Raw genomic sequence first — 40,864 nt, forward strand, 5'->3', positions numbered from 1 at the left:
GCGGCTTGACCTTGTACTCACGGGCATACATACCCTCGGTCATGGCGCGCTCTTCGATCTTTTCCAACAACGCATTGCCTCGGGGCGTCGCCGGTTCGGTGCGGATATAGCTTTCCGCTTCCGCGAGCGTGTTGAAGCAGGCATCCTCCCGCGCCGGCATGAAACGCGTCGCGCAGTATTCGTTGGCAGCGCGCGCGCCTCCGGGCACCAACCACGCGGCAAGCGCCAGGCAAACGAAGGCGGAGAGACGAAGGACAAAACTGGAAGGCATGACGGGTTCTTCCGATGAAAATGCCGCCGAAGCGGCCGGACATCCTGGTCCTGTACGTACGATGGCGATATGCCGGTGTCGACGAACGGGCGACCGGAGGGGCTGAGGCCCGCGACGATGATCCTTGACGGCCGTCTCAAAAATTCGGACGGCGTAAGCAATTCTCGCAAATCACATTAAGCCGGCAAACTCGGACCGTCGTGGTTCGTCCTGCAGTCGACAGGACGAGGCTTGCATCGCTGACATCTACGACCGGTGGTCTCGTCCCATGCACGACCCGGTCGACCAACAACAAAAAACCCGGCCGAAGCCGGGTTCTTCATTCCTAACGATGCAACCGATGCCTTACCGCACTTCGGCCACTTCGACGCCGTCGAGGCCTTGCGACAGGGTGCGGGCGTCGCCGCCCTGGGCAAGTTTGATGCGCAGGCGCACTTCGTTCTGCGAGTCGGCGTAGCGCAGGGCGTCTTCGTAGCCGATTTCGCCGGCCTGGTAGAGCTCGAACAGGGCCTGGTCGAAGGTCTTCATGCCGAGCTGCACGGATTCCTTCATCAGCTCCTTGAGCTTGTGGATCTCGCCGTCGCGGATGTAGTCCTGGGCCAGCGGGGTGCCGAGCAGGATCTCCATGGCGACGCGGCGGCCCTTGCCGTCCGGGGTCGGGATCAGCTGCTGGGCGACCACGCCCTTGAGGTTCAGCGACAAGTCCATCAACAACTGGTCGCGGCGGTCTTCGGGGAAGAAGTTGATGATGCGGTCCATCGCCTGGTTGGCGTTGTTGGCGTGCAGCGTGCACAGCACCAGGTGGCCGGTTTCGGCGAAGGCGATGGCGTGGTCCATGCCTTCGCGGGTGCGCACCTCGCCGATCATGATCACGTCCGGCGCCTGGCGCAGGGTGTTCTTGAGCGCGTTCTCCCAGCTGTCGGTGTCGATGCCGACTTCGCGCTGGGTGATGATGCAGCCTTCGTGGCGGTGGACGAACTCGATCGGGTCTTCGATGGTGATGATGTGGCCGGTCGAGTTCTGGTTGCGGTAGCCGATCATCGCCGCGAGCGAGGTCGACTTACCGGTACCGGTCGCGCCGACGAAGATGATGATGCCGCGCTTGGTCATCGCCAGCGTCTTGATGATCGGCGGCAGGTTCAGCTCTTCGACGGTCGGGATCTTGGTCTCGATGCGGCGCAGGACCATGCCGACCTGGTTGCGCTGGTAGAAGCAGCTCACGCGGAAGCGGCCGACGCCGGTCACGCCGATGGCGAAGTTGCACTCGTGGGTCTTTTCGAACTCTTCGCGCTGCTGCGGGCTCATCACGTTGAGCACGAGATCGCGGCTCTGCTGCGGCGTCAGCGGGTTCTGGGTGATCGGGCTGATCTTGCCGTGGACCTTCATCGACGGCGGCATGCCGGAGGTGATGAACAAGTCCGAGGCGCGCTGGTGCGCCATCAGCTTGAGGAAGGAGGTGAAGTCGATGGCGCCGGTGGCGGGGCTGGCCGGGCCGGCCGGGTTGGGATTGGCTGGGTTGTTCATGGGGCTACCTCCTCGGGAGGTCTGAAACCAGGGGATGTGGTGCGCAAGCGGCTATCGGCGCGAGGCGGAGGCCGGCGAAGCGGGACACTTCGCCGGCGGGCGCATCAGTCGAACAGACGCTTGTCCTTCGCGTACTCGCGCGCCTGCGGACGCAGGATCATGCCGCGCTTGACGAGGTCTTGCAGGTGCTGGTCGAGCGTCATCATGCCGTGGCTCTGACCGGTCTGGATCGACGAATACATCTGCGCGACCTTGTCTTCGCGGATCAGGTTACGGATGGCGGGGATGCCGACCATGATCTCCCACGCCGCGGTACGACCGCCGCCGACCTTCTTGAGCAGGGCCTGCGAGATCACCGCGCGCAAGGACTCCGACAGCATCGAGCGCACCATCGGCTTTTCGCCGGCGGGGAACACGTCGATGATGCGGTCGACGGTCTTGGCCGCCGAGGAGGTATGCAGGGTGCCGAACACCAAGTGGCCGGTCTCGGCCGCGGTCAGCGCCAGGCGGATGGTTTCCAGGTCGCGCAACTCGCCGACCAGGATGTAGTCGGGGTCTTCGCGCAAGGCCGAACGCAGGGCCTCGTTGAAGCCGTGGGTGTCGCGGTGGACTTCGCGCTGGTTGATCAGGCACTTCTGCGAGGTGTGCACGAACTCGATCGGGTCTTCGACCGAGAGGATGTGCGCGTACTCGTTCTTGTTGATGTGGTCGATCATCGCCGCCAGCGTGGTCGACTTGCCCGAACCGGTCGGGCCGGTCACCAGGATCAAGCCCTGCGGCTGCTCGATGAGCTGACGGAAGATCGGCGGACAGCCGAGGTCTTCCAGCGACAGCACTTCGGACGGAATGGTACGGAACACCGCACCGGCGCCTCGGTTCTGATTGAAGGCATTGACGCGGAAACGCGCCAGGCCGGGAATCTCGAACGAGAAGTCGACCTCGAGGAATTCTTCGAAGTCGCGGCGCTGCTTGTCCGACATGATGTCGTAGACGAGCGCATGGACCTGTTTGTGGTCCAGCGCCGGGATGTTGATGCGGCGTACGTCGCCGTCGACCCGGATCATCGGCGGCAGACCTGCCGACAGATGCAAGTCGGATGCTTTGTTCTTGACCGAGAACGCCAGTAGTTCGGCGATATCCATGCGTGCTCCCCGCACTGCAGGGACCCGTCAACCGGGTCCGTGAAAAGCCAGCCTCAAGGGCTTGATTGCAACTTCAAGCTGGAACCAAACCACCCCTGCGAGGCAGTATAGCCCTCAGACGGCGTGTCCGATCCAGCCCACCTCACTACAGGATTCCCCTCGTGCACGAGCACGTCCTGCACGACATCTTGCATCAGTTGACGCATGCGGCGCATGACGCCGGAAGGCCGGTACCTCGATTGCTTGCGGTCAGTAAGACCCGGGATGAGACGGCGGTCGCGAATCTGGCATTGAAAGGGCAAACCGCGTTCGGCGAGAACTACGTTCAGGAAGCCCTCGCCAAGCAGACGGCCATGGCCGGCACCGCCGCGGTCGGGCTGGCGCTGGAGTGGCACCTGATCGGCCACCTGCAGTCGAACAAGGCTTCCGAGGCCGCCACACGCTTCGATTGGGTCCAGACGGTCGACCGCTTGAAGCTGGTGACGGCGCTCGCCCGCCACCGTCGCGCCGACCAGGCCGCGCTCAACGTATTGATTCAAGTGAATATCGACGACGAAGCCAGCAAGCACGGCTGTCGTCCGGACGAGGTCGAAGCGCTGGCGACGGCTATCGCGGCCGAGCCGCGGCTGTGCCTGCGCGGGCTGATGGTGATCCCGGCGCCGCACGACGATCCGGAACTGCTGCGTCCGGCATTCCGCCGCAGCAAGCAATTGTTCGACTCGCTCACCCAAACTCACCGCAGCGTCGACACCTTGTCGATGGGCATGAGCGACGACTACGCGGTGGCGATCGCCGAGGGTTCGACCATGGTCCGGATCGGTACCGCCCTGTTCGGCGCGCGGGCCAAGCCGCAGGCCTGACCGGCCCGGCGCCTCGGCGCCCAGGCGCCCACGCCGGTTGTTATCCTGCGGGCCGGTCTCCGCAGTGGTCGAACATGTCCGAATCCGCTTCTCTCCCCTCCGGGCCGATCGCCTTCATCGGCGGCGGCAACATGGCGCGCAGCCTGATCGGCGGCCTGATCGCCCGCGGCGTCGCCGCAAGCGACATCCGCGTCGCCGAACCCGTCGAGGCCTTGCGCGACGCTTTGCAGCGCGACTTCGGTGTGCAGTGCTTCGACAGCGCCAGCGCCGCGGCCGACGGCGCGTCGGTGTGGTTGCTCGCGGTCAAGCCGCAGGTCATGCGCGAGGTCTGCGCAAGCCTGGCGGCGCAGGCCGCCGCGCAACACCCGCTGGCGATCTCGATCGCCGCCGGCATCACCGCCGGCCAGCTCGACCGTTGGCTCGGCGGCGGCGCCGCGGTCGTGCGGGCGATGCCGAACACCCCCGCCCTGCTCGGTGCCGGCATCACCGGGCTGTACGCCAACGCCGCCGCGGCCCCGCGTTTCGGCCAGGCCGCGAGCTTGCTCGATGCGGTCGGGCCGACCGTGCGCATCGACGAGGAAGCGCAGATGGATGCGGTCACCGCGGTCTCCGGCAGCGGCCCGGCCTACGTGTTCCTGCTCGCCGAGGCGATGCAGCAGGCCGGCCAGGCCCAGGGGCTGAGCGCCGAGGCGGCGCGCGCCCTGGTCCAGCAGACCCTGCTCGGCGCGGCGACCATGCTGACCCGCACCGACGACCCGGCCGAAGTGCTGCGCGCGCGGGTGACCTCGCCCGGCGGCACCACCCAGGCCGCGATCGAGACCTTCGAGGCAGGCGGCTTCCGCGCCCTGGTCGACCGCGCCATCGCCGCAGCGACCGAACGCGGCCGCCAGTTGTCGGCGGCGAACGAATGAACCGGTTCGCAGGCAAAGCCACGGCCGTCGTCATGCTTGCGCTGCTCGCCGGTTGCGGCGGCGAGGGTCCGGCGCCGGCGCAGAACCCGAATGCCGCGCGCAGCGAGGAAGTCGTGCGGGTCGGCGACATCAGCGTGCGCGCCAGCGCGATCCAGGCCAAGCAGCTGTCGCCGGCGATCGCGCAACGCTACGGCGCGAGCCACGACGAACGCACGGTGCTGGTGGTGGTGTCGCTGCGCAAGGGCGACGACGCGACCTCGGTGTCGGTGCCGGCCAAGGTCACCGTGACCAGCATCGACCTGCTCGGCCGCAAGCAGGCCCTGAGCATGCGCGAGATGCGCGACGGCGACCTGCTCGATTACGTCGGCGTGGCGACGATCTCGCCGCCGGACACCTTGCGCTTCGACGTCAAGGCGGTCGGCGAGCAGGGGCAGCGTTATACCTTGCAGTTCAATCGGGATTTTTTCTGAGGCTGTCGGTCGCGCATCCATTCATCGGGCTTTCGCCGGGATAAGCAAAAGGCAGAGGGCGACAGACGTTTGGATATGACCTGTCGTTGCGCAGACGCGGTCGTTGACCATGGCGGTCGCGGCTTGCGCCACTCCTACCCCTGCCGGTGTTGCAACGGGTAGGAGCGGCGCAAGCCGCGACCGCGACACTGCAACCCCAGCGCGACTACGGCCCCGGCAACAAACCATTACGCGTCAACATATCGACACGGCGGCGTTCGTTGGCATCGAATCCCTGCAATAGCGATGCCATACGCTGCCGGCGCTGGCTGTCGCTGAGCGCGGTATCGGCCAGCAAACGTTGGCGTTGCGCCGCATAGCGACGCAGGCGGTCCTGCCATTGCGCTTTACGCGTATCCAGTTGCGCCAGGCGTTGCGCGGCCTCGCGTCCGAACAAGGCTTCGCGTTCGGCGTAACGCGTGGCGGCGTCGACCTGACCCGATTCGAAGTCGCGGCTTTGCTGCACGGCGCTCTCGAGTTCCTGGCTTTGCGCCTGCAGGGCCTGGCGTTGCGGGTCCAGGCGCGCGTCCAGTTCGGCCAGGCGCCTCGCGCGCATGGCCTCGTCGAGACTGCGGTCGGCCAATAGCCTGCGCCGAGCGAGCGCATCGTCATAGGCGCGTTCTTCCTCGCCGTACCAGGCCTGCGCGAGTTCGGCACCGAGGCGTGCGCGTCGCAGCGAACGCACCCGCGCCACCGCGGCCTCCATGTCGCCGGCCTCATGCCCGGCTATGACCGAATCGCGCTCCAACGCGACATAAGCATCGAACCAGGCCACGACCGTCGCCAGGGCATCGGCAGCCAGACGCGGCTGCAGGTGCGCGATCAACGCGACGCGGATCGCTTCCGGCGTCTGTTCGCCGGTGCGGCTGAGGAAGTAATCGAACAAGCGCCGCAGTTCGCGATCCGGCTGCGGCCGTCCTTGCGCGTCGACGCGGACCGCGCCGTCGACGTCGGTGTCGCGCAGGGAATCCGCGCGCGAGCCGGCACTGGATGTCGACGCGCCCGCCGAAACCGCGGCGGCAAGCGGCGGATCGATGTCGCGCACCGCGGCCACCGCCGAGGTGGTGATCGCCACCCCGCGGTCGCGGTTCGACAGCCACCATCCGCCCGCCAGCATCGCGGCGAAAGCGCAAGCCGCCGCGAGCATGCCCGGCACCGGCCGCATCGCTTACAGACCGGCGTTCTTGAGGCGGTTGACCTGACTGCGATAGACGCTGGTCGGGCTGGAACTGAAAAGGCCGCGCAGGCCGGCGATCTGGTTGACCTCGTCGAGATGGTTCCAACCGTAGTCGTCGCGGATCACCTGGCCCCAATGCGAGGAACAGCGCCCGACCAGGCCGTCGTTGGCTTCGCCGCCGAACAACAGGCCGCCGGCGACCATCGCCACGTCGGAGGCGTCGAGCAGGTGGGTGCCGCGCGAGGTGCCGCCGAGCGAATAATAGTGAATGCCGTTGACGCGCGCGGCGCCGGAACCGCAGGCGGTGGTCGGCGCGCCCTGCGGGTAACGCGCGTTGAAACGCGCCGAACCGGCGCTTTCGAGCGCGGCCAGGGCGGCCAGCGAATCCTGAGTGTCGTCGCTGCCCGATAACAGGCCGATCAGGCCGGCGAAGGCGTTGACGAAGGAAGCGACCAGGGGCCGCAGCGGCGAACCTGCGGGCAGGGCCGTGCCGACGAAATCGGCGACCTTGCTGCCGGCATGCGGCGAGCCGACCGAGGTCATCGACGCGACCAGGTCCGGGCGCACCGAGGCGACGTAGCGCGCGGTGGGGCCACCCTGGCTGTGGCCGATCAGGTTGAACTTGCCGTAGCCATGCAGCGCCTGCAGGTGTTCGAGCTGGTCGATCAGGGCTTCGCCGCGGACTTCGTTGGATTGGGTCGCGGCCACTTGCGCGACGTGCACGCGGGCGCCGCCGGCACGCAGGGCCTCGGGAATGCCGAACCAATAACCGTAGACGCCGCCGATCGCATCGAAGCCGAACAGGCCGTGCACCAGTACCACCGGATGGCGGGTCCGGGTGTAATCGTCGGCCGATGCCGGGAACGCCCCGGCCGACAGCAGACAGGCCAGCAGCAGCGGTGCGCGCAGCAGGCGCCGGTAATGAAGTCGCGACATGATCCCCTCCGATCGTGTGTGGACGTCGGCAAGCACCGACGCCCCGACTGTACGAAGCGGTATGGTCAACACACGCCGCGCTGCACCATACGGCGACGAACTGTGATCCCGCCGTGCGATTCCGCCGTTCACCGGGCTCTAAGGGGCCTGCCATTGCTGCGCTGCACCCAAATCTGCGCCGGGTGGCCTGGCCAACGCGCGGCGCCGGCCGCCGGTGCTCGCCGCGGATCGCCGGCTTGGCCGACAATCCCCGCTTCGTTTTCAGTATCGGAACCCCATGGGCCCGCAACGCATCGTCTGCCTCACCGAGGAACCCACCGAAACCCTGTACCTGCTCGGCGAACAGCACCGCATCGTCGGCATCAGCGGGTTCACCGTGCGGCCGGCGATCGCGCGCAAGGAAAAACCCAAGGTCAGCGCCTTCACCAGCGCCAAGATCGGCGAGATCCTCAAGCTGCAGCCCGACTTCGTGGTCGGCTTTTCCGACATCCAGGCCGAGATCGCCAGCGAGCTCATCAAGCACGGCATCGAAGTGTGGATCAGCAATCACCGCAGCGTCGCCGGCATCCTCGACTACATCCGCCGCCTCGGCGCGCTGGTCGGCGCCGGCGACCGCGCCGACGCCCTCGCCAGCGAATACGAGCAGCGCATCGCCGACGTGCAGGCGCGCGCCGCGGCGATGCCGCGCCGGCCGCGAGTGTATTTCGAGGAGTGGGACACGCCGCCGATCACCGGCATCCGCTGGGTTTCGGAGCTGGTCGGCATCGCCGGCGGCGACGACGTCTTTCCCGAACGCGCGGCGATGTCGCTGGCGCGCGACCGCATCCTGGCCGACCCGCTCGAAGTCGTGCGGCGCGCACCGGACCTGATCCTCGGCAGTTGGTGCGGCAAGAAATTCCGCCCCGAACAAGTGGCGGCGCGCGAGGGTTGGGACGCGATCCCCGCGGTGCGCGACGGCGAACTGCACGAGATCAAGTCGCCGATCATCCTGCAGCCCGGTCCGGCCGCGCTGACTGCGGGATTGGATGCCCTGAGCGCGATCGTCCAAGCCTGGTCGGCGAAGCACCCCTGAGCGCGCGCTGAGCCCGCGTTGACGCCGCGATTGCACCGCGGCGCAGGCGGTGCGAAGGTGCCGGCCATGGCCGAGCCCATCCGCATCGTCTATGCCCGCGAACCGGCGATCGAAGTCGCCGAGTTCCGGCAAGTGCTCGAACGCTCCGGCCTCGGCACGATCCGTCCGGTCGCCGACGAACCACGCTTGCAGGCGATGTTGTCGGCCGCGAACCTGATCGTGACCGCGCGCCTGGACCAGGCCGATGCGACCCTGGTCGGCGTGGCCCGCTGCGTCACCGATTTTGCCTGGTGTTGTTATCTGTCCGAACTGGCGGTGTCGGCCTCGGCGCAGGGGCTCGGCATCGGCAAGGGCCTGCTCGACGAAGTGCGGCGCCAGGTCGGCCCCAGCGTCAGCGTGGTCCTGGCCTCGGTGCCGGACGCGGCCGGATTCTACGAGCGCGCCGGCATGGCACGGATGCAGGACACCTTCTGGTACAAGCGCGAGCACTGAGGCGCTTGCGGCGAGCACGCCGCAAGCGTCGCAGCGAAGAATGCCTTACGGATACAGCATCCGCTTGTTCCACTCGCCGGCGCGGTCGCATTCGTACGACCAACGCTCGTGCAGGCGGAAGTCGGCGCCGTACCAGAACTCCATCTTCTCGGCGCGCACGCGCAGGCCGCTCCAGCGCGGCGGACGCGGCACGTCGCGGCCTTCGAACTGCTGCTCGGCCTGGGCCAGGCGTTGTTCGAAGGTCTCGCGGTCGGCCAGGGTTTCGGACTGCTTCGAGGCCCAGGCACCGAGCTGGCTGCCGCGCGCGCGCGTAGCGAAATAAGCGTCGGCCTCGGCATCGCCGACCACTTCGACCGCACCTTCGATGCGCACCTGCACGCCATGGCGCACGCGCGGCCAATGGAACAACAGCGCCGCATGCGGGTTGGCCTGCAGTTCGCGGCCCTTGCGCCCGTCGAGGTGGGTATAGAAGACGAAACCGCGTGCGTCGTGGGCCTTCAGCAGCACCGTGCGCGCCGACGGCCGCGCATCGAGCGAGGCGGTGGCGACGGTCATCGCAGTCGGGTCGGGCTCGCCGGCGGTGACGGCTTCTTCGAACAGCGTGTCGAAGGTGGCGAGGGCTTCGTTGAGCAGATCGTGGGTCGTAGTCATTGCGCTATTGTGAGCCGATGTCGCCGCGCCTGCATCCGCCCGCCCGCCCAGGCATAGATCCCGCTAAAGATCCCGGCCCAGCACCGGGCCGCGACGCCGGCCTGGACCGCAACGCTGCGGCCGGCACTTTATCGGCAAGCGCCGAATCACCAGACACCGAAGCCAGCGGTTTCGAACCGGACTGGGTCGAACACGTGCTCGACGACGCACTGGCCGCGAACGCCCGTGTCTACGCCATCTGCGGCCTGCAGGGCAGCGGCAAATCGACGCTGGCGGCGCAGGTCGCCGCACTCGCGCGTTCGCGCGGATTGCGCGTGGCGGTGTTGTCGATCGACGATTTCTATCTCGGCCGGCGCGAACGCCTGCGCCTGGGCCGCGAGGTCCACCCATTGCTGGCCACGCGCGGGCCGCCGGGCACCCACGAAGTCGACCTGGCGTGCACCGTGCTCGACCGCCTGCGCGCCGGCGCCGCCTCACGCTGGCCGCGCTTCGACAAACTGCGCGACACCCGGGTCGTGCCGTCGCGCTGGGCACAGGCCGAAGCAGTCGATCTGACCCTGTTCGAGGGCTGGTTCCTGAAGACGCCGATGCAGGCCGAGGCCGAACTGATCGCGCCGGTCAACGCGCTCGAACGCGACGAAGATGGCGACGGCCGTTGGCGCGCCTATTGCAACGCCGCCTTGGGCCGCGACTATCCGGCGCTGTGGCCGCGCCTGGACCGTTTGCTGTTCCTGCAACCGCCGGGTTTCGAGGTCGTCGCCGACTGGCGTTGGCAGCAAGAGTGCGCGATGCAGACCCGGCGCCCGAGCCGCCATGCGATGAGCCGGGCGCAGGTGGAACGCTTCGTGAGCCTGTTCGAACGGGTCAGCCGGCAGGCATTGGCGCGGCTGCCGCAGATCGCCGATGCGAGCCTGCGCCTGGACGCCTCGCGACGGGTGCTCTCGGTGGCGAGCCGGCAGTACCGACGCGAGTGACGAAGCGGCGTCAATGCCGGCTTCGTCACTCCCGATCGGCTGCGACGGTCGCGCTTACTTCACGACGAAGGTCACCTTCAGGTTGACCCGCCATTCGGTGATGTTGCCGGAACCGTCGGTGACGACCTTGACGTCGTTGACCCAGGCGCCCTGGATGTTCTTGACCGACTCGGCGCATTTGGCCAGGCCGGTCTTGACCGCGTCCTCGATGCCGATGCTGGACGAGGTGTTGAGTTCGATGACTTTGGCGACCGCCATGGTGTTTCTCCTGATGGGTGCTGCGAATGGGTCGTCCCGTGGGACCGCCCGCCGCCGTGCGGCGACGGAGATCCGAGCCTAGGCCGGTGCCTGTTAAGACGACGCAAGCACGGTCGCACGGCTGTCCTGCTGCCGCCCTACGGCGTGTCCTACAATCGGCGGCATGAACCCAGCCAGCAACCTGATCCTGGTCGGCCCCATGGGCGCCGGCAAGACCTGCATCGGCAAACGCCTCGCCGAGCATTTCGGCCTGCGCCTGGCCGATGCCGACCGCGAGATCGAGCAACGCACCGGCACCAGCGTGGCGGCGATCTTCGAACACGAAGGCGAAGCCGGTTTCCGCGCCCGCGAAAGCGCGGTGCTCGCCGAACTGCTGGAAGGCGAAGGCCTGCTGCTCGCCACCGGCGGCGGCGCGGTGCTCGCCTCCGACAACCGGCGCCTGCTGCGCGAACGCGGCTTCGTGGTGCAGTTGCTGGTCACGGTCGAGCAGCAGCTCGAACGCCTGGCCCTGGACCGCAGCCGGCCGTTGCTTGCCGGCAGCGACCGCGAGCAAGTGCTGCGCACGCTGGCCGAACAACGCGCGCCGCTGTACGCCGAAGTCGCCGACCTGCGCTTCGACACCGGCGCGCTGAGTTCGGCCGATGCCGCCACCCAGCTCGCCGAGCAACTCGATCGACTCTGGCGACGCCCGCAGGCCTCGTCGACGCCCCACCCTTATTCCGGAGTCAACGCATGAGTGCGGTACGCAAGGTCGAAGTATCCGGCGAGTCCACCTACAACATCGAGATCGGCGCGGGCCTGCTCGACGACGGCGCGCGCCTGGGCCGCAGCGTGCGCGGGCGCCATGCGCTGATCGTCAGCGACGAGAACGTGGCGCCGCTCTACCTCGCGCGGGTCGAGGCTGCGCTGCATGCGGCCAGGCCCAACCTGAGCGTGGCCCATTTCGTGATCCCGCCCGGCGAACACGAAAAAACCTTGGCGCGCTTCGGCGAATGCATGGACGCGCTCGCCGCGCTCGGCGCGACCCGCGACGCCAGCGTGATCGCGCTCGGCGGCGGCGTGGTCGGCGACCTGGCCGGGTTCGCCGCGGCCTGCTGGATGCGCGGCATCGATTGCGTGCAGGTGCCGACCACCTTGTTGGCGATGGTCGATTCCTCGGTCGGCGGCAAGACCGCGGTCGACCTGCCGAGCGGCAAGAACCTGGTCGGCGCTTTCCATCCGCCGCGCGCGGTGATCGCCGACACCACCGCCTTGCGCACCCTGCCCGATCGCGAGCTGCGCGCCGGCCTGGCCGAAGTGGTCAAGTACGGCGCGATCTTCGACGCCAGTTTTCTGGATTGGCTGGAAGCGCACGCCGACGCCTTGCTGGCCCGCGACGACGAGGCCCTGGCCGAGGCGGTCGCGCGCAGTTGCCGCTACAAAGCCGATGTGGTCGCCCGCGATATGTACGAACACGGCGACCGCGCCATGCTCAATTTCGGCCACACCTTCGGCCATGCGATCGAAACCGAGCAAGGCTATGCCGGCACCCGCGGCGACGGCCTCAATCACGGCGAAGCGGTCGCGGTCGGCATGGTATTGGCGGCGCGTTTGTCGGCGGCGCTCGGGCGCGCGAGCGCGGCCGATGTCGACCGCCTCAAGCACTTGCTGGAGCGGCTGGATCTGCCGACCTCGATTCCCGACGGCCTGGCGCCGCAGGCGCTGCTGGCGCGCATGCGCCTGGACAAGAAGGCCGATGCCGCCGGTCTGCGTTTCATTTTGTGGGACAAGGCCGGTGCGGCGCGGATCGTCTCGGGCGTGCCCGACGACGCGGTGCTGGCGGTGCTCGCCGCGGGTTGAGCGCGCCGCCGCGGGTGCGGCCGGATAGCCGCACCCGCCTTCTTGAAGCTTGAGAACAATCCATCGTCCCCGCGAAGGCGGGGGCGAATGGATGCGCTCGCGAGCCACTGGTTCGCGCAACCATGAACGCCAGGGCACCGTGCGGCCTGGCCGGGCCGCAGAGACTTCAGAGTCATGTCGCGATGACGCCCCGGGTGTTCGGCTCCGCCGAAGTAAAGCGGAGCCCCTACGCGAGAACGATGGCGAGAAAGTTTCACCCTCTATCCGCATCCAACGCCCTGCATCACGCGTCTCGGCTCAGGGCCAACCGACGGCGTGTTGCAGATACTCGATATGCCCGGGAAGCAGCTCGGTGACGTAGAGCGTGGTCAGGATCGGATGATTCCCCCAGACGATGCCGCAGCGCGTATTGACCGGGTTCACGCCGGCGTCGCGTTGGGTGTATTGGACCGCCGGGTTGTCCGGCGCGCCGACGTTGTTCGCCAGGCCGAGCGCCCAATGTTCCCAAGTCCGCCAAAGGTCCGAGGCCATGACGATGGAATACTGCGTCGGCGCAGCGCCGTCGTTGCCCGATAAAGTCAGCCCGCTGGCGATCATGCACAGGCGCGCCAGTGCGCGGGTGCAGGCCTGTTTCGCCGCGGCGCTGCCCGGCGCGGCATCGTTGCGGGCGGTGGCGGCATTGGCCGCGAGCACCTGCGCCTGCGCATCGGCGTCCGCGTTGCCCAAGTTGTCGTGAACCCAATCGACGAAGCCGGGATTGAGTACGAAGTCATTCTCTTCGCCATCGAACGACCAGGCCTGGTCGAAGATCGTCGGCGGCGTATTGGCGGCATGCCCGCCGGGACCTCCGAACAAGGCATAGCCCCAACACGGCGCATCGGGATTCGGGTCGGCCCAACCGGGAACGAGCTCGCTGCCGGCACCAAGATGGTTGCTGGCAAGTCCTTGCAATTGTGCAGCGGTCAACACGGGCATCGGGGCGGGCTCCTGGTGGTCGGAACAAGATCGAGGCGGTGCGCTCGCAACGAACGCCCTGCCGGGATCCACTGCCCGAACTAACGCGGCGGCGTCGTGCTTGTGAACGCCGTCGCGGGCGAAGCGCCGCGTTTCACAGCGCGTCTGCCCGCACGTTTCCAGCCTTGCACCACCCGCGCTGAGGATCGGCACCGCATGGCCCTGAACCCCCTGGAATTGCTGCTTCTGCACAACGCCCTGACCCGGCCGTCGCCCGCGACGGACGCGGCGGGCGCCGGCCAGCCCACTTCCGCACAACCCGCCGCCGTCACCACCAAGGAGCCGTCCATGGCCAACCAGTTCGAATTCCTCGACAAGCATTTCGACCCGACCGATATTCCGGAAGTCGCCGCGCAGACCGCCTACGAGCGCTTCGGCAATTACCCCAACGCGCGCACCAGCACGGTGATCTTCAACATCAGCTGGAACGCGCTCACCGACGCGATCAAACACGCGGTGTTGAATTTCACCAACGGCGGCGTCTACGACACCTCCGCCTTCGCCACCCTCAGCGCCGACGGCACTCAGTGGAACATCGTCCTGACCGGCCTGCAGTACGTGAACGCCTCACGCACGCTCGTGCACGGCCGCGCCGAGTACGAGATCAACGAGTACAACAACGGTTCGATCTTCATCAAGGCCGAAGCGCTCGGTGCGCAGTTGCTCGGCGAAGTCGTGCATCTGGACACCGGTTTCGGCACCTGGGTGCAGCAGGTCCAGCTCAAGAACCCGTCGACGTTCTGAGCCCGCCCGGCAACCAACAGACGAAGCCCCGCCAGGGCGGGGCTTCGCATTGCGGGTGGTCGAACCGGATCGAATCAGGCCGGGCCGACTCGATCACGAACCCAGCGCCAGCCCTCAGGCGGCCGCCTTGTTGCGGGCCCGTGCGCGCTGGTTGGAGGCACACGGATTGTCGAGATAAGGCACCGCGCCGGTCTGCAGCGCATCGATCCATTCGTCGGTGCTCAGCACTGCGGCGAAGCGGCTCTGGAACACCACCATGAACACGCGGTGGATCTCTTCGGCGCTGGCGTACCCGGCGCTGTTCTCGTACGACAGCGAACCGCTGGCGTCGTGCAGGAACTCCACGTTCAAGTTCAGGTGCGCCGCCTCGAGCACCGTGGACGCGTCGCAGTTGTGGGTCATGTAGCCGATCACGCTGAGGGTGTCGATGCCGTTGCGCTCGATCCACTGTTTGAAGTCGGTGCCGGTGAACACACTCGGAAAGTTTTTCTCGATGTAGTGATCGCGCGGGCGGCTGGCGACGACGTCGTTGAGCTCCCAGCCCGGTGTGCCCTTGTCGAACACCGGCGTGCCGGCCGGCGCGGTGTTCTGCACCACCACCACCGGCACCCCGGCGGCGCGGGCGGCGTCCATCGCACGGCCGATGTTGGGCAGGGTCTTGGCGACCGGCGGGTACTCGATCGGCAGGCCGTCGGCGAAGTAGTCGTTCTGGACGTCGATGACGACGAGGGCGCGTTTGCTGCTGTTGGACGAGGCGTTCATGAGCTGGCTCCGGGAAGGGGTTGCGACAACGTGGGCTTATTGTTCGCTTCCGCCGGCCGGGCCGATACTGACCCGAATGACAATATTCGATAGGATCGGGCCATGTAGAATCAGGCCATGAACCAATCCGCCGCTTCCCGTCGCCTGGCCGTGGTCGCCTTCGACCGCATCAGCCCCTTCCACCTGTCGGTGCCCTGTCTGGTGTTCGACAGCCGCGAAGGCGACCGCGACCTCGATCTGCCGCAGTTCGACCTGCGCGTCTGCGCCGCCGAGCCCGGCCGCCTGCGCACCCGCGCCGGTTTCAGCATCGAAACACGCTACGGCCTGCAGGCGCTGCGCAGCGCCGACACCATCATCGTGCCGTCCTGGCGCGACGCCGACGAGCGCCCGCCGGAGCCCTTGCTCAAGGCCTTGCGCGGCGCCCACGAACGCGGTGCGCACATCGTCGGCCTGTGCCTGGGCGCCTACGTGCTGGCCGAAGCCGGCCTGCTCGACGGCCGCCGCGCGACCACGCACTGGCATTGGAGCGAGCACTTCGCCGCGCGCTATCCACAGATCGCGTTGCAGCGCGACGTGCTCTACGTCGACGACGAAGGCATCACCACCTCGGCCGGTACCGCCGCGGCGCTGGATTGCTGCCTGCACCTGCTGCGCGGCATGCACGGCGCCGAGATCGCCAACCGCATCGCCCGCCGTCTGGTGATCGCCCCGCACCGCCAGGGTGGGCAGGCCCAGTACATCGAACAGCCGTTGCCGGCCTCGGCCCAGGACGACCGCCTGGCCGCGGTGCTGGCCTGGGCGCTAGCCCATCTGGACCAGCCGCACAGCCTCGACGCCCTGGCCGAGCGCGCACTGATGAGCCGTCGTACCTTCACCCGCCGCTTCCGCGACAGCACCGGCACCACGGTCGGGCAATGGCTGACCAACCAACGCCTGGCGCGCGCGCAACGCCTGCTGGAAACCAGCGACAGCGGCCTGGACGCCATCGCCGCGGAGACCGGTTTCGGCACGCCGGCCTCGCTGCGCCAGCACTTCGCCGCTCAGCTCGGCACCTCGCCCTCGGCCTACCGCCGCGGTTTCCGCGGCGCCTGAAAGCCCCGCCGGCGCAACGCTCCGGCGTGCGGACCGCGACAACCGGCCCGGTCGGCAGGGGCCCCGCAACCGCTACAATCGCCGGGTGCGCCTCCTTCTCCAACAACGGCCGGAAGGCCGCGAAGCTCCCCGCTTCGTACAGCTGATGCTGCAGCCCGACTTGCTCGGCGGCTGGACGCTGGTGCGCGAAAGCGGCCAGATCGGCGGCCGCAGCACGGTCCGGCGCGAGCAGTTCATGGACCAGCCCAGCGCCCTGGCGGCGTTGGAACAGGCCCGCGACCAGCAGCTCAAACGCGGGTTCCAGCTGATGTTCTCGCAGGGCGCCGAAGCGCCGCGATGAGGCTTTCCGTGGTTCGGTCCGGTCGGGCGGGAACAGCAAATCCCCCCTGCCCCCCTTCGATAAAGGGGGGAACAGCGTGTGCTTACGAAAAGATAGATCGCTTGTCTTTGCCTTGGCACTGCGTCGCATCCGCCCCCTTTGAAAGCGCCCTCCCATCGGAAGGTCTTCCCCCTTTGGAAAAGGGGGACCGAGGGGGATTTGCTTTAGCCGGCCACGGCCACCACCCCGCTCCCACCCCATTCCCGCGCAGCCCCACGGGCTCGCTGCACTCCACCTTTCCCTCCCCTTGACGGCGCACCTCGCCACGGTTCTTTCATGTCCAATCCTTCTCCCGTCAACGACCGCTTCCTGCGCGCACTGCGCCGCCAACCCGTCGACCGCACGCCGGTCTGGCTGATGCGCCAGGCCGGCCGCTATCTGCCGGAATACCGCGCCACCCGTGCCCAAGCCGGCAGCTTCCTCAACCTGGCCAAGAACCCGGAGCTGGCCTGCGAGGTCACCCTGCAGCCGCTGCGCCGGTTCCCGCTCGATGCGGCGATCCTGTTCTCCGACATCCTGACCGTGCCCGATGCGATGGGCCTGGGCCTGTACTTCGCCGATGGCGAGGGCCCGAAGTTCGAGCGCCCGATCCGTTCCACCGCCGACATCGACCGCCTCGCCGTGCCCGACATGGGCAAGGAACTGCGCTACGTCATGGATGCGGTCAGCACGATCCGCCGCGAATTGAACGGCTCGGTGCCGTTGATCGGTTTCTCCGGCAGCCCGTGGACGCTGGCCTGCTACATGGTCGAAGGCGGCGGCAGCGACAACTATTCCAAGGTGAAGTCGCTCGCCCTCAACGACCCGGCGGCGATGCACCGCCTGCTGGGCGTGGTCACCGATGCGGTGATCGAATACCTCAAGGCCCAGCACGCCAGCGGCGCGCAGGCGCTGCAGGTGTTCGACACCTGGGGCGGCGTGCTGTCGCCGTCGATGTACCGCGAATTCTCGTTGCGTTATCTGCAACGCATCGCCGCCGAACTGCCGCGCGGCGAAGGCGACGAGCGCGCGCCGCTGATCCTGTTCGGCAAGGGCAACGACCCCTATATCGAAGACCTCGCCGCGAGCGGCGCGGAAGCGGTCGGCGTCGACTGGACCATCGGCCTGGGCGACACCGCACGCCGCATCGGCGGGCAGGTCGCGATCCAGGGCAACCTCGACCCGGTCACCTTGTACGCCACGCCCGAAACGATCCGTGGCGAAGTCGGCCGCGCGCTCGACGATTACCGCGACGGCAACGGCGGTTCGCGCGAAGGCCACGTCTTCAATCTCGGCCACGGTATGTCGCCGGACATGCAGCCCGAACACGTCGCGGCGATGGTTGCGGCGGTGCACGAGCTCAGCGCGCGCTGAAGTTCGTTCGGTTGGTGAGGGTCCGCACTGAGCGGGTGCCCTCACCCCACCCCCTCTCCCGTGAACGGGAGAGGGGCTAAAGCGGGTCACCGCAAGTGCAATCCCTTCTGCCGCTTGCAGGAGAAGGTGGCCGAAGGCCGGATGAGGGCCCGACGCGAACGCCAAACGCCGAGCATTGAGGCGAAACGGCAGAGCGACGTCAGCCACCCGCCTTGCGCGACAGCACCGCATCCATGGCTTCGCGCAGCAAGGTGCCGGTGACCGGCTTGCGCAGGAAACGGTCGAAACCGGCGGCACTGGCCTGCGGTTCGGCATCGGCGTCGGCGCGCGCGGTCACCGCGATCAGGGGCTGGGTAAAGCCCTGCGAACGCAGCTGCCGGGCCAGGTCGAGGCCGTTGATGCCGGGCAGGTCGAGATCGAGCAAAGCCAGGTCGAAATGTCCGGTCGCCACTTCGGTCAACGCCGCCAGGCCGTTGCCGACATGGGCGACGCGATGCCCCTGCGCGCGCAGCAGACCGGCGATGACTTCGGCCACGGTCGCATCGTCCTCGACGAGCAACAGCGACAACGGCGCGGCGTAGGCGATCGACGCGGACTCGTCGTGCTTGCGCAACGGCGGGGCAACGATCTGCAGCGGCAGGTCGAAAACGAAACGCGCGCCCTGCCCCGGTTCGCTGTACACGGTGATGTGGCCGTCCATCGCCGCCGCGAGCTCCTGGCAGATCGCCAGGCCCAGGCCGCTGCCGCCGTAGCGCGCCGCGGTGCGGGCGCCGTCGCCCTGTTCGAAGCGGCGGAACAAACGGTTCTTCTGCTCTTCGTTGAGGCCTGGGCCGGTGTCGGCGATCTCGAAGCGCACGCCCTGCGGCTTCAGCGTTTCCACGCGCAGGCTGACCTTGCCTTCGTCGGTGAACTTGATCGCGTTGCCGAGCAGGTTGAGCAGGATCTGGCAGACCCGGCTGACGTCGCCGCGCAGACCCGCCGGCGCACCCGATGAAATATCGATTTCGAAGGCGAGGCGGCGCTGGCGCGCGAGCGGCGCCATCAGATTGCTGGCCTCCTCGACCAGCGCGCGCAGGTCGAAGGCTTCGTCGGCGAGTTCGAGCTTGCCCGATTCGATCCGCGCCAGGTCCAGCGCGTCGTTGACCAGGCGCAGCAGATGTTCGCCGGCGCGACGCACCGCCAGGGTGTAGCTGCGCTGGCGTTCGTCGAGCGGGGTGTCGAGCAGGAGTTCGCTCATGCCCAGCACGCCGGTCATCGGCGTGCGCACTTCATGGCCGAGGGTGGCGAGGAAGCGGGTCTTGGCGAGCGAGGCCTGCTTGGCGACTTCGCGTTCGTGCTCGGCGCGCTGCCAGGCCAGGCGCCGGCGCGCGCGGCGGCGATAAGCGAACCAGAGCAGACCGAGCAGCGACAGCACCAGAGCGATGAAGCCGGTGATCGCCCACGGACTCCACCACCACGGCGAATCGACATGCAAGGCGATCACCTGCACCGGCGTCCACACGTTGTCGGCGCTCTTGGCCTTCACTTCCAGGCGGTAGTCGCCGGGCGCGAGCTGCGAGAAGCTGCGTTCGCCGCTGGCGCCGACATCGACCCAACCGGGGTCGTAGTTGCTGAGCCGGAACCGATAACGGTTGGTCTGGGCATTATTGAACGACAACAGCCGCGCCACGATGCGCAGGTCGCGATCGCCATCGGCGATCGTAATAGGCGCGATGCCATCGGCGATCGTAATAGGCGCGATGCCATCGCCGGTCGAAATAGGTGCGGCGCCGTCGCCGATCGAAATAGGCGCTATGCCGTCGGCTGTCGCCGCAGGAGGAACGCCGTCGGACCACGTCGCCTTGAGCGCGCTCGGTGCGCGCTCGGCCGCAGCGACAGCCGCCGCGTTCGCGACCGGGAACACGATGCGCTCGTTGCGGCGCCGCACTTCGATGGTCTCGATGATCAGCGGCGGCGCGCGGTCGATCGGCCGCACCACCGCCGGATCGAACAGGATCAGCCCTTCCGGGCTGCCGACCAGGATCCGGCCGTCGCTCGGGCGCGCCTGCGGCCGCTCGACGAACTCCTGGCTCGGCAAACCGTCCTTGACCCCGTACACCCGCACCGAACGCGCTTGCGGGTCGACCCGCACCAAGCCGCGCGTGGTGGTCATCCAGATCAACCCGGCGCGATCGACGATGAGACCGCGCGCCTCGGTCAGCGGCAGGCCGGCACGCGCACCGAGGCTCGACTCGCGTTGCAGGCGCGCGCCGTCCCAGCGATACGCCTCGAGCGTGCCGAAACCGGCCATCCACATCCGCGTGCGTCCCTCGAAGGCGAAGGCGTGCACCGGCTGCGTGGGCGAGCCCGGCACCGCCTCGAAGCGGCGCACGCCGGCATTCCAGCGCCACAAGCCCTGCGAGCTGGAAATCCACAAGGCACCGTCGGGGCCGTTGCCGCTTTGTTCGAGGGTCGCCTCCTTCGGCAGCCCGCGCTCGCCGAAGGCGAACGACTCGCGCACACCGCCATCGAGGTCGCGCGCCTGCAGGTCGCCGTCGCTGCCGAGCAGCCAGATCAGGCCCTGGCTCTCGACCAGTTCGGCGGTGGTGCCGCCGATCGCCGGGTCGCGGGCGCTGTCCAGGCTCCAGTTGCGATGCGCGCCGGTGGCCGGATCGATGCGCGCCAGACCGCCGTAATAAGTCACCCAGACCTGTCCGGCGCGATCCTGCAGCACCCGGTCCAGGCCGAGGTTGCCGCTGAAATTCCTGGCGACATGCACGACGTGGCCGCTCTCCGGATCGAGCCGGTCGAGCACGCCGCCGCTGCCGACCAACCACATGTCGCCGCCCTGCGCCGGGGCGATGCCGCGCACGCTGGCGTTGGCCAGGGTCGAAGGGTCGTCCATGCGCCGGGTCAACACCGAGAACTGGCGCCAGTTCGGCGGCAGATACCACAGGCCGTGGCCGTTGCTGGCGAACCACAGACCGCCTTCGCGATCCTCGTAGGCGCCCGACCAGTTCGGCCGCACCATGCCCTGGCTGGTGGTGCTGAACAAAGGCACGACCGCGACCCCTTCGGCGTTGCCGATGCCCAGGCCCTCGGGCAAGTCGAACCAGTACTGGCCGGTGCGATCGCGGCGCAGCACGTCGATGATGGTCTTGCCCGGGGCGAATCGCGCCCACGGCTGTGCTTCGTAGCGGCCGTTCGGACGGCGCACGCCGACGCCGTGCGGGGTGCCGAACCAGGCGGTGCCGTCGCTTTCGAAGGTGATGGTGTTGACGATCACCGAGGTCAGCGCCTTGTCCGGCACGCGCTCGAAGTCGCGGCCGGTCCAGCGCGCCGCGCCGGCCAGGGTGCTCACCCACAGGCTGCCGTCGGGCGCGACGCTGAGGTTGGCGATGCCGTTGCTCGGCAGGCTGCGCGGATCGTCCTCGCGCGCCACGTAGCGGGTGATGCTGCCGTCGACCGCCATCCGGTACAGGCCGCCGTGGGCGGTGCCGAACCACAGCGCGCCGTCGGGCGTGGAGGCGATCGACCAGATGTCGTTGTCGTGCAACCCCGGCGTATTGGAGCGGTCGTAATAACGGAACTGCTTGCGGTCGGCGTCGAGCATGGCCAGGCCGGATTGGCTGGTGCCGATCCAGACCCGATTGCGCGCGTCGACGTGCACCGCCCACAGATAGTTGTCGCGCAGGCCTTGCTCGCGGCGCCAGACCCGGTAGCCGCTGCCGTCGTAGCGCGCCAGGCCTTCGCTGGTGGCCAGCCACAGATACCCGTGGCGATCCTCGGCGATACGGCTGACGGTGTTGGACGGCAGGCCGTCGGCGACCGTGAGCTGGCGCGGGCGCGGCGTCTCGGGCAGGCCCGCCTGAGCGGTCGGAATCACCCCGGTCGGAGCCACGGCACAAGACAGCGCCGCCAAGCTCAGCGCGAACAGCCATCGAATAGTGCGCCGCATCCGGACTCCCTCGCCACCACGCGCGGCGATCCGGGATCGTCGCAATGTGTGTGTTATCGCGCAAGCGCGGCCGCGGTCGAATACATCGCCCACCGGTCCACGTGCGCGGCGAACGCCGGCGCCGCGCTTATGCCGGCATCGCGCCGCCCATCGCCGCGGCGACCGCCTCGGCCAGCATCGCGCCGGTCACCGGCTTGCGCAGGAAACGGTCGATGCCGGCCTCGCGCGTCTGCGGCTCGGCGTCCGGATCGGTGCGCGCGGTCACCGCGATCAGCGGCCGCTCGAAGCCCTGCGCGCGCAACTGCCGCGCCAGGTCCAGGCCGTTCAGCCCGGGCAGGTCGAGGTCGAGCAAGGCCAGATCGAAATGCCCGGTCGCCACTTCGGCCAGCGCGGCCAGCCCATTGGCGACATGGGTCACGCGATGGCCTTGCGCGCGCAGCAGGCCGGCAATGACTTCGGCCACGGTGGCGTCGTCTTCGACCAACAGCAAAGCCAGCGGCCTCACCTGCACGCCACGCGAAGCAGGCTCCAGCCTCGACGACGACGCCTCGCGCAGCGGTGCCGCCACCGGCAGCAGCGGCACGTCGAAGATGAAGCGCGCGCCCTGGCCGGGTTCGCTCTGCACCGCGATATGCCCTTCCATCGCCGCGGCCAGCTCCTGGCAGATCGCCAGGCCGAGACCGCTGCCGCCGTAACGCGCGGCGGTGCGCGCGCCTTCGGCTTGCTCGAAGCGGCGGAACAGCCGGGTCTTTTGTTCTTCGTTCAAGCCCGGGCCGGTATCGACGACTTCGAAGCGCACGCCCTGCGGCGCCAGCGCGTCGACGATCAGACTGACCTTGCCCTGTTCGGTGAACTTGATCGCGTTGCCGAGCAGGTTCATCAGGATCTGGCAGACCCGGCTCGGGTCGCCGCGCAAACCCTGCGGCGCGCTGGAGGTGATGACGACATCGAAAGCCAGCCCACGCTGGCGCGCGAGCGGTTCCATCAGCCCGGTGACTTCGTCGACCAGCCCGCGCAGGTCGAAGGCGCGGTCTTCCAGTTCGAGCTTGCCCGATTCGATACGTGCCAGGTCCAGGGCGTCGTTGACCAGCCGCAGCAGATGCTCGCCGGCGCGGCGGATCGCTTCGGTGTAGCTGCGCTGGCGCGGGTCGAGCGGCGTGTCCAGCAACAACTCGCTCATGCCGAGCACGCCGGTCATCGGCGTGCGCACTTCGTGGCCGAGGGTGGCGAGGAAGCGGGTCTTCGCCAGCGAGGCCTGTTCGGCGAGTTCGCGCTTGTGCACCGCGAGCTGCCAGGCGCTGCGGCGGCCGAGGCGGCGCCGGTACACCAGCGCGCCGATCCCCAACAGCAACAAGGCGATCAGGACGAAGGTGAGCTGGGCCCAGGTCGCGCGCCACCACGGCGGCTTGACGTGCAGGGTGAAGGCGGCCGGATCGGACCAGATGCCGTCGGCGCCCGCGGCCTTCACCTGCAATCGGTACTCGCCCGGCTCCAGCCGCGAGAACACCCGCTCGCCGTTGGCGCGCTGTTCGATCCAGTCCGGGTCGTAGCCTTCGAGCTTGAAACGATAGGTGTGCGAGCGCGGGTCGAGAAAGGACATCAGCCGTGCGACCACACGGAAATCGCGGTCGTCCGATTCCAGTTGCACGATGCCATGAGCGGCCGACAACGACCATTCGTCCTCTTCGCGGCGCACGCTCAGGCTTTCCAGCGACAACCGCGGCGGCCGCGAACGCGGGAACGGCGTATTGAGGTCGAACAGCACCAGGCCATCGAGCGACAGCGTCGCGGCAAGCCCCTTGGCGCCGCGCTGCGGCGCGGTACGGTTCAACTCGACGTTGGGAATGCCGTCGCCGAGACCGAACAGACGCAGGCGCTTGTCCTTCGGCGAAACCAGCAGCAGGCCGCGCGAAGTCGTCGCCCAGACCATGCCGGCATCGCTGACCAACAGGCCGGACACGCTGGTGTCGGGATAACCGGCGCTGTTGTCGATGCGTTGCTCGAACGCCAGCTGGCCGTCGGCCCAGCGATACGACTCGAGTGCGCCATTGCGCGCGATCCACAACCGATGCGGCCCGGCGAAGGCCATCGCCTGGACGTCCTCGAAGACGCCGCCGGGCACGACCACGAAACGCTTGCCGTCCCAACGCTGCAAGCCCTGGATGCCGGCGAACCAGGGTTGCTCGCCGGGGCCGACCACGAAGGTCGCGGCGCTGGTGGTGAAGCCGGCGGTGGCGAACACCCGTTCGATATCGCCGGACGGCAGGCGTTCGCCGGCGGCGTTGTAGCGGCGTGCGCTGCCGTCGGAAAACCACAACCACAGCCCACCGTCGGGCAACTCATGCAGGAACCACACCGTGATGCCGAGTTCGCCGGCGCCGAACGGCCAGTTGCGCGCCGTGCGGGTGGCCGGGTCGAACAGGCTCAAGCCGCTGGAATGGCCGATCCACAGCTTGCCGTCGGGGCGCAGATACAGGGTATGCATCCACTTCAGGCCGAGCTGTCGGTTGTCGGCGACCGGTTCCAACACGCGCGCACCGCGGCGCAGACGATACAGATCGGTCGCCGACAACATCCAGAAGCCGCCTTCGCCGTCGGGCGCGATGTCGCGCACGTCGAGGCGGTCGATCTGGATGCCGCCGACCGAGGTGATCGAAGCGAATCGGTTCCAGTCCGGCGGCAGATACACCAGGCCCTGCGAATAGGTCACCAGCCACAGCCCGCCTTCGCCGTCGCGCAGCATCTGCTGCAGCCCGCTGCGCCGGTCCCAGATGCCGTCGCCGGCGTCGTCCTGCAACAACCGCGCCTCGCCGTTGCGGTCGACGCGGTAGAGGCCGGCAGTGGTGCCGATCCAGCGCCCGCCGGACTGGTCGCCGACGACGATGGCGTTGGTGGTCTGTTCGCCGAGCGCCCAAGGCGCCGGGGTCATGCGATCGTCGGTGCCGAGCCGGAACAGGCCGCGCTGACTGCCGACCCAGATCGAACCGTCGGCTTCGCGCGACAACTCGCCGATGCGCACGCCGGCGGTTTCGTCGCGGCCGATCGGGGCGAAACGGCCGCGCCCGAAACGCACCAGGCCGTGCATGGTGCCGACCAGCAAACGGCCGTGGTCGTCGCTGAGCAGCGCGGTCACCGGCCCCGGCGGCAAGCGTCGGCCGGCGCCGACCCCGGGGATGTAGCGCGACAAGCGGCCGTCGGCATCGATGCGGCACATTTCGCCGTCGTAGGTCGCGGTCCAGATCGCGCCGTCGGGGGTGCCGGTCATGTACGACACATCGTCGCTGCACGAAGCGTCCTGGCCTTCGAACGCGACCCGGACGAACTCCTTGCGATCGCTGCCGAGCCAGCTCAGGCCGTCGCGGCTGGCGACCCAGACGCGGTCGCGGCCATCGACGTAGACGTCTTCGATCATGTTGTCCGGCAGCGAGCCGGACAGGCCGATGATGTGGCGCCAGACGGTGAATTCGACGCCGTCGTAGCGCGCCAGGCCGTCTTCGGTGGCGATCCACAGATAGCCCTGGCGATCCAGGTCCATGCTCACGACCGACTTCGGCAGCCCCTGCTCCTGGCCGTAGCGGCGGAAACGCGGGGTTTCCGGAAGGCGTGCCTCTGCCTGCATGGCGAACAGCAACATCAGCAGACACAGACAACGTCCCAGCACGGGTTCCTCCTGGACCGCGAGCGAAGCCCCCGGTGCGGTCGAGCGCTATCGTCGCAACGGCTTCCCGCAGGCGCAAGCGCGGCTCATTGTGCGACACCCATCCGGTTCATCGAAACGTCCGGACCGAAGTGCGCGGCGGTCGCAACTGCGCATCGCGTCACGAATGCGTCCGCGCCGATGGCGTGCCATGCCGTGACGTCCTGCGCGGTCACTGCTTCGCGGCCTGCACCGCGGCCAGCGTGTCGGCGAGCATCGCACCGGTCACCGGCTTGCGCAGGAAACGATCGAAACCGGCCGCGCTCGCCTGCGGCTCGGCATCGGCGTCGGCGCGCGCGGTCACCGCCACCAGCGGCTCGGCGAAACCCTGCGCACGCAGTTGCCGGGCCAAGTCGAGGCCGTTGATGCCGGGCAGGTCCAGGTCGAGCAAGGCCAGGTCGAAATGCGCCGTGGTCACTTCGGCGAGCGCCGCCAGACCGTTGGCCACATGCGTGACCCGATGGCCCTGGGCGCGCAGCAGGCCGGCGATGACTTCGGCCACGGTCGGGTCGTCTTCGACCAACAGCAAAGCCAGCGGCCCCACTTGCGAACCACGCAAGGCCGGCTCCCGCGACGCCTGCGCCGGCGGCTCGGCCACCGGCAACGGCAGCTCGAACACGAAATGCGCGCCCTGGCCGGGCTCGCTATGCACCGCGATATGCCCTTCCATCGCCGCCGCCAGCTCCTGGCAGATCGCCAGGCCCAGGCCGCTGCCGCCGTAGCGCGCCGCGGTGCGCGCGCCGTCGGCCTGCTCGAAGCGGCGGAACAGGCGCGCCTTTTGTTCTTCGTTCAAGCCCGGGCCGGTGTCGGCGACCTCGAAGCGCACGCCCTGCGGCGCCAACGCATCGACGATCAGGCTGACCTTGCCCTGCTCGGTGAACTTGATCGCGTTGCCGAGCAGGTTCAACAGAATCTGGCAGACCCGGCTCGCGTCGCCGCGCAGACCGCGCGGCGCGGTCGGCGCGATCAGCACCTCGAAGGCGAGCCCGCGCTGCTGCGCCAGCGGCCGCATCAGCTCGGCCGCCTGCTCGATCAGCACGCGCAGGTCGAACGATTCGTCGGCGAGCTCGAGCTTGCCCGATTCGATCCGGGCCAGGTCCAGGGCATCGTTGACCAGGCGCAGCAGATGCTGGCCGGCGCGCAGGATCGATTCGGTGTATCCGCGCTGGCGTTCGTTCAAGGGCGTATCGAGCAGCAACTCGCTCATGCCCAGCACGCCGGTCATCGGCGTGCGCACTTCATGACCGAGGGTGGCGAGGAAACGCGTCTTCGCCAGCGAGGCCTGCTTGGCGACTTCGCGTTCGTGCTCGGCGGCCTGCCAGGACAGCCGGCGTTGCAGGCGGCGCCGATACGAGGCCGCGACCCACCACACCAACAAGGCGATCAACCCGACCAGCGCCGCCAGCGCCGGCGGCGTGCGCCACCACGGCGGGCGCACGTTGAATTCGAGGGTGCGCTCGACCGCGGCGTTGCCGTTGGCGTCGACCGCACGCGCATGCAGCACGTAACTGCCCGACGGCAAACCGGCGAACACGCGTTCGCCGCTGCTGCCGACCGACACCCAGTCGCTGTCGTAGCCTTCCAGGCGGGTGTAGTAACGATTGGCCTGCGGGTCGTCGAACGACAGCAGGCGCAGTTGCACGCGCATCTCGCGGTCGTCCGGCGCCAACGACGGAATGGTCGCGTAGCGCGCCGCGCGCGTCGCCCCGGCCGGCAGCGCCGAGCCCTGCAGCGGCAACGGCACCCAGCGCCCATGCCGGCGCACGTCGAGCTGGTGCCATTGCAGACGCGGCTGACGCGGCGGCGGATCGGCCAATTCGGTGTCGACCAACACCACGCTGCCGTCCGACAGCGCCGATGCGAGCACGCCGCCGGGGGTCATGGTCGAACCGCGGCGGATGAATTCCTGGCTGCTCATGCCGTTCTGCACGCCGAAGTGGCGCAGTTGCCGGCGCTTGGGGTCCCAGCGGAACAGGCCGCGCGAGGTCGGCATCCAGATCCGCCCGAGACGGTCGCGGAACAGGTCGGTGGCCTCGACCGCGGGAATGCCGTCGGCAACGCCGACCCGCGCCTGCAGACGCCAGCGCGGGCCGTCGCGGCGGTAGTGTTCGAGCCCGTTGAGGCTCTGCAGCCACAGGCTGTCGGCGGCGTCGAAAACGAAACCGAATACGCGCTCGCGCGGCAGGCCCGGCACCGCCTGCATGCGGTTGCCGGCGGCGTCGTGCTGCAACATGCCCTGCCCCGAGGCGACCCACAGCACGCCGTCGGGCGCGATCTGCATCGAGCCCAGGTCGCCGACGCCGATGCCCTGCTCGGGCCCGACCAGGATCGTCGACAAGACCTTGCCGGTGTCGGTGTCGCGCCGCTGCAGGCCCTGGGTCAGGAACGAAATCCACAAGCTGCCGTCGCGCGCGATCAGCATCCGCTCCGGCTCGCCGTTGAGCGCCGGCTCCGGCGTGTCCGCGGTCCAGTCGCGCCAGACCCCGGAGGGATCGATGCGGACCACGCTGTTGCGGCTGGTCGCGACCCACAACCGACCCTTGCGGTCCTCGACCGCGGCATTGGGCACGGCGTGGCCGATCGAGTCGTGCGGCCCGTCGCTGACCGGCTCGACCACGCCGTCGGCGCCGAGGCGTTCGATCTCGCCGCGCGCGCCGAGCAGCCACAGCCCGCCGCTCGCCGACGGCGCCAACGAGGGATAGAGCTCGCTCGACAAGGTGCCGCGTTCGCGCGAGTACTGGGCGATGCGGCGCCAGTCCGAACGCAGATAGCCCACGCCGGTGCCGGCGAACGGAAACCAGAACGAGCCGTCTTCCTGGCCGACGATCTGCTGCACCGGCCGCGCCGGACGCGCCGGGCCCAATGTCGCCGGCACCGGCACCGCGTTCGGCGCGACCCGCCAGATGCTGCGCTGGGTGCCGAGCCAGAAGTTGCCGCCGCGGTCGGGCGCCATCGTCAGCACCGCATTGAGATGGCCGAACATCACCGAGTAATCGGGATCGGTCCAGCGCCCGTCGCGCTCGCGCCGGTACAGGCCGGTCTTGGTGCCGACCCACAGTTGATCGCCGACCGGGGTGACCGAGAAGATCCACGGCGCCGGCTCTTCGCCCGGCACGTCGACGCGTTCGAAGTCGCTGCCGGTCCAGCGCGCCAGGCCCTTGAAGGTGCCGACCCACAGATCGCCGCGGCCGTCGTAGGCCAGCGACAGCACCGTTTCCGCCGGCAGGCTGCGCAGATCGCCGGGCTTGGGCACGAAGCGGGTGATGCGGCCGTCGCGGTCGAGCCGGTGCAGGCCGCCGCCGTAGGTGCCGAACCAGACCTCGCCGTTGCGGCTGGCCACCGCGAAGGTGTCGTCGCTGCCGATCTCGGGGCGTTCGGCCTGGCGATAGTGGACGAAGCCTTCGCGCTTGCTGTCCATCATGCTCAGGCCACGGCCCTCGGCCGCAACCCAGATGCGGTCGCGATCGTCGACCGAGACCAGGGTCAGATCGTTGCCCGGCAGCGACGCCGGCTCGCCCGGCGTATGCCGCCAGACCTTCATGCCGATGCCGTCGTAGCGCGCCAGACCGTCGGTGGTGGCCAGCCACAGATAGCCGGCGTGGTCGAAGGCCATGCCGTTGATCTTGCTCGACGGCAGCCCGTCGGCGACGCCGATGATGCGCGCGCGCGGCACTTCGGGCACGGCGGCGCCGGCCGCCCAGGAGGCGCCCAGGCACAGACAGGCGGTTAGCAGCGCTCGCAGCATTCGGTTCCTTCCCCGGGTGGAACGCGGCGTCCCAGCGCCCGTCTTGTTCGTTCCCTCGGGCACTAGGCTCGGCGATACCGCCTGTACGAAGCAAGAGGCACGGCCCGCAGAGGCCGAACTCCCCGGCTGGCGGGCGGTCGAAACGGATCGTTGCGCGTGCCTAGACACGACTTTGCGCGGCTGTGCCTAGAATCCACCCCGAACCTTGCCGGAGCTGCCATGTCTCTCACCCGCCGTTGCGCCGCCTCCGTCGCGCTGGCCGCGTTGCCGCTCGCGCTGGCCTCGGCCGCCGCGGGCGCGGCGCCGCCGCAGCGCTACGGCCTGGACCCGGTGCACACGCGGGTGATGTTCGCGGTCTCGCATGCCGGCTTCTCCCAGGCCCTCGGCACGGTGTCCGGCGCCCGCGGCAGCCTGCTGTTCGACCGCGACGACTGGCGCAGCGCCAAGTTGGAAGTCAGCGTGCCGCTGACCCGGCTCGATCTCGGCGACGCCAAGTGGAACGCCGCCACCCTCGCCGCCCACCTGCTCGACGGCAAGCGCCATCCGCTCGCCCGATTCGTTTCCGAGACCGTCGAGCCGCTGCCGGGCGAGGGCGAAAACCCGTCCGACCGCGCCCGGGTCTGCGGCGCCCTGAGCCTGCGCGGCGTCACCCGCCCGCTGTGCATGGACGTGCAGCTGAATGGCTACAAGCGCCACCCGCTGCCGCCGTTCCGCCACACCGCCGGTTTCTCGGCGAGCGCGCGCCTGAGCCGCGCCGAGTTCGGCATCGACGCCTGGAAATCGGTGATCGGCGACGAGGTCGAGCTGCGCATCGAAGCCGAAGCGGTGCGCAACCGCTATCTCGATACCGGCCCCTCCGACGACAGCGAACCGATTGCGGACGACGCGTTGCCGCCTTCGCCCAGCGACGAAACACCCGATCCTTCCACCCGCGCAGCCACGCCCGACCCGGAGCCCCGCCGATGACCCTCAAGAACACCGCCGACCGCTGGGGTCCGATCAGCCAGTTGCTGCATTGGACGGTCGTGCTGTTGATCGCCGCCATCGCCATCATCGGCCTGACCATGACCGACATGAGCAACGGCCCGTCGAAGATCAAGATCTACGCGCTGCACAAATCGCTCGGCCTGACTCTGCTGAGCCTGGTCGTGCTGCGCCTGCTGTGGCGCTTGTATGCCGGCACCCCGCGTCCGGTCGCCGGCACCCCGCACTGGCAGGAGCGCATCGCCTCGATGACCCATTGGGCCCTGTACGCGCTGATGTTCGCCCTGCCGATCTCCGGCTGGGTGTTCAATTCGTCCTCCGGTTACCCGCTGCAGTACTTCGGCTGGTTCAACCTGCCGCGCATCGCCGAGCGCAGCGAAGACCTCGCGCACTTGAGCCACGACATCCACGAATACGGTTTCTGGCTGCTGCTCGCCCTGGTCCTGGCGCATGCCGGCGCCGCTTTCTACCACCATCTTTTCCAGAACGACGCCACCCTGACCCGGATGCTGCCAGGCCGGCGCAAACCGCAGCCGGTCCTGGCCGTCTCGCCTTCCCCTTCCTCTTCGCAAGTTCCGGAGCACCCCGATGCCGATTAAATCCCTCGCCCTGGCCGGCCTGCTGTTCGCCGCCACCGCGCCCGCCGTCGCCGCCGACTACGTCCAGCAGCCCGGTTCCAGCCTGACCTTCGCCACCAAGTACCAGGGCGAAGTCTTCGCCGGCAACTTCCCCGGCTTCACCGCCCGCCTGAGCTTCGACCCGGCGCATCTGAACACCTCCAAGCTCGACGTGGTGATTCCATTGGCCGGCACCAACAGCAAGAACAGCGAGCGCGACGACACCCTCAAGGGCGTCGATTTCTTCAGCATCGCCAAGTTCCCGCAGGCCCGTTTCACCGCGACCAAGTTCCGCAGCCTGGGCGGCAACCACTACGCCGCCGACGGCAGCCTCAACCTGCACGGCGCGACCAAGCCGGTGACCCTGACCTTCACCTGGGCCGCCGGCGCCAAGCCGGTGCTGACCGGCAAGGCCACCGTCAAGCGCCTGGACTTCGGCGTGGGCGGCGGCGATTGGGCCGACACCTCGATCATCCCGGACGAAGTGGCGGTCAGCACCAAGGTGATCTTCGCGCCGGCGAAGTGAGTTGAGCGGCGGCGCGCCGCAATGACGCGCCGCGGCGGCTGCGTGGCCCGGCATCCGCGTTGCCGTTGCCGTTGTCGTTGTCGTTGCCGTTGTCGTTGTCGTTGTCGTTGTCGTTGTCGTTGTCGTTGTCGTTGTCGTTGCCGAGATTTTGATCCGCTTTGCCGCTTTGCCGGTCAAAAGTAGACCCGTAGGGCGGCCCGCAGGGATGCGGGCCGTGCGCAAGCAGGCCATGGATGGCCTGTCTGGAGCATCCCTGCGTCGGCTTCGATCGTGCGGGCTTGTGCCCTTGCAAGGAGAGCCCTTTTCTTTGGTTAGCTTTCTTTTGGGCTTAGCAAAAGAAAGTAACCCGGCCGCGTCAGCGGACGGAAGCTCTGCTCCTGATGTTGCTTCGCTGTCCTACGGCCGGAGGCGCCGGAGCACGACAGGACGTGGTCGCGGCTTGCGTCGCTCCTACCCTTGAAGCCGCGACGAAGACGTCTCAATCTCGCGCCGATGCCGGCCGCAACCCGTCAGGGTAGGAGCGGCGCAAGCCGCGACCGCGTCGTTTCGCTCTTGCGGCGTCTCGTTCAAGCAAGATCAGGATCTAGATCAAACGCTAGAGCTTCCGCCACTAAAGCGGCGGGTTACTTTCTTTTGTCTAAAGCAACAAAAGAAAGCTAACCAAAGAAGTTGCTTTGTTTTGAATCACCAGCCCGCACGAGCGGTGCATGCGCAGGGCTTTTTCATACGGGACATCCCTGCCCCGATGAAAAACGGCGCGCATCCCTGCGCGCCGCCCTTCGGGTCTTCTATGGCCTTCGCTAGTGCGGCACGGCGCACAGCAACATCCAAGCAAGCAACAACAACAGCAAAATCTCGAGGCAACGGCAAATCCCCCTACCCGCCCTTTTTCAAAGGCGGGAAACAGCAGCGGCGAGGTGCGTGATTGGGTTACGGCGTCTGCGACTGCCACCGCCGATCTCGGACTCTCAGACACCCACGCGCGACAACCGACACCCCGTAGACGCAAACCGCCCCCTCACTCCTCACCCGTCCGCCCCAACAACACCGCGACCGCTGCCGCATCGAACGGCCAATCCAACTCGATCCCGGCCGCCTCATCGCGCAACACCGGCACCCGTATTCCGTACAAGGCCTCCAGGCCGTCGTCGTCGTCGATGAAGACGCTGTCGAACTCGGGTGCGCGCGCTTGCGCCAGCACGTCCAGCGCGAGGTCGCACAGGTGGCAGTCGTCGCGCTGGAACAGGGTCAGGACGGGAATAGTCGTGGTCACGGCAATGCGGGGCAGTATGGCGTCGGGAACAGGTCGACCCAGGTAGAATAAGCGGCTCCGCGCCGCTCGCGGCATCGCCGTCCGGATGCCGGCCACGCGCGGTCCGCCAGCATCGTCCGACTTCTTCCTTCGTTGGAGCAGCAAGCCCGTGGCAGTCAGCAGTTTCGACCTGTTCAAGATCGGCATCGGCCCGAGCTCGTCCCATACCGTCGGCCCGATGCGCGCCGCCGCGCGCTTCATCGAGCGCTGGCTCATCGAAGGCTGCAACAGCGAAGCCGAAGGCGCCGACCTCGCCCGCACTGCGCGCGTGCGCGCCGAAGTGTTCGGCTCGCTCGCCCTGACCGGGCGCGGCCACGGCACCGACAAGGCGGTGTTGATGGGGCTGGAAGGCCATTGGCCGAACCAGATCGATCCCGACATCATCCCGGCGGCGCTCGAACGCATCCGCACGACCAAGCGCATCCGCCTGTTCGGCCGCCATGAGATCGGCTTCGACGAGAAGCACGATCTGATCATGAACAAGCGCCAGAAGCTGCCGTTCCACACCAACGGCATGCGCTTCACCGCCTACGACGCGGCCGGCGAAGTCATCGCCACGCGCGACTATTACTCGGTCGGCGGCGGTTTCGTCGTCAACCAGGACGAAGCGGCCGAAGACCGCATCGTCGCCGACACCACCGATCAGCCCTATCCCTTCCATTCCGGCGACGAGCTGCTGGCGCAGGCGCAGCGCAGCGGCCTCAGCATCGCCGAGATGATGATGGCCAACGAACGGGTCTGGCGCAGTACCGAAGAAATCAACGACGGCCTCGACGCAATCTGGAACGCGATGCAGTCCTGCGTCGCGCGCGGCATCCGCGAAACCGGCACCCTGCCCGGCGGCCTGCATGTGTCGCGCCGCGCACCGGCCTTGTTCGCGGAACTGTCGAGCAAGCCGGAAGCGGCGATGCGCGACCCGCTGACCGTGCTCGACTGGGTCAATCTGTACGCCCTCGCGGTCAACGAAGAGAACGCCGCCGGCGGCCGCGTCGTCACCGCGCCGACCAACGGCGCCGCCGGCATCATCCCGTCGGTGCTGCACTACTACGACCGCTTCTGCCCGGGCGCCAACCTGCAGGGCGTGCGCAACTTCCTGCTGACCGCGGCCGCGGTCGGCATCCTGTACAAGGAAAACGCCTCGATCAGCGGCGCCGAAGTCGGCTGCCAGGGCGAAGTCGGCGTGGCTTGTTCGATGGCCGCGGCGGGTTTGGTCGCTGCGCTCGGCGGCACCTCGAGCCAGATCGAGAACGCGGCCGAGATCGGCATGGAGCACAACCTCGGCCTGACCTGCGACCCGATCGGCGGCCTGGTGCAGATTCCCTGCATCGAGCGCAACGCGATGGGCGCGGTCAAGGCGATCAACGCCTACCGCATGGCCATGCGCGGCGACGGCAAGCACAAGGTCAGCCTCGACAAGGTCATCAAGACCATGCGCGACACCGGCCGCGACATGCAGGACAAGTACAAGGAAACCTCGCGCGGCGGCCTGGCGGTCAACGTCATCGAGTGCTGAGGCGGCAATGAGCGCGATGCGCTGCATCGTGCTGCCCGGTATGGACGGCACCGGCGAACTGCTGGCGGACTTCGCCGCGGCGATGGCGCCGGAGTTCGCCACCGAGGCGATCGCCTACCCGCGCGATCGCGCCCTGGGTTACGACGCGCTGGTCGAACGGGTGCGTCCGCGCTTGCCGACCGACGCACCCTATCTGCTGCTCGGCGAGTCGTTCTCCGGCCCGATCGCGATCCGTCTCGCCGCAGCGCGGCCGCCGCAGCTCGCCGGCCTGGTGCTGTGCGCCTCGTTCGCGCGCGCGCCACGGCCGCCCGGCTCGCCCTTGAGCGCGGCGATGCTGGCGCGGCTCGCCGGGCGGCTGCCGCTGGCTCGCCTGCCCGCGCGATGGGTCGCTACGGCCATGCTCGGGCGCTGGTCGTCGCCATCGTGGCGCGCGCGCCTGGGCCCGCTGTTGGCCTCGCTCGACCCAGCGGTGATGCGCCACCGCCTGCGCGAAGGCGGCGCGGTCGACGTCACCGCGGCGCTGACCGAGATCGCCTGCCCGCTGCTGTACCTGCGCGCGCGCCGCGACCGCCTGGTGCCGCGCGACAGCTGGCGGCGCATCGCCGAGGCCCATCCGGATGCGCGCTGTATCGAGCTCGATGCCCCGCATTTCCTGCTGCAGGCCTGCGCGCAGGCTGCGGCGGACGCGATACGCGGCTGGCGCGACGAATTCGCAGGCGCCGCCGGCGGCTGAGCCGAGTACCGCGACGGTTAGCGCCGGCACCGGCATCCGGCCCGGTCTCCCGATCCGCGCGATTTCACCGCATTTTGCCGCGCAACATGTGACTACTATCGGCCAGCGCCAGCCGGAGTCACCTCCATGCCAGCCCGCTTGAGCCGTCGCGACTTCCTCAAAGGCAGCCTGGTGGCCGGGATCACGGTGTACATCGCCGCCCCGGGCAGCGCCGCCATCGCCGCCTTGTTCGAGCGCGAGCGGATACGGCCGGTGCCCTGGGACGCCAAGACCGGGCGCATCCGCTACCGCAGCGACGCCACCGCCAAGGTCACCGGCGAAAAGCTCTTCAGCTACGACATGCGCTCGCGCGACCTGCCCGGCTGGCCGCGCGAACAAGCCCACGCGATGCTGCTGCGGGTAACCCGCGCCGATCGCGTGTTCGAAGGCTTCGACCTGTCCTCGCTCGACCCCGGCCTGCAGCCCGACCGCATCGTCACCGCCGCCGACCTGCTGCGCGACGGCGTCGCCTTCCCGAAGTTCTACGGCGAGGACATGCTGCTGCCGCCCGGCAAGACCCCGGCTTACCTCGGCCACGCCGTGGCCTTGCTGATCTGGAACGATTTCGCCCGCTTCCGCGCCGCCAAGAGCCGGCTCAAATTCCGCGACGAGCTGATCCGCTGGGGCGCGCAGAGCGGCCCGCTCGAACGCGCGCCCTGGGCCAGCTTCCGCTACGTGCGCGTGGGCGGGGCCACGCCGTTCGACGACGACGCCTACTCCAGCCTCAAAGACATGCCGCTGTTTCCGTCCGGCTATCGCAAGCAGACCCCGCAATGGCCGCTCGCCGATGCGATGGGCGCGATCGATGCGCAGGGCATGGCCCATGCCGAGGCGATGGCGGCCGAACTCGACCGGCCCGGCGCCGGTAAGCAGGTGTTCGAACGCGAGTACTTCTCCCAATCCATCGACACCGCAGCGATGGAACTCGACAACGGCAACGGTTGGTTCGACGCCGCCAGCGGCACCCTGCATGCGGTGTCGGCGACGCAATCGCCCAACGAAGTCGCCGAAGACGGCGCGCGCATGCTCGCCGCCAGCCGCTTCGCGGTCAAGAACCTGGTCCTGCATCCCTGCTACACCGTCGGCTACGGCTCCAAGGACCACAACCCTTACCCGTTCTACGCGCTGATGGCCGCGCTGTACGGCGACGGCCGGCCGGTGCGGCTCGCCAACGACCGCTACGAGCAATTCCAGTCGAGTCTCAAGCGCCACAGCTTCCGCATGCACTACCGGCTCAAGCTCGATCGCGCCAGCGGCAAGTTCGAGGTGTTCCAGGGACGCATGCAGGGCGACGGCGGCGGCCGGATGAATTTCTCGCCCTCGGTGTGCCTGGTCGCGGCGACCGCGGCGCAATCGATCTATTACTTCCCGCGCAGCGACCTGGCCAGCACCGTGATCGCTTCGCGCGCACTCGACGCCGGCTCGGCGCGCGGCTACGGCACCCTGCAGAGCATGGGCGCGACCGAGATGCTCGTCGACGAGATCGCCGCCGAACTCGGGCTCGACCCGATCGAGCTGCGCCTGCGCAACGTGTTCGCCACCGGCATGAAGAACACCCAGGGCGCGATCCCCGGCGGCCTGCAGCGCGCCGAGGAAATCCTGCGCAAGGCGCGCGAGCATCCGCTGTGGAGCGAACGCGCCGCGCGCAAGCGCGAGTACGAAGCGGCGCATCCCGGCCGGCGCTACGGGGTCGGCTTCGGCTGCGTGCAGAAGGACTACGGCACCGGCGCCGAAGCCGCCTTCGCCGAAGTCGCGCTCGACCGCGCCGGCCGCATCGTGCTGCGCCACATCGGCATCGAGATGGGCACTGGCATGGCCACCAGCCAGGCCGCGGTCTGCGCGCAATGGCTGGGCCGGCCGGCCGACGAGATCCGCACCGGCGAAACCGACTGGCGCGAGCTGCCGATGTTCGCCACCGACGATCCCTGGCTGATGACGGCCGCGGTGCAGGACGCCCACGTCGGAGATCCGCGCTGGACGCCCAACTACGCCAGCCCCAGCAGCGCCAGCAATTCGGCTTATTTCTTCAGCCACGCCACCCGCGAAGCGGCGCGGCTGGTATTCACCCAGGGCCTGTGGCCGGCGGCGCTGGCGATCTGGAGCCAGGGCTTCGGCGGCGGCCAACTCTCGCCGCTGGCGATACGGCGCGAGGACGCGCGCTGGGTCGAAGGCCAACTCACCGCCGGCGGCCTGGCGCCGTTGAGCCTGCCGCAGTTGGTCGCGAAGGCCTACGAGCTCGGCCTCGCCACCGGCGCGATCGTGCACACCTTCAATCGCTGGCAGTGGGCCGAAGCGGAGTTCCCGCTGCGCGACGACGCGCGCCTGCCGCTGGACGGCCTGGCCCTGCGCTGGGGCGACGGCGCCGAGCGGCCCTCGGGCGAACGGCCCGGCACGCCGACCGCCAACGGCTACCGCATCGTCGAACGCACCCGCGTGTTCTATCCGCCGCCGCAACGCAACAACGCCGGCGTCGTTTACTACAGCGCCATCGGCACGATCGCCGAAGTCGCGGTCGACACCGCCACCGGCCGGGTCGAACTGCTCGACCATCACTCGATCCTCGAATGCGGCACGCCGATCGTGCCCGAGCTGGTATCGAGCCAGCTACAAGGCGGGCTGGCGATGGGCATCGGCCACGCCCTGCACGAGTTCCTGCCGCTGTACGAAGACGGCCCCGGCAACGGCACCTGGAACTTCAATCGCTACGCCCTGCCGCGCGCGCGCGATGTCGCGGTGTGGAAACAGAGCGGCGAACTGCTGCCGCCGCTGTCGCAGACCGACGCGCCCAAGGGCATGGCCGAGGTGGTGATGATCGCGGTGGTGCCGGCCATCGTGAACGCCATCGCCCATGCCACCGGCCACCGTTTCCGCGAACTGCCGGTCACTCCGGACAAGATCCTCGCCGTTGCCGCCGATGCCGACGCGACCGCCGCTGCCGCCCAGGAGGCCCGCGCATGAGCGCCTCGCCGATCCGCACGCGCGCCCTCGCGCTGGACATCAACGGTCGTCGCCACGGGCCGCTCGAGGTGCCCGAGGACATGATGCTGGTCGATGTCCTGCACGAGTATCTCGGCCTCACCGGTACCCGCTTCGGCTGCGGCCAGGGCGTGTGCCGCGCCTGCACCGTCATCGTCGACGACGAACACGGGCCGCGCGAAGTGCGCAGTTGCATCACCGGCGCGCACTACTTCAACGGCAAGCGCATCCGCACCGTCGAAGGCCACGCGCAGCGCGACGAGGGCGGCGGGATCAAAGCGCTGTCGCCGGTGCAGCAGGCCTTTCTCGATCACTTCAGCTTCCAGTGCGGCTACTGCACACCGGGCTTCGTCAACGCCGCCACGGTCCTGCTCGAACGCCTGGCCAAGCAACCGATCGCGCAAACCGAGGTCGAAGCCACCATCACCGACGCACTCGATCCGCACCTGTGCCGCTGCACCGGTTATGTCCGCTACTACCAGGCGGTGAAGGAATTGGTGTTGAAGACACCCGGTCTGGTCCGCGATGCCGGGGGCTCGCGCAAGCGGGAGGACCGGCCATGAGCCGGCGCCGCTGGAAACGCCTCGGGGTCTGGGCGCTGTTGTTCGTCGCGCTGGTGCTGGTGTGGATGCTCGGCAGTTGGCTGGTGCAGCGCTGGTATCAACGCGGCCCGGCCGTACAGGTCCAGGCCAGCGCCGCACAGATCGAACGCGGCCACTACTTGGTCGCTGCAGGCGACTGCGCGGCCTGCCACACCGCCGACGGCGGCGCGCCGTTCGCCGGCGGGGTGCCGCTGGCTTCGCCGTTCGGCACCATCCACGGCACCAACATCACGCCCGATGCGCAGACCGGCATCGGCCGTTACGACGCCGATGCGTTCTTCCACGCGATCACCCGCGGCGAAGCGCGCGACGGCCACCAGTTGTACCCGGCGATGCCCTATGTCTCCTACAAGACCCTGGCGCGGGCCGACAGCGATGCGATCTATGCCTATCTGATGACGCGCCCGGCGGTGAAGCAGCACAACCGCGCCAACGGCGTCGGCTTTCCGTTCAATATCCGCACCGGCATCCATGCCTGGAACCTGCTGTTCGCCGGCGCCGACGCCCAACCCGCCTCGCAAGGCAACTCGGCGGCCTGGAAGCGCGGCGAGTACCTGGTCGAAACGCTCGGCCATTGCGGCGAATGCCACAGCCCGCGCGGTTGGCTCGGCCAGGTCGACCGCGACCGCCCGCTGGCCGGCAACGACGAGCTGGGCCGCTACGCCGCGCCGGACCTCACCCCGACCGGATTGGCAGAGCGAGGCTGGGACCGCGCCAGCCTGAGCACTTACCTCGCCACCGGCGTCGCCGCGCAAGCGGTGGCCTCGGACGAAATGCTCAAAGTGGTGGACCTGTCCACCAGCCGGCTCGACGAGGGCGACCTCGACGCCATCGCGACTTACCTGACCGGCGACTCGCCCCGCCCCGCCACGGTGCTGGCGCACCCGAGCGGTGCCGCCACCGCGACCCCCGCGCAGGATCGCTATCTCGCCGTCTGCGCCGGTTGCCACGGCCGCGACGGTCAAGGCGTGCCGCACGTCGCCCCGGCCCTGCGCGGCAACAGCGGCCTGCGCGATGCGAATCCGCACAACCTCATCGTCGCCATCCTCGACGGCTTGCCGGAGCACGACCTGCCGGGCTTGGAACGCATGCAGGACATGCCGGGGTTCGGCGACCAACTCGACGACGCTCAAGTCGCCGAACTCGCCACCTGGCTGCGTACCCGCTACGGCGGCCACGCCGAGCCGGTGCCGGCCGATCGGGTGCGCGCGCTGCGTTCGGTCACCTCGCAGTCGGGGCATCGTTGAGCCCGACCGGCGCTTAAACCGCCGGCGCTCGCGAACGCACCGGCATCATTCGCCGTAGGCCTGGGTCGATGGCGTTTCGACGATGCGGGGATCGTCGTGGCGGGTGGTGTAGTCACGCGGGCTGACCAGCTTCATCGCGCAGTCAGCCGGGTCGCCTTCGACAAAGATCGCGGCGCCCCGCAGTTGCACGTGCACCGCCTGTTTCGAACGCCGGCCGTCGCGGGTGAAGTAGGTCGCGCGATGGCCGCGCAGCACCACCGCATTGGCGCCTTTCTCCTGCGCCGCTTCGGCGAGGCGGTTGAAAGCCAGCCGGTAATTGACCGCCGTCGGCATACGGTCGATGGTGCCCTCGCTGACCCGGCTACCGGCTTCGATCTCGACCGTATCGAGCTTGCGATACGCGCAGCTCGGTGCTTCGACGATCACCGGCGTCGTCGCCAAGGCGGGCATCGCCCACATCAAACCGCATACCGCAACAGCGCTCAACAGTCGCAGGTCCATGCTCGTCCCCAGGTGGCCGGCCCGCGCGGACCGGAAGCCCGGACTATAGCGGGCATCGCTCCGGCGATTTGTAACTTTTCTCGATGCTGTCGCCCGGGCGACGCCGCCTGATCGAAGCGCAAACCGCGCCCCGTGGTCGCGGCTTGCGCCGCTCCTACCCCTAGGCCATCGCAGCCGCACGATTACCGCTGCCGCTACCGTTGCGATTGCTGTTGCTGTTGCCGTTGCTGTGCGTCGCTTCGAGCTAGCGAAGGCCAAAGAAGACCCGGAGGGCGGCGCGCAGGGATGCTTGCCGTTTTTCATCGGGACAGGGATGTCCCGTATGTAGATCCCCGCGTTGGCACCGCTCGTGCGGGCCTGTGATTCAAAACAAAGCAACTTCTTTGGTTAGGCGGAGTCAACATCCAAGTGCATCACCCCACCGCAAGCACGTCCTCAATAGAGAAGTTCACCGGCCGCCTGTAAAGCTTCTCCA

At 68.5% G+C, this 40,864-nt stretch carries 35 protein-coding genes (1 of these 35 only partly in view); 20 read left to right on the forward strand and 15 right to left on the reverse strand.

Annotated elements, in window-relative coordinates:
• The 3 genes from ACTOWK_RS12250 to ACTOWK_RS12260 form a co-directional block, all read right to left on the reverse strand.
• Window positions 1-271: the 5' portion of an RHS repeat-associated core domain-containing protein gene (locus ACTOWK_RS12250; RefSeq protein WP_441330431.1), read on the reverse strand. 4,580 nt of this gene lie to the left of the window's left edge; the window shows 271 of its 4,851 coding nt (coding positions 1-271); the start codon lies at window positions 269-271; its stop codon lies off the left edge, out of view.
• A gap of 345 nt (window positions 272-616) precedes the next feature.
• The gene (locus ACTOWK_RS12255; protein WP_441330432.1) at window positions 617-1,795 is read right to left on the reverse strand and encodes a PilT/PilU family type 4a pilus ATPase; all 1,179 of its coding nucleotides are present in this window, start codon (window positions 1,793-1,795) and stop codon (window positions 617-619) included.
• A 104-nt stretch (window positions 1,796-1,899) separates the two neighbouring features.
• Complete coding sequence (locus tag ACTOWK_RS12260; RefSeq protein WP_441330433.1) at window positions 1,900-2,937, reverse strand: type IV pilus twitching motility protein PilT; 1,038 nt, start codon at window positions 2,935-2,937, stop codon at window positions 1,900-1,902.
• 176 nt (window positions 2,938-3,113) lie between these two features.
• Between ACTOWK_RS12260 and ACTOWK_RS12265 the strand changes: the two genes are divergently transcribed.
• The 3 genes from ACTOWK_RS12265 to ACTOWK_RS12275 all read left to right on the forward strand — a co-directional run bounded on the left by ACTOWK_RS12265 (window position 3,114) and on the right by ACTOWK_RS12275 (window position 5,178).
• Complete coding sequence (locus ACTOWK_RS12265; protein ID WP_441330468.1) at window positions 3,114-3,797, forward strand: YggS family pyridoxal phosphate-dependent enzyme; 684 nt, start codon at window positions 3,114-3,116, stop codon at window positions 3,795-3,797.
• A 74-nt stretch (window positions 3,798-3,871) separates the two neighbouring features.
• Window positions 3,872-4,708: a pyrroline-5-carboxylate reductase gene (proC, locus tag ACTOWK_RS12270; protein WP_441330434.1), complete on the forward strand. Its 837-nt coding sequence runs from the start codon at window positions 3,872-3,874 to the stop codon at window positions 4,706-4,708.
• Window positions 4,705-5,178, forward strand: coding sequence for a DUF4426 domain-containing protein (locus ACTOWK_RS12275; RefSeq protein ID WP_441330435.1), 474 nt, complete (start codon window positions 4,705-4,707; stop codon window positions 5,176-5,178). Before proC ends, ACTOWK_RS12275 begins: the two co-directional genes overlap by 4 nt.
• A gap of 205 nt (window positions 5,179-5,383) precedes the next feature.
• Here the strand turns inward: ACTOWK_RS12275 and ACTOWK_RS12280 are convergent, their stop codons facing one another.
• Both ACTOWK_RS12280 and ACTOWK_RS12285 read right to left on the reverse strand, forming a co-directional pair.
• Complete coding sequence (locus tag ACTOWK_RS12280; protein ID WP_441330436.1) at window positions 5,384-6,364, reverse strand: lipase secretion chaperone; 981 nt, start codon at window positions 6,362-6,364, stop codon at window positions 5,384-5,386.
• 21 nt (window positions 6,365-6,385) lie between these two features.
• On the reverse strand, window positions 6,386-7,330 hold the full coding sequence (locus ACTOWK_RS12285; protein WP_441330437.1) for a lipase family alpha/beta hydrolase: 945 nt from the start codon (window positions 7,328-7,330) through the stop codon (window positions 6,386-6,388).
• 277 nt (window positions 7,331-7,607) lie between these two features.
• Between ACTOWK_RS12285 and ACTOWK_RS12290 the strand changes: the two genes are divergently transcribed.
• On the forward strand, window positions 7,608-8,402 hold the full coding sequence (locus tag ACTOWK_RS12290; RefSeq protein ID WP_441330438.1) for a cobalamin-binding protein: 795 nt from the start codon (window positions 7,608-7,610) through the stop codon (window positions 8,400-8,402).
• 66 nt (window positions 8,403-8,468) lie between these two features.
• Window positions 8,469-8,894: a GNAT family N-acetyltransferase gene (locus ACTOWK_RS12295; protein WP_441330439.1), complete on the forward strand. Its 426-nt coding sequence runs from the start codon at window positions 8,469-8,471 to the stop codon at window positions 8,892-8,894.
• A 45-nt stretch (window positions 8,895-8,939) separates the two neighbouring features.
• Here the strand turns inward: ACTOWK_RS12295 and pdxH are convergent, their stop codons facing one another.
• Window positions 8,940-9,545 (reverse strand): pyridoxamine 5'-phosphate oxidase, encoded by a 606-nt coding sequence (gene pdxH / locus ACTOWK_RS12300; RefSeq protein ID WP_441330440.1) that lies wholly within the window; start codon window positions 9,543-9,545, stop codon window positions 8,940-8,942.
• A gap of 17 nt (window positions 9,546-9,562) precedes the next feature.
• On the opposite strand from pdxH, the gene ACTOWK_RS12305 reads away from it, so the two are divergent.
• Window positions 9,563-10,519 carry a kinase gene (locus tag ACTOWK_RS12305; RefSeq protein WP_441330441.1) on the forward strand — a complete coding sequence of 319 codons (957 nt, stop codon included), beginning with the start codon at window positions 9,563-9,565 and terminating at the stop codon, window positions 10,517-10,519.
• Between the two features lie 54 nt (window positions 10,520-10,573).
• Here ACTOWK_RS12305 and ACTOWK_RS12310 read toward each other — a convergent pair whose 3' ends face one another.
• Window positions 10,574-10,777 carry a dodecin family protein gene (locus tag ACTOWK_RS12310; RefSeq protein WP_441330442.1) on the reverse strand — a complete coding sequence of 68 codons (204 nt, stop codon included), beginning with the start codon at window positions 10,775-10,777 and terminating at the stop codon, window positions 10,574-10,576.
• A gap of 163 nt (window positions 10,778-10,940) precedes the next feature.
• On the opposite strand from ACTOWK_RS12310, the gene ACTOWK_RS12315 reads away from it, so the two are divergent.
• Window positions 10,941-11,513 carry a shikimate kinase gene (locus ACTOWK_RS12315; protein ID WP_441330443.1) on the forward strand — a complete coding sequence of 191 codons (573 nt, stop codon included), beginning with the start codon at window positions 10,941-10,943 and terminating at the stop codon, window positions 11,511-11,513.
• Complete coding sequence (gene aroB, locus ACTOWK_RS12320) at window positions 11,510-12,616, forward strand: 3-dehydroquinate synthase (protein WP_441330444.1); 1,107 nt, start codon at window positions 11,510-11,512, stop codon at window positions 12,614-12,616. The genes ACTOWK_RS12315 and aroB overlap by 4 nt, the downstream gene beginning before the upstream one ends.
• 297 nt (window positions 12,617-12,913) lie before the next feature.
• On the opposite strand, the gene ACTOWK_RS12325 is transcribed toward aroB, so the two are convergent.
• On the reverse strand, window positions 12,914-13,591 hold the full coding sequence (locus tag ACTOWK_RS12325; protein WP_441330445.1) for a hypothetical protein: 678 nt from the start codon (window positions 13,589-13,591) through the stop codon (window positions 12,914-12,916).
• Window positions 13,592-13,786: 195 nt separating this feature from the next.
• On the opposite strand from ACTOWK_RS12325, the gene ACTOWK_RS12330 reads away from it, so the two are divergent.
• Window positions 13,787-14,374 (forward strand): hypothetical protein, encoded by a 588-nt coding sequence (locus ACTOWK_RS12330; RefSeq protein WP_441330446.1) that lies wholly within the window; start codon window positions 13,787-13,789, stop codon window positions 14,372-14,374.
• 114 nt (window positions 14,375-14,488) lie between these two features.
• Here ACTOWK_RS12330 and ACTOWK_RS12335 read toward each other — a convergent pair whose 3' ends face one another.
• Window positions 14,489-15,136, reverse strand: coding sequence for a cysteine hydrolase family protein (locus tag ACTOWK_RS12335; RefSeq protein ID WP_441330447.1), 648 nt, complete (start codon window positions 15,134-15,136; stop codon window positions 14,489-14,491).
• 117 nt (window positions 15,137-15,253) lie between these two features.
• Between ACTOWK_RS12335 and ACTOWK_RS12340 the strand changes: the two genes are divergently transcribed.
• From ACTOWK_RS12340 to hemE, 3 genes are all read left to right on the forward strand, one after another.
• Window positions 15,254-16,228 (forward strand): helix-turn-helix domain-containing protein, encoded by a 975-nt coding sequence (locus ACTOWK_RS12340; RefSeq protein WP_441330448.1) that lies wholly within the window; start codon window positions 15,254-15,256, stop codon window positions 16,226-16,228.
• A gap of 85 nt (window positions 16,229-16,313) precedes the next feature.
• Window positions 16,314-16,568, forward strand: coding sequence for a WGR domain-containing protein (locus ACTOWK_RS12345; RefSeq protein WP_435394332.1), 255 nt, complete (start codon window positions 16,314-16,316; stop codon window positions 16,566-16,568).
• 315 nt (window positions 16,569-16,883) lie between these two features.
• Window positions 16,884-17,960 carry a uroporphyrinogen decarboxylase gene (hemE, locus tag ACTOWK_RS12350; RefSeq protein ID WP_441330449.1) on the forward strand — a complete coding sequence of 359 codons (1,077 nt, stop codon included), beginning with the start codon at window positions 16,884-16,886 and terminating at the stop codon, window positions 17,958-17,960.
• Window positions 17,961-18,159: 199 nt separating this feature from the next.
• Here hemE and ACTOWK_RS12355 read toward each other — a convergent pair whose 3' ends face one another.
• The 3 genes from ACTOWK_RS12355 to ACTOWK_RS12365 form a co-directional block, all read right to left on the reverse strand.
• Complete coding sequence (locus ACTOWK_RS12355) at window positions 18,160-21,897, reverse strand: ATP-binding protein (protein ID WP_441330450.1); 3,738 nt, start codon at window positions 21,895-21,897, stop codon at window positions 18,160-18,162.
• 127 nt (window positions 21,898-22,024) lie between these two features.
• The gene (locus ACTOWK_RS12360) at window positions 22,025-25,558 is read right to left on the reverse strand and encodes an ATP-binding protein (protein WP_441330451.1); all 3,534 of its coding nucleotides are present in this window, start codon (window positions 25,556-25,558) and stop codon (window positions 22,025-22,027) included.
• Window positions 25,559-25,766: 208 nt separating this feature from the next.
• Entirely contained in the window at window positions 25,767-29,339 is a 3,573-nt protein-coding gene (locus ACTOWK_RS12365; RefSeq protein ID WP_441330452.1) for an ATP-binding protein, read from the reverse strand.
• A gap of 219 nt (window positions 29,340-29,558) precedes the next feature.
• Here ACTOWK_RS12365 and ACTOWK_RS12370 point away from each other — a divergent pair, with 219 nt between their 5' ends.
• Genes ACTOWK_RS12370 through ACTOWK_RS12380 form a run of 3 tightly spaced genes read left to right on the forward strand, consistent with a single transcriptional unit; the run spans window position 29,559 to window position 31,466 of the window.
• Window positions 29,559-30,305 carry a YceI family protein gene (locus tag ACTOWK_RS12370; RefSeq protein WP_441330453.1) on the forward strand — a complete coding sequence of 249 codons (747 nt, stop codon included), beginning with the start codon at window positions 29,559-29,561 and terminating at the stop codon, window positions 30,303-30,305.
• Window positions 30,302-30,922: a cytochrome b gene (locus ACTOWK_RS12375; RefSeq protein ID WP_441330454.1), complete on the forward strand. Its 621-nt coding sequence runs from the start codon at window positions 30,302-30,304 to the stop codon at window positions 30,920-30,922. The genes ACTOWK_RS12370 and ACTOWK_RS12375 overlap by 4 nt, the downstream gene beginning before the upstream one ends.
• Window positions 30,912-31,466 (forward strand): YceI family protein, encoded by a 555-nt coding sequence (locus tag ACTOWK_RS12380; protein WP_441330455.1) that lies wholly within the window; start codon window positions 30,912-30,914, stop codon window positions 31,464-31,466. Before ACTOWK_RS12375 ends, ACTOWK_RS12380 begins: the two co-directional genes overlap by 11 nt.
• On the opposite strand, the gene ACTOWK_RS12385 is transcribed toward ACTOWK_RS12380, so the two are convergent.
• Together ACTOWK_RS12385 and ACTOWK_RS12390 are read right to left on the reverse strand one after the other, a co-directional pair.
• Window positions 31,432-31,758 carry a hypothetical protein gene (locus ACTOWK_RS12385; protein WP_441330456.1) on the reverse strand — a complete coding sequence of 109 codons (327 nt, stop codon included), beginning with the start codon at window positions 31,756-31,758 and terminating at the stop codon, window positions 31,432-31,434. The two genes, ACTOWK_RS12380 and ACTOWK_RS12385, sit on opposite strands and share 35 nt — an antisense overlap.
• 726 nt (window positions 31,759-32,484) lie before the next feature.
• On the reverse strand, window positions 32,485-32,739 hold the full coding sequence (locus ACTOWK_RS12390; RefSeq protein ID WP_441330457.1) for a glutaredoxin family protein: 255 nt from the start codon (window positions 32,737-32,739) through the stop codon (window positions 32,485-32,487).
• A 148-nt stretch (window positions 32,740-32,887) separates the two neighbouring features.
• Between ACTOWK_RS12390 and ACTOWK_RS12395 the strand changes: the two genes are divergently transcribed.
• The 5 genes from ACTOWK_RS12395 to ACTOWK_RS12415 all read left to right on the forward strand — a co-directional run bounded on the left by ACTOWK_RS12395 (window position 32,888) and on the right by ACTOWK_RS12415 (window position 39,888).
• A complete protein-coding gene (locus ACTOWK_RS12395; protein WP_441330458.1) occupies window positions 32,888-34,291 on the forward strand; it encodes an L-serine ammonia-lyase in 1,404 nt (467 codons plus the stop codon).
• Window positions 34,292-34,298: 7 nt separating this feature from the next.
• On the forward strand, window positions 34,299-35,024 hold the full coding sequence (locus ACTOWK_RS12400) for an alpha/beta fold hydrolase (protein WP_441330459.1): 726 nt from the start codon (window positions 34,299-34,301) through the stop codon (window positions 35,022-35,024).
• Between the two features lie 126 nt (window positions 35,025-35,150).
• Window positions 35,151-38,021: a xanthine dehydrogenase family protein molybdopterin-binding subunit gene (locus tag ACTOWK_RS12405; RefSeq protein WP_441330460.1), complete on the forward strand. Its 2,871-nt coding sequence runs from the start codon at window positions 35,151-35,153 to the stop codon at window positions 38,019-38,021.
• A complete protein-coding gene (locus ACTOWK_RS12410) occupies window positions 38,018-38,602 on the forward strand; it encodes a (2Fe-2S)-binding protein (RefSeq protein WP_441330461.1) in 585 nt (194 codons plus the stop codon). The genes ACTOWK_RS12405 and ACTOWK_RS12410 overlap by 4 nt, the downstream gene beginning before the upstream one ends.
• Entirely contained in the window at window positions 38,599-39,888 is a 1,290-nt protein-coding gene (locus ACTOWK_RS12415; RefSeq protein ID WP_441330462.1) for a c-type cytochrome, read from the forward strand. Before ACTOWK_RS12410 ends, ACTOWK_RS12415 begins: the two co-directional genes overlap by 4 nt.
• Window positions 39,889-39,933: 45 nt before the next feature.
• Here the strand turns inward: ACTOWK_RS12415 and ACTOWK_RS12420 are convergent, their stop codons facing one another.
• Window positions 39,934-40,389 carry a hypothetical protein gene (locus ACTOWK_RS12420; protein ID WP_441330463.1) on the reverse strand — a complete coding sequence of 152 codons (456 nt, stop codon included), beginning with the start codon at window positions 40,387-40,389 and terminating at the stop codon, window positions 39,934-39,936.
• Window positions 40,390-40,864: the final 475 nt, after the last annotated feature.

This window comes from Lysobacter sp. CA196 (assembly GCF_052078695.1).
Classification (GTDB): domain Bacteria; phylum Pseudomonadota; class Gammaproteobacteria; order Xanthomonadales; family Xanthomonadaceae; genus Lysobacter.

Bases quoted from the DNA above. Each gene is read 5' to 3' on its own strand.
- ACTOWK_RS12405 (WP_441330460.1), top strand. From the start codon at position 35,151: ATGCCAGCCCGCTTGAGCCGTCGCGACTTCCTCAAAGGCAGCCTGGTG.
- ACTOWK_RS12285 (WP_441330437.1), bottom strand. From the start codon at position 7,330: ATGTCGCGACTTCATTACCGGCGCCTGCTGCGCGCACCGCTGCTGCTG.
- ACTOWK_RS12370 (WP_441330453.1), top strand. From the start codon at position 29,559: ATGTCTCTCACCCGCCGTTGCGCCGCCTCCGTCGCGCTGGCCGCGTTG.
- ACTOWK_RS12295 (WP_441330439.1), top strand. From the start codon at position 8,469: ATGGCCGAGCCCATCCGCATCGTCTATGCCCGCGAACCGGCGATCGAA.
- ACTOWK_RS12375 (WP_441330454.1), top strand. From the start codon at position 30,302: ATGACCCTCAAGAACACCGCCGACCGCTGGGGTCCGATCAGCCAGTTG.
- ACTOWK_RS12310 (WP_441330442.1), bottom strand. From the start codon at position 10,777: ATGGCGGTCGCCAAAGTCATCGAACTCAACACCTCGTCCAGCATCGGC.
- hemE (WP_441330449.1), top strand. From the start codon at position 16,884: ATGTCCAATCCTTCTCCCGTCAACGACCGCTTCCTGCGCGCACTGCGC.
- ACTOWK_RS12255 (WP_441330432.1), bottom strand. From the start codon at position 1,795: ATGAACAACCCAGCCAATCCCAACCCGGCCGGCCCGGCCAGCCCCGCC.
- ACTOWK_RS12290 (WP_441330438.1), top strand. From the start codon at position 7,608: ATGGGCCCGCAACGCATCGTCTGCCTCACCGAGGAACCCACCGAAACC.
- proC (WP_441330434.1), top strand. From the start codon at position 3,872: ATGTCCGAATCCGCTTCTCTCCCCTCCGGGCCGATCGCCTTCATCGGC.
- ACTOWK_RS12280 (WP_441330436.1), bottom strand. From the start codon at position 6,364: ATGCTCGCGGCGGCTTGCGCTTTCGCCGCGATGCTGGCGGGCGGATGG.
- ACTOWK_RS12355 (WP_441330450.1), bottom strand. From the start codon at position 21,897: ATGCGGCGCACTATTCGATGGCTGTTCGCGCTGAGCTTGGCGGCGCTG.
- ACTOWK_RS12400 (WP_441330459.1), top strand. From the start codon at position 34,299: ATGAGCGCGATGCGCTGCATCGTGCTGCCCGGTATGGACGGCACCGGC.
- aroB (WP_441330444.1), top strand. From the start codon at position 11,510: ATGAGTGCGGTACGCAAGGTCGAAGTATCCGGCGAGTCCACCTACAAC.
- ACTOWK_RS12335 (WP_441330447.1), bottom strand. From the start codon at position 15,136: ATGAACGCCTCGTCCAACAGCAGCAAACGCGCCCTCGTCGTCATCGAC.
- ACTOWK_RS12315 (WP_441330443.1), top strand. From the start codon at position 10,941: ATGAACCCAGCCAGCAACCTGATCCTGGTCGGCCCCATGGGCGCCGGC.
- ACTOWK_RS12330 (WP_441330446.1), top strand. From the start codon at position 13,787: ATGGCCCTGAACCCCCTGGAATTGCTGCTTCTGCACAACGCCCTGACC.
- ACTOWK_RS12275 (WP_441330435.1), top strand. From the start codon at position 4,705: ATGAACCGGTTCGCAGGCAAAGCCACGGCCGTCGTCATGCTTGCGCTG.
- ACTOWK_RS12365 (WP_441330452.1), bottom strand. From the start codon at position 29,339: ATGCTGCGAGCGCTGCTAACCGCCTGTCTGTGCCTGGGCGCCTCCTGG.
- ACTOWK_RS12325 (WP_441330445.1), bottom strand. From the start codon at position 13,591: ATGCCCGTGTTGACCGCTGCACAATTGCAAGGACTTGCCAGCAACCAT.
- pdxH (WP_441330440.1), bottom strand. From the start codon at position 9,545: ATGACTACGACCCACGATCTGCTCAACGAAGCCCTCGCCACCTTCGAC.
- ACTOWK_RS12420 (WP_441330463.1), bottom strand. From the start codon at position 40,389: ATGGACCTGCGACTGTTGAGCGCTGTTGCGGTATGCGGTTTGATGTGG.
- ACTOWK_RS12415 (WP_441330462.1), top strand. From the start codon at position 38,599: ATGAGCCGGCGCCGCTGGAAACGCCTCGGGGTCTGGGCGCTGTTGTTC.
- ACTOWK_RS12260 (WP_441330433.1), bottom strand. From the start codon at position 2,937: ATGGATATCGCCGAACTACTGGCGTTCTCGGTCAAGAACAAAGCATCC.
- ACTOWK_RS12340 (WP_441330448.1), top strand. From the start codon at position 15,254: ATGAACCAATCCGCCGCTTCCCGTCGCCTGGCCGTGGTCGCCTTCGAC.
- ACTOWK_RS12305 (WP_441330441.1), top strand. From the start codon at position 9,563: ATGTCGCCGCGCCTGCATCCGCCCGCCCGCCCAGGCATAGATCCCGCT.
- ACTOWK_RS12410 (WP_441330461.1), top strand. From the start codon at position 38,018: ATGAGCGCCTCGCCGATCCGCACGCGCGCCCTCGCGCTGGACATCAAC.
- ACTOWK_RS12380 (WP_441330455.1), top strand. From the start codon at position 30,912: ATGCCGATTAAATCCCTCGCCCTGGCCGGCCTGCTGTTCGCCGCCACC.